Here is a 56546-nt window from a genome sequence, read left to right as displayed (position 1 = left end):
GTGCGCGCGGCGGGCGTCGATCCGGCGCTGCCCGTCAAGGCCGAGCAGGCGTACGAGTGGCAGGGCTTCGACCCGGTGCACAACACCGCCGCGTACACACCGTTCGCCCAGCATCCGCAGTCGGTCGGGCAGGACTACTACATCTCCTGGAACAACCGGCAGGCGAAGGAGTACGACACGGCGGGCTTCGGCTTCGGCGCGGTGCACCGGGGCGATCTGCTGGACGGCCGTGTCAAGAAACTGGTCGCGGACGGCGGTGTCACCCGCGCCTCCCTCACCCGGGCGATGGCCGAGGCGGCCGTGACCGATCTGCGCGGTGAGCAGGTGCTGCCCGAACTGCTGAAGGTGCTGCGCTCGGCGCCCGTCACGGATCCGCAGCTCAGCACCGCCGTACAGCAGCTGGAGTCCTGGCGCGCGGCGGGCTCCCCGCGCCAGGAGACGGCGCGGGGCTCGCACACGTACGGGAACGCCGACGCCGTACGGATCATGGACGCGTGGTGGCCGGGGCTGGTGGAGGCCGCGTTCAAGCCGGGTCTCGGCGACGGCCTCTACCAGGCTCTCACCGCCTCGCTGCCGACCGACGAGTCCCCGGCTTCCAGTCATGGCCCGACGGGCGCGCACAGCGGCTCCGCGTTCCAGTACGGCTGGTGGGGATATGTCGACAAGGACCTCCGTCAGGTCCTCGGCGATCCGGTCCAGGCCCCGACACCGGACACGTACTGCGGGGGCGGCTCCCTGAGCGCCTGCCGTGACGCGCTGCTCACCACCCTGAAGGCAGCGGCGGCGGCGCCCGCCAGTGCGGTCTATCCGGGCGACGACAACTGCGCGGCCGGCGACCAGTGGTGCACGGACTCGATCATCCACCGGGCGCTGGGCGGCATCAGCCACCCGAAGGTCAACTGGCAGAACAGGCCGACGTACCAGCAGGTGGTGGAGTTCCCGAGCCACCGGTAGAAGCCGGTTCCGGATACGCGGGGGACTCGGCACGTGTGGTGGACGCGGACGCCGCGACCGGCCCGGGTGGCAGCACCACCCATGGGCGGGGCCGCGGCGTCTCGCGTCAGCCCAGTTCGCGTTCCCGTGTCTCCGGCAGCGCCCGCACGCACAGCAGGGAGACCAGGGCCATCCCGCTGACGTACCACCCCACCGACGCCGAGCCGAAGCCGGACTGGAGGCGCGGCACGACCAAGGGGGAGACCGCGCCGCCCAGGACACCGCCCAGGTTGTACGCGAGCGACGCGCCCGAGTAGCGGACGCGTGCGGGGAACAGCTCGGGCAGGTAGGCGCCCATCGGACCGGACGTCACCCCCAGGCAGAACAGCGCGCCGCCGAGGGCCAGCGCCATCAGTACCGGCCGCTCGGTGTCGAGCAGCGGGAACAGCAGCAGGCTCCAGACCGCGGCCAGTCCGCACCCCGACAGAACGAGTCTCCGCCGGCCGTCCGTGTCGGAGCGGGTGGCGGAGAACCAGATACCGGCCGCGAGGAAGAGACAGGCGACCAGGGACAGCGCCAGCATCGTATTGCGCGGCATACCCAGGGATGTCGTGGTGTACGACAGGCCATAGGTCATCGATGTGTAGAAGAGCGCGTACACGACGGCCATCGCGCCCGCGCCGAGCAGCAGTTCACGCGTGTGACACCGCAGGAGCTCCATCAGCGGTGCCCGACTCGCGGCCCGTTCCGCCACGGACCGTGCGAAGACCGGCGTCTCGCTGATCTTCAGCCGTACGACCAGCCCGACGGCGACCAGCAGGAAGGACAGCAGGAACGGGATACGCCAGCCCCAGCTCGCGAAGGCCGCCTCGTCGAGCGACGCGGACACCAGCCAGAAGACACCGGTGGCGGCGGAGAAGCCGACGGGCGGGCCGAGTTGGGGGAACGCCGCGTACAGCCCGCGCTTCCCGCGCGGCGCGTGCTCCACGGCCAGAAGCACCGCGCCGCCCCACTCACCGCCGATCCCGATGCCCTGGAGGAAGCGGAGCGTGACGAGCAGCAGGGGCGCCCAACTGCCCAGGGTGGCATAGCCGGGCAGCAGCCCCACCAGCGCCGTGGACACACCCATCAGCAGCAGCGAGGTGACCAGAACGGATTTGCGGCCGACGCGGTCACCGAAATGGCCGAAGACGATTGAGCCGATCGGGCGAGCCAGAAAGGCCACCGCGTACGTGGAGAAGGACGCGAGCGTGGCGTTGAGGGGGGAGAGATTCGGGAAGAAGACGTCGTCGAGGACCAGCGCCGTCGCCATGCCGTAGATGAAGAAGTCGTAGAGCTCGATGGTGTTGCCGATGAAGCTCGCCACGGCCACCCGGCGCGGACTCTCCCGGTGTTCCGGAGCGTCCGCGGCGGGCGCCGTGGGAGTGGGGGACAGAGTTTCGTCGATCACGACAGGCACTTTCACGGCCGGTGAACGACGCGGTCAACGGCGCGTGTTGGACACGCTCCGATATCGGTGCGCTACCGACTGTTATCAGCCGTGCGGTCACCGGTAGAGCAGATACCCCCGCCGTACGGCACGGAACGCGGCCAGTTCGCTCCGCCACGCGCCGGTCACCTCGTCGGTGTCCGCGCCCGCGTCGATGAGCGTACGGACCTGCGTCGACCCGGTCAGCTTGTCGATCCAGTGGTCGGAGCGCCAGGCGAACCCGCTCCACGACCGCTTCGCCGTCACCAGCAGCGCGATGCCGGTGCGTACGGGATCGAACGACTCCCGGTCGTGGACATGGAGTTGCACCCCGCCGATCGTCCTGCCCTGGAACTTGGAGAAGGTCGGCGCGAAGTACGCCTCACGGAAGCGTGCCCCTGGCAGCTCCAGCGCGTTGGCCGCCGCGGCCCACTCACGGCCGATGCCCTCCGCGCCCAGCAGTTCGAACGGCCGTGTCGTACCCCGTCCCTCCGACAGATTCGTCCCCTCGAAGAGACAGGTCCCCGCGTACACCAACGCGGTTTCCGGCGTCGGCATATTGGGGCTCGGCGGCACCCACGGCAGGCCCGTCGCGTCGAAGAAGTCGCCGCGGCGCCAGCCCGTCATCGTGACGACGTCCAGCTCCACCGGCTTCGACGTGAGGAACTCGCCGTTGAACAGCCGCGCCAGCTCGGTGACGGTCATGCCGTGCGCCTGCGAGATCGGCTGACGCCCCACGAAGGTCGCGAACTCCCGGTGCAGGACCGGCCCGAGGGCCGCCCGCCCGGTCACCGGATTGGGCCGGTCGAGCACCACGAACCGCTTGCCCGCGAGCGCCGCCGCCTCCATGCAGTCGTACAGCGTCCAGATGTACGTGTAGAAGCGGGCGCCCGCGTCCTGGATGTCGAACACGACGGTGTCGACCCCGGACGCGGTGAAGATGTCCGCGAGGGACTGACCGCTCTTCAGATACGTGTCGTAGACCGGCAGTCCGGTGGCGGGGTCGTCGTAACGGCCCTCGGAGCCGCCGGCCTGCGCCGTACCGCGGAAGCCGTGCTCCGGGCCGAAGACGGCGACGAGCTTCACCCGCGCGTCGGCGTGCATGACATCCACGATGTGGCGTACGTCGGAGGTGATCCCGGTCGGGTTGGTGACCACGCCGACCTTCTCCCCGGCGAGCAGCCGGTAGCCGTCGGCGGCCAGCCGGTCGAAGCCGGTACGGACCCGACCCCCGCCCCCGGTCCCGCCTCGCGCGTGCGCGGCGGCCGTGCCCGCGCCCGCGGCCGACGCGCCCACGGCCCCCACGGCCCCCACGGCCCCCATCGCGCCACCGGCGGCCAGCAATCCCCGTCTGGACAGGCCCATTCCGCTACCTCCGCGCACTCGGTCGGCTGTCATGGCCACGCACGCTAGCGCTCCACGGGGCCACGCGGAACGACGCCGACCACACGCCGCGCCGCCGTCCCCGCCCGGCTCGTCCTCTTCCCGCGTCACATACCGACCGGTTAGTCTGCTGAGGGTCGACGAGGGCGTCGGCGAGGGCGTCGGCGAGGAACCGGAACGCCGGAAAGGCAGGTCCCGATGAGTTCGGTGCACGGTGCGGGGGTTGTGGTCACGGGAGCCGGCGGTGGCATCGGCGCCGCGCTGGCCCGCAGATTCGCCGCCGAAGGCGCCCGGGTGGTGGTCAACGACCTCGACGCGGAGAAGGCCAAGGCCGTCGCCGCGGAGATCGACGCCGTCGCGGTCCCCGGCGACGCCTCCCTGATCGTGGACGACGCCCGCGAGGCGCTGGGCGGCACCGTCGACATCTACTGCGCCAACGCCGGGCTCGGCTCGGCCGGTGACGCGCTCTCCGGCGAGGACGTCTGGTCGGCCGCCTGGGACGTCAACGTCATGGCGCACGTACGGGCCAGCAGGGCGCTGCTGCCCGGCTGGCTGGAGCGCGGGAGCGGCAGGTTCGTCTCCACCGTCTCCGCAGCCGGTCTGCTCACCATGATCGGCGCGGCCCCGTACAGCGTCACCAAGCACGGCGCGCTGGCCTATGCCGAATGGCTCTCGCTGACCTACCGTCACCGCGGTCTCAAGGTGCACGCCATCTGCCCGCAGGGCGTGCGTACGGACATGCTCACCGCCTCCGGCAGCGCCGGCGAGCTGGTGCTCACTCCCACCGCCATCGAGCCGCCCGCCGTGGCCGAGGCGCTGTTCACCGCCATGGCGGAGGACCGCTTCCTCGTCCTGCCGCATCCCGAGGTGGCGGGCTTCTACCAGGCGCGCTCCGGAGACCCCGACCGCTGGCTCGCCACGATGAACCGTGTCCAGCAGAAGTGGGAAGCGGTCGGAGGCGGCGCGGGGGAGTGACCGCGCGGGTCCGCGCGTACGCCCGCCCCCGCGCGGCCGCGATCCTGCCCGAGCCGCCCGGGACGGCGGGTGGGAAGATCCTCGGGCGGGAACCGCGTTCCCTCTCGTGGGCGTCATCGCAGGCGCCGGGGACCGGGGACGGCATGGAGCGAAAGGCAGGTGGCGACAGATGGCCAGAACGACGGACGGGGACGGTACCCCCGTTCCCCAGCGACTGCTGGCCGCCGCCACCCGGCTCTTCGCCGAGCGCGGATACGACCGCACCTCGGTCCAGGGGATCGTCGAGGCGGCGGGCGTCACCAAGGGTGCGCTTTACCACTACTTCGGCTCCAAGGAGGACCTTCTCCAGGAGGTCTACTCCCGCGTACTCCGCCTCCAGCAGGAACGTCTCGACGCCTACGCGGACGCGGACGAGCCGGTGGAGCGGCGGCTGCGGGCCGCCGCCGCCGATGTGGTCGTGACGACGATCGACAACCTGGACGACGCCGCGATCTTCTTCCGCTCCATGCACCATCTCAGCCCGGAGAAGAACAAGCGGGTGCGGGCGGAGCGCCGCCGCTACCACGAGCGGTTCCGCGCGCTGATCGAGGAGGGCCAGCGCGGCGGGGTCTTCTCCACCGCGACCCCGGCCGATCTGGTGGTGGACTACCACTTCGGCTCGGTCCACCATCTCTCGACCTGGTACCGGCCGGACGGCCCGCTCACCCCGCAGCAGGTCGCGGACCATCTCGCGGATCTGCTGCTGCGCGCGCTGCGCCCATAAAGCGGCGGCCCGGTACGGTGGCGGCCCCCCGCCCCCGCGCGCCATGCACCGAACGCGGGTGCTCTCCCTACGTACTTGTACGCATTGCGGGTACCGCGCGCCCTAGTCACTATGAGTGTCGTTCGGTCTACGGAACGTGAGACATTCCGCGCACCTGACCACGCGCATATGACTCACACGCGCATATGACTCAAGGGGGATCAATGAACAAGATCCGCGCGTTCATGCTGAGGGCCACGGTCGGCGTCCTCGCCGCCGGTACGCTCGCGGCCGGCCTGATGACGGCCCCGACCGCCGGGGCGCAGACTCCTCGGGACGACAGCCGCCAGGCGTTCACCGCGCAGACGCAACGGGCCGGGCTGACACCCGCCCAGGCCGGCGAGCTCCAGGACCGGGTCGACGGCTATCTCGCGGAAGAGCCGGGCAGCAGGCAGGTCTCCGCCAACAGGATCGCGATCGAGGGCGGCGATCTCGTCGTCGCCGCTCCCGGCCAGCGGTACGCCCGCGACCTGGCCGGGCCCGGGGTGAGCGGCCGGGCGCCCGCCGCGTGCGCGTACGGACATCTCTGTCTGTACAAGCCGGGCGACTCGCGCGACTACTACCGGTGCGGGACCTACAGCCTGCCCTGGGTCGGGGACGGCACGTTCAACAACAACCAGACCCGCGGCACGACCGCGAAGTTCCTGAACTCCGACCGCAGCGTCCGCTGGACCTCCAGGGCGCCCCAGACCGGCACGGCGACCTGGACGCAGGTCTACTACGTCGTGCCCTGCTGACGGCCCGACGGCCAGTGGCTCCGGTGGCGTGAAGGCCGGACGGAGCGACGGCCCGAAGGCGTGAGGGGCCGGAGGGCGCCGCTGAAGTTGCCGTGGCCGCGGCAACTGCACCGGCGGGCACCCCCCTCGGCCCAGGGCTCCCGGGGCGGCGGCTGTGCGCAGGCCCCGGGAGCCCCCTATGTGATGCCGATCCACCCCTCGGCCGGTCTATCCAGGGGGCGAGGGGTACGGCAGAATGAACACGGAGAGTATCGGTGTCGGTGCGTACGGCCATCACCGGCCGTCGGGGGCGCGGGGGTATCGATGGGGTCTGTCCTGTGGCGTGATTACGCCCATATGCTCGGTCTGGCTGTCGCCGTTCTGGAACACCCGGACCCGGAGCCCGCCTGGTCCTCGGTCCTCGCCGAACTGGCCCGGGGCATGCACGCGTCGGCCGTCTCGCTCTCCCAGGCCAGCTACGCGAAGCGGACCGGACGTGTGGTGGCGTGGAAGTCCGCCCACGCGCTTTCGCAGGACTATCTGGACGCGCTGACCACCCGGCAACTGCGCGCGGACAACCCGCTCGTGGCCCACTACACGTCCGCCCGGGACCACACGCCGCTGTCGGCGAGCCAGATCATGGGCGAGCGCTCCTGGCTGCGCAGCCGGAGCCACCGGCTGGCCCGGGGGACCCTCGGCGCCCATATGCTCGGGATTCCGCTGCCCGCCCCGGCCGGCGTCGCCAGAGGCTTCGTACTGCACCACCCGCAGGACGACTTCACGGCGGAGGAGCTGGCGTACGCCCGTCGTGTCCAGCCCCTGCTGGTCAGCATCGACTCCCACTACAGCGCCCTCGCGCGCTGGCGTGCCGCCGCCACCTGTGCCGCGCCCTCCTCTCCCGCCCCGTCCCGTGTCGCCTCCGTCACGGACCCCGTCGAGCGGGCGGCGGAGGCGGGGCTCACGCCCCGTCAGCTCACCGTCCTCACGCTGCTCGCGGAGGCCATGCCCGCCACCGCGATCGCCCGCCGGCTGCATATCTCCCCGCGTACCGTCCACAAGCACATCGAGGGCATCTACCGCAGACTGGGCACCTGCGACCGGCTCTCGGCGGTCATGCGCGCCCAGTCCCTCGGCCTGCTCCCGCCGCCGTCGCCGGACTCCTGAGGCCCCGGATACGTCGGCCCGGGATGCGCCGGCCTCAGATGTGTCAGTCCCGTGGGTCCCGCTCAGAGGTACTTCTTCAGCTCCCGCCGCGCCAGCGACCGCTGATGCACCTCGTCGGGACCGTCCGCCAGCCGCAAGGTCCGTGCCGCGGCCCACAGTTCGGCCAGCGGGAAGTCCTGGCTGACCCCGCCCGCGCCATGCAGCTGGACGGCCGAGTCGATGATGCCGACGACCGCGCGGGGGGTGGCGATCTTGATGGCCTGGATCTCCGTGTGCGCGCCCTTGTTGCCGACCGTATCCATCAGCCAGGCCGTCTTGAGCACGAGCAGTCGCAGCTGTTCGACCGTCACCCGGGCGTCCGCGATCCAGTTCTGGACCACGCCCTGCTGGGCGATCGCCTTTCCGAACGCCGAACGGGACACGGCCCTGCGGCACATCAGCTCGATCGCCCGCTCGGCCATCCCGATCAGCCGCATGCAGTGGTGGATCCGGCCGGGCCCGAGCCGGGCCTGCGCGATCGCGAAACCGCCGCCCTCCTCGCCGACGAGATGCGAGGCGGGCACCCGCACGTTGTCGAACACCACCTCGGCGTGGCCGCCGTGGGAGTGGTCCTCGTAGCCGTACACCCGCATGGCGCGGCGGACTTCGAGCCCCGGGGTGTCGCGCGGGACCAGGATCATCGACTGCTGGCGGCGGAGGTCCTCGCCGTCCGGGTCGGTCTTGCCCATCACGATGAAGATCGCGCAGTCCGGGTTCATCGCCCCGGAGATGTACCACTTGCGGCCGTTGATGACGTAGTCGTCGCCGTCCCGCCGGATCCGCGTCTGGATGTTCGTCGCGTCCGAGGAGGCCACGTCGGGTTCGGTCATGGCGAACGCCGACCGGATCTCGCCCGCGAGCAGCGGCTCCAGCCACTGCTTCTTCTGTTCAGCGGTGCCGAACTGGGCGAGCACCTCCATGTTCCCGGTGTCGGGCGCGGCGCAGTTCAGCGCGGTGGGGGCCAGTTGCGGGGAGCGGCCGGTGATCTCGGCGAGCGGCGCGTACTGGAGATTGGTCAGCCCGGCGCCGTACTCCGTATCGGGCAAGAACAGGTTCCACAGGCCCTGGGCGCGCGCCTCGGCCTTGAGGTCCTCGACGACCGCCGGGGTGTCCCAGGGGTCGGCCAGCAGGGACCGCTGCTCGTGCGCCACCGCCTCGGCCGGCAGGACGTACGCGTCCATGAAGGCGAGCAGCCTGGCCCGCAGCTCTTCCGTGCGGGCGTCGAATGCGAAGTCCATGAGGGGTACTCAGCCTTCCTGGAGGGTGGTGAGGCCGTGCTGGATGAAGACGGGGACGAGAGCGCCGATCCGGTCGAAGCCGGGGCCCACGGTCTGGCCCAGGGTGTAGCGGTAGTGGATGCCCTCCAGGATCACGGCGAGCTTGAACCAGGCGAACGCCGTGTACCAGGAGATCGCCGAGGTGTCCCGGCCCGAGCCCGCGGCGTACCGCTCGATCAGTTCGGCGGGCGCGGGGTGGCCGGCGGCCCCGGCGGTCGTACTGATCGGCGACCCCGTCAGCTCCAGGCGCGCGCTGTACATCACCAGCAGCCCCAGGTCGGTGAGCGGATCGCCGAGCGTGGACATCTCCCAGTCCAGTACCGCCTTGATCCGGTCGTCCTCGCCCAGCAGGACATTGTCGAGCCGGTAGTCGCCATGGATCACGGTGGGCGCCGGGGAGCCGGGCAGCGACCGGCCGAGGGCCGCGTGCAGCTCGTCGATACCGGCCAGCTCGCGGTCGCGGGAGGCGTCGAGCTGCTTGCCCCAGCGGCGCAGCTGCCGGTCGAGGAAGCCGTCGGGGCGGCCGAAGCCGGCGAGCCCGACCGCCACGGGATCGACGGCATGCAGCTCGACCAGCGTGTTGACCAGCGCCAGGACGGCGGCGCGGGTGCGCTCGGGGCCGAGCGGGGCGAGCTGTTCGGCCGTGCGGTACGGCGTGCCCGCCACATACTCCATGACGTAGAAGGGCGCGCCGAGCACGGACTCGTCCTCACAGAGCAGCAGTGGCTCGGGCACCGGCACGGCCGTCGGATACAGCGCCTCGATCACGCGGTACTCGCGCTTCATGTCGTGCGCGGTGGCCAGCACATGGCCGAGCGGGGGCCTGCGGACCACCCAGCGGTGGGCGGGATCGGCGGAATCGGTGACGGTGTACGTCAGATTCGACCGGCCGCCCTCGATCAGCCGCGCGTCGAGCGGTCCGCTCACCAGGCCGGGAAACGCGCGGTCGAGATGGCCGCGCAGCTGCTCGGGATCTAGTCCTGGCGGGGGGACTGGGCTCATCGTGCGTACCTCCGTGGGCGGTCGTGGCCGATCCTGATGACTCATGATGCCGACCAGTCGGTATGTCGTCCAGTGCGGGGCCTGGTCCCTGTCGGTGCCGGGGCCCGGGACCGGTCAGGCGTCGCAGGCCGGGAGCGCGCCGCCGTTCATCGCGGCGATATCGGTGAAGACGGTGACCGGATCCAGCGGCGAGCCCTCCGGCAGCCCGTCCAGCTCGGCGTACGCCCGGTGCAGATTGCCCACCAGCCGCTCGCTCTCCCGCAGCGCGGCGAACTCCCCGAGATCGGCCGTGCGCGCCGTCTCCAGCGGGGTGAGGCCCTTGGCGTGGCCCTCCAGCGCCAGATCGGTCACGTACCGCAGATAGTCCTCCGTCGCGTCGAACACCGACGGGTCGGTGACCGGACCGTGCCCCGGTACGACGACGCTCGCGTCCAGCGAGCGCAGCAGATCCAGCGCCCGCAGGGATCCGCGCAGCGAGCCCGCGGAGACGAACGGCGTACCGCCGTTGAAGACCAGATCGCCGGTGAAGACGATGCCACGCTCCGGCAGATGCACGATCGAGTCGCCCCGGGTGTGCGCCACGCCCGGGTGGATCACCCGCGCCTCGGTCCCGCCCGCATGGAGGGTCAGGCGGTCGTGGTAGGTCATGGTCGGGAGCGTGATCCGGATGTCGCCGAAACCAGTCCCCGGCCAGACCAGCCGGATTTCATGACCGGCGGCGGACTGCTCGTCGCGGCAGGTGGCATGGCCGATGACGGTCGCCTCGGGCACGAACAGGCCGTTGCCGTAGGTGTGATCGCCGTGGTGGTGCGTATTGACGACGATACGGGGGAGGGGGACGCCGGTCGCCAGGATCGCCTCACGCAGCAGCAGCGCGCGGTGTTCGGTGGCGGCGGTGTCGATGAGGAGCGTCGTCTCGCCGTCGCTGACGAAACCGGCGTTGTTGAGGCACCAGCCGCCGTCCGGCTGGACATAGGCGTGCACCTCGGGTGCCAGTCGGACGAGATATGGATCGGTGGCAGGCATCGGGGTCCCCTGGCTCACGGGCGAACGGTCGCTCCGAGCCTGCCAGCTGACGGCACGCCAGGTGGCGTCGCCGTACCGTCGGGCCCGTACGTTCAGGCCGGCCCTTCAGGCCAGCACCGCCAACGCGAACAGGGCCAGCAGGATCGTGCAGCCCGTCGTGGCGATCGCCGCGCGCACCGTCAGCGGCCCCGGCGCGGCGGCGTCCAGCGCCAGCGTGCGGCGGTGCGCCACGCCCAGGAAGGCGAGCCAGACCAGGGCGCTGAGCGCGGCGCCGGCCACTCCGGCGGCCGTGGCGCCGCCATGGATCGCCTGCCGGGCCGCGAGAACGGCGACCACCGTGCAGGAGAGTGTCGTACGCCGCCAGGCCAGCCGGGTCCGCTCGGGCTGGAGCCCCGGATCCCGGGCCGGGGCCCCGCCCGCGTCCCCGGGAGGCGCGGCCATCAGCCGGCCCGCCCCAGCACCACGATGACCAGCATCGCGACGGCGACCAGCCCCACCGCCAGACTCAGCAGCGTCGGAAACACGGAGACGGGCAGATCCTCCTTGCGCCGCATTGCCCGCTCGCAGCGCACCCAGTGATTGACCGCGCGCAGCGCGCAGAACGCGCCCGCCGCGAGCAGCGCCACCGCGAGCCCGACCCGTACCCCCCAGCGCAGGTCCGGCAGGAACTGATCGACCGCGAACCCGCCGCCCACCAGCGCGAGCGCCGTGCGGATCCAGGCCAGGAAGGTGCGCTCATTGGCGAGCGAGAAGCGGTAGTCGGGGGTCTCGCCCTCCTCGGCGACGCGCCGGGGCGTGAACCACAGCCGCAGGCCGCGCAGAAAGTCGCTCACGTACCGCACCCTACGCGCGCGGCGCGCGGAGCCGTTCGTACGCCGCGAGCCCGTCCGGCGCCCACTTCCAGCCATCCGGGCCCTGTCCGAGCCGGCGCTCCAGCTCCGTCTCCGGGAGGAAGTCGTGCCAGGCGACCTCCTCCTCCTGCGGGCGCACCGGCAGCGTGCAGCGCACCTCGTACACCCGCGACCACCAGCTCCCGGTCCCGTCCGCGGACTCGTACAGAAACGTGAACAGCGGTACGGGCCGGGGCAGCCCCGACACGCCCAGCTCCTCCTCGGCCTCCCGCAGCGCCGCCTCGTCATAGCTCTCGCCCGCGCCGACGACACCGCCCACGAACATGTCGTACAGCGAGGGGAAGATCAGCTTCACCGGGGTTCTGCGATGGACGAAGATCCGGTCCTCCGCGTCCCGCGCGAGCACGAAGACGGCGCGATGGCGCAGGCCCCGCGCGTACACCTCGCCGCGTGGCGCCCGCCCGACGACGCGGTCGTCTTCGTCGACGATGTCCAGGATCTCGTCAGCAGCGCTCATACACGCCATCCAACCAGTTGACGCGTTACTCGCGCGTACGGAAGATCGGACCACCCGTACAGGGCCCAACCGATCCCGCCCGTGAAGGATGGCAGCCATGGCGAACGACGCTGATGTGATCGTGATCGGGGCGGGGCTCGCGGGCCTGGTCGCCACCGCCGAGCTGGTGGACGCGGGCCGCTCCGTGATCGTCCTCGACCAGGAGCCCGAGCGGTCGATCGGCGGACAGGCGCACTGGTCCTTCGGCGGCCTCTTCTTCGTGGACTCGCCCGAGCAGCGCCGGCTGCGGATCAAGGACAGCCGGGAGCTGGCCCTTCAGGACTGGCTCGGTACGGCGGGGTTCGACCGCCCCGAGGACGACCACTGGCCGCGCAAGTGGGCCGAGGCGTATGTCGACTTCGCGGCGGGCGAGAAGCGGGCCTGGCTGCATGGGCAGGGCATGCGGTTCTTCCCGGTGGTGGGCTGGGCGGAGCGCGGCGGGTACGACGCGACCGGACACGGCAATTCCGTGCCGCGCTTCCACATCACCTGGGGCACCGGGCCCGGGGTGGTCGAGCCGTTCGAGCGGCGGGTGCGCGCGGGGGTCGCGAAGGGGCTCGTGACGTTCCGCTTCCGGCACCGCGTCACCGCCCTCGCCACCACCGCGGGCGTGGTGGACACCGTGAGCGGCGAGATCCTGGAGCCGAGCGAGGCCGTTCGCGGCACCGCGAGCAGCCGTACGGTCACCGGCGCCTTCACGTTCAAGGCGCAGGCGGTGATCGTCACTTCGGGCGGCATCGGCGGCAACCACGAGCTGGTACGCGCCCAGTGGCCCGAGCGGCTCGGCACGCCGCCGAAGAAGATGCTCTCGGGCGTGCCCGCGCACGTCGACGGACTGATGCTCGGCATCACGGAGGCGGTGGGCGCCCGGCACATCAACCGGGACCGGATGTGGCACTACACCGAGGGCATCGAGAACTGGAACCCGATCTGGGCCAGGCACGGCATCCGTATCCTGCCCGGCCCGTCCTCGCTCTGGCTGGACGCGCGCGGCCGGCGGCTGCCCGTACCGCTCTTCCCCGGCTTCGACACGCTCGGCACGCTGGAGCACATCATGCGCTCCGGCCACGAGTACACCTGGTTCGTCCTCGACCAGCGCATCATCGGCAAGGAGTTCGCGCTCTCGGGCTCCGAGCAGAACCCCGATCTGACCGGGAAGTCGGTCCGCGGGGTGATCGGACGGGCGCGCGCCGATGTCCCGGGCCCGGTCAAGGCGTTCATGGACAACGGCGCCGACTTCGTCGTGGAGAAGGACCTGAGCGCGCTCGTGCGCGGCATGAACGCCCTCACCGGGGAAGGGCTGATCGACGAGGACGGGCTGCGCCGCGAGATCACCGCGCGCGACCGCGAGATCGCCAACCCCTTCACCAAGGACCTCCAGGTCATGGCGGTCCGGGGCGCCCGGAAGTATCTGGGCGACAAGCTGATCCGTACGGCCGCCCCGCACCGCCTGCTCGACCCCCAGGCGGGCCCGCTGATCGCCGTACGGCTGAACATCCTGACCCGTAAGTCGCTCGGCGGCCTGGAGACCGATCTGTCCTCCCGCGTCCTGACCGCGGCGGGCGCGCCGCTGCCCGGCGTCTACGCGGCGGGCGAGGCGGCCGGCTTCGGCGGCGGTGGCGTGCACGGCTACCGCTCCCTGGAGGGCACATTCCTCGGCGGCTGTATCTTCTCGGGCCGTACGGCGGGCCGGGCGGCGGCGAAAGCCGTCCGGTAACGGAGGGCAGGCGGGCGGGCAGTGCGGCCAATACCCGTCCGAGCTGGGCCTCAGCAGCTGAAACCGGGTCACATACGAGGTGAGGCCCCGGGGTGCAAAGAGGGATCAACGGTGCGGGACGGCTGGACAGTTGGCGCACTTCGCATCAAGGCAGCCCTTGACGGAAAGCGTTGCCTACCGGTTGGCTGTCCGCGATCATCGCTCGTTCATGTGCCCTGGAGGATTCCCGCGGATGTCCCCGCCTCCGCCACCACCCCTGGGCCGCTCACGAAGACGGGGCTCCCGCTCCGGCCAGTTCTTCGATCCGGCCCTTGATGACGCCCGACTCGGCGCCGTACGAGACCAGCTGGCCCAGGGCCGCTGGTCCGAGGCGCGCACCCTGCTCGCCGAGACCGGCGACGACTGGGACCGGCGGGGCCACCGCGTCGTCGTCCTCGCCCGGGCCTCCGGCGCCGCCGCCTGGACCCGGGACTGGCTGCTCGCCGAACCGGAGAGCGCCGACGCGGCCACCCTGCTCGCCTGCGCCACCGTCGTCGGCGTACTGCGCGGCAAAGAGAAGGAACAGCGCGCGCGGGACGCCTGCCGCGATGCCATCCGGCGGGCCCCGGCCGATCCCACGCCCTGGCTCGGACTGCTGCTGCTCGCCCGTACGCTCGGCACGGAGGAAGAGACCTCACAGCTCTTCGACGAGGTCAGAACCCGGCATCCGGACCATCACCACGCGCATCATCTGATGGCGGCGCGGCTCGCGGAGCGCCATCCCGACGCCGGCCAGGACCCGTTGCACGAGGTGTACGACTTCGCCTCCTGGGCCGCCGAACAGGCCCCCGCCGACTCACCGCTCGCGATCCTGCCCGTGGTCGCCCACGCCGAGCGCTACCGCGTTCTCGCCTCCGCCGGACAGGAACCCGGCAACCCCGCGGCCTCCGCCCACTGGACCGGACGCCGCGCCCGCCAGGTGCTCAAGACCGCCTTCGACTGGTGGCTGGAGTGGGAGTCCGAGGAGCATCCGCGCGGCCGGGTCGACCTCAACTTCCTCGCCCACGCCCAGTTCCACGACGGGCGGTTCGCCGAGGCCGCCGCGCTGTTCCAGCGGATCGGCCCGCACATCACCCCAGCCCCCTGGTCATATCCCGACCGGGACCCCCACAAAGCGTTCCTCGCCGCGCGCAACGCCGCGCTCGGCTCCGCCTGAGTCACCACCGCATTCCGAAAGGACCACCCTGTCATGTCGACGGGCAGACCCAGCACGAGCGAACTCAACGAGATCAATACGTACAAAGGGCAGGAACGGGCGCTGCGCGCCGGCCGGCTCGGCACGGTGGGCCTGCTGCTTTCCGTGCTCGCCGCGAGCGCGCCGATGCTCGTCGTCGCGGGCGTCATGCCCACGGTCTTCGGTGTCATGGGCATCGTCGGCCAGCCCCTGCTCTATGTGATTCTCGGCGTCGTCCTGGTGCTGTTCAGCTTCGGGTACGCGGAGATGAGCCGGCATGTGCACAACGCCGGCGCGTTCTACGCGTATATCGCCCGCGGTCTCGGCCCGACCGCCGGTGCCGGTGCCTCGCTCGTCGCCCTCGTCGCGTACAGCGCCATGCAGGTCGGTATCTACGGGATCCTCGGCTTCGAGGTCTCCGGACTCTTCGCCACCTATCTCGATCTGACCGTGGCCTGGTGGATCCCGGCGCTCGTCGCCGCCGCGATCGTCGGTCTGCTCGGCTGGCTGAAGATAGACCTCAACGCCAAGGTCCTCGGCGTCCTGCTGATCATCGAGTGCGCACTGGTCGTGATCTTCGACATCGCCTCCCTCGCCGATCCGGGCAAGGAGGGGCTGTCCATGGCCGCCTTCAACCCCGACACCCTCACCGGCGCGGGGCTCGGGACCGCGCTCTGCTTCTGCATCGCCGCCTTCGTCGGCTTCGAACAGGCCCCGGTCTACGCCGAGGAGACGAGCCGGCCGCATGTCGTCGTCTCGCGTGTCATGTTCCTGGCCGTCGGCTACGCCGCGCTGTTCCTGGCCTTCAGCGCCTGGGCGGTGACCGTCGCCGCGGGACCCGGCTCGATCGTCAAGGCCGCGGGGGAGCAGGGCCCCGCACTGCTCTTCGGACTGACCGAGAGCCGGCTGGGCGCCACCTTCACCGACGTCCTGCACGTCCTGTTCGTGACCGGCATGTTCGCCGCGCTGCTCAGTTTCCACAATGTCGTCGCGCGCTACGCCTTCGCGATGGGCCGCGAGGGGCTGCTGCCCGCCGCCTTCGGCCGCACCAACAAGTCCAGCGGCGCGCCGGCCTCCGGCTCCGTGCTGCAGTCCGCGGTCTCGGGCGCCGTCATCCTGGCCTTCGCCCTCACCGACGACAAGCCGGCCGGTGACCCGACGGCCCCGGTGCTCCATCTCTTCACCTGGATGGGCAACATCGGCGCGCTCGGGGTCATCGTGCTGATGGCCGTGGCCTCCCTCGCCGTCATCGTCTTCTTCGTACGGCGGGGAGCGGCGCGCCATCAGGCCGCGCGGCTGGTGGCCTCCGGGCTGGCGGGCATCGCGCTGGTGACCATCGCCGTCTACACCGTCAAGGACTTCGACATCCTCGTCGGGTCGGGGCCCGGCTCCGCGCTCAGCTGGGTGCTGCCCGGGATCATCGCTCTCGCGCTGATCGGCGGGCTGGTGTACGGGCTGGTGCTGCGCTCCGTCAAGCCCGAGGTGCACGCCCGTATCGGGCTCGGCAACGAGGCCTTCCAACTGGAGAAGGCGGCCGAGTCGGAGACGACGGCCGCGGTCTGACGCCCCCGCCGAGAGGCGGACGGCAGAACGCTCCTGACGAAAGAACGCTCCTGACGAAAGTGTGACGAACACCCGCGGTCCCTGGCTTCACGGGGCCGCGGGTGTTCTCCTCGACGGGTGACCCATCAATCAACCGAGCCCGAGGGCACGCCGGTAGGACGGCGCCTGGTGCTCTCCATGCTCGGCCTCGGAGCCGCGGGACTCGTCACGGCGCCGTATCTCCAGCGCGGTCTCGAAGCCTTCCTCGGCTCGGCCGCCGACAAGGACCCGACCGGTCTGACCGGACTGCTGCCCAACGGCGGCGGCTTCCGCTACTACTCGGTCGCGGCCTCCGTCCCCCGCAAGGGCCCCGACACCTACCGGCTGACGGTCGACGGACTGGTCGACCGGCCCGCCACGTACACGCTCGACGAGCTGCGCGCGCTGCCGCAGACCCGGGTCGTGCACGATGTGCAGTGCGTCACCGGCTGGCGCGTCCCGCACACCCCCTTCGAGGGCGTACGGCTCTCACGGCTCCTCGACGCGGCGGGGGTACGGCCCGACGCCGGGGCGGTCCGCTTCACCTGCTTCGACGGCACGTACAGCGAGAGCCTCACCCTCCAGCAGGCCCGCCGCGCCGATGTGATGGTGGCGCTCAGGATGAAGGACGCCCCGATCGGGCACGCACACGGCGGTCCGGTCCGGCTCTATGTGGCGCCGATGTACTTCTACAAGTCGGCGAAGTGGCTCTCCGGGATCTCCGTCACCTCCGACGTCAGGCCCGGCTACTGGGAGGAGCGCGGCTATGACGTCGACGCCTGGGTCGGCCGGTCCAACGGCCGGGGCGACACCCCCACTGTCTGAGCGCCCGTCCCCCGGCGCAGGCGGGCGGATACGGCGCTTCAGCCGGGCGGAGCGCTGGGTGCACCGCGCCACCGGCGCGCTGATGCTGCTGTGCGTGGCCACCGCGGGCTGTCTCTACGTACCCCAGCTCGCCGAACTCGTCGGCCGCCGCGCTCTCGTCGTGACGCTCCACGAGTGGTCGGGGCTGCTGCTGCCCGGACCCCTCCTGCTCGGCCTCGGCTCCCGCGCGCTGCGCGCCGATCTGCGCCGGCTCAACCGGTTCCTGCCGTACGACAAGGAGTGGCTGCGCGCGGTACGACGGCGCGACGCCCGTCCCGAGGCGCGCCCGGCGGGCAAGTTCAACGCCGGGCAGAAGCTCTACGCGGGGTGGATCGCGGGCGCCGTGCTGGTGATGCTCGGCACCGGCCTGCTCATGTGGTTCACCGGCCTCGCGCCGGTCCTGTGGCGTACGAGCGCCACCTTCGTCCACGACTGGCTGGCCCTCGCCATCGGCGTCGTACTCCTCGGGCACCTCGGGATGGCGTACGGCGATCCGCAGGCGCGGCGCGGGATGCGCACCGGGACGGTGGACCGCGCCTGGGCGGAGCGGGAGCACCCCCGGTGGAAAGAGGAGTGACCCGCCCCGCCCGGACGCGGGGATCCGGGGCGCCGCTGCTGCGACACCCGAAGTGATGCGCCTACAACACCAGCGAGAGCAGCAGCACGAAGCCGAGGCCGACCACGGAGATGATGGTCTCCATCACCGACCAGGTCTTCAGCGTCTGGCCGACGCTCATCCCGAAGTACTCCTTCACCAGCCAGAACCCGGCGTCGTTCACATGGCTGAAGAAGAGCGAGCCCGCGCCGATCGCCAGCACCAGCAGCGCCGCGTGCGTCGTCGACATGTCGGCCGCGAGCGGTGCCACCAGACCGGCCGCCGAGATGGTCGCCACGGTCGCCGAGCCGGTCGCCAGCCGGATCGCCACCGCGATCAGCCAGGCCAGCAGCAGGGCGGGGATCGACCAGTCCTTGGAGAATTCCAGGACCATCTGGCCCACGCCCGAGTCGATCAGCGTCTGCTTGAAGCCACCGCCGGCGCCGACGATCAGCAGCACGCCCGCGATCGGGGCGAGCGACTTCTCGACGGTCGAGGAGATCCGGTCCTTGGTGAACCCGGCCGCGCGGCCCAGCGTGAAGATGCCGACGAGCACGGCGGCGAGCAGCGCGATCAGCGGGGAGCCGACGACATCCGCCACGCGCTGGACGGTGTTCTCGGGATCGTCCACGACGATGTCCACGAGCGCCTTGCCCAGCATCAGCACGACCGGCAGCAGCACGGTGGAGACGGTCGCGACAAAGCTCGGCCGGGTCTCCAGATCGTCCGAGGTGCGCTGCGGCACCATCTTGTCGGGGGCCGGGATGTCCACCCAGCGCGCGGCGTACCGGGAGAACAGCGGGCCCGCGATGATCACGGTCGGGATGGCGACGACCACCCCGAGCGCCAGCGTGACACCGAGGTTGGCACCGACGGCGTCGATCGCGACCAGCGGCCCGGGGTGCGGCGGGATCAGACCGTGCATCACGGAGAGCCCGGCCAGCGCCGGGATACCGATCCGCATCAGGGAGTAGTTGCCGCGTTTGGCGACCAGCAGGACGACCGGGATCAGCAGCACGATCCCGACCTCGAAGAAGAGCGGCAGCCCGATCACCGAGGCGATCAGGACCATCGCCCACGGCATGGCGCGCCCGCTCGCCTTGGCGAGGATCGTATCGACGATCTGGTCGGCGCCGCCGGAGTCGGCGAGCAGCTTGCCGAGGATCGCGCCGAGCGCGATCAGTACGCCCACCCCCGCGACCGTGGAGCCGAGGCCGGCGGTGAAGCTGGTGATGACCTTGTCCAGCGGGGCGCCCGCGAAGGCGCCGAGCGCCAGCGAGCCGAGGGTCAGGGCCAGAAAGGCATGGAGTTTGAAGACGGTGATGAGCAGGACGATGACGGCTATACCGGCGAGAACCGCTATACCCAGCTGCGCGTTGCCCGCCGAGGTGATCGGCTCGGCTGCGTCCGCTGCCAGCGTCTCGACACTGAGACTGGTCACGGGAGTCACGGGAACTTCCTTCAGCTTTCGAGCCGGCGCAGCGCGGCGACGGCCCGGTCGGTGATTTCTTCGGGGGTACCGGACACATCGACGGCCACGCCCGCTTCGTCCGCGCCCAGGTTCTCCAGGGCGGCGTACTGCGAGTCCAGCAGCGCGGTGGGCATGAAGTGCCCCTTGCGCTCCGACATCCGGTGTTCGATCAACGGCCGGTCGCCGGTGAGGTGGAGGAAGACGGCGCCCGGCGCGGCCGACCGCAGCCGGTCCCGGTAGGCGCGCTTGAGCGCGGAGCTGCTCACCACACCGCCGAGCCCGGCCCTGCCGTGCGCCCAGGCCCCGATGGCGTCCAGCCACGGCCGGCGGTCAGCGTCGCCGAGCGGAATGCCGGCGGACATCTTCGCGATGTTCTCCGGCGGATGGAAATCGTCGCCCTCGGCGTACGGGACGCCCAGTGCGGCGGCGAGCAGGGGGCCGACCGTGGTCTTGCCGGTTCCTGCCACGCCCATCACCACGACGACGTGGGGGGTGCTCATCGCATGCCTCGCTGTCTTCCTCGACATCGGCTTCAGTCCGTCCCGGGCATCGGGCCGTCGCGCTACTGAAACCTATTAGGTACGACTTATTCAAGAGGCTGTGATGTAAACGTCGTACTTAATCTTCGAGGGGTGCGCCCCGTAGGGTTGTCCCATGACCACTGAAGGCCGGGGCTTGCATACCCGTGTGCTGGACACTCTCGGCCTCGCCATCACCGCGGGCGAGTACCCGCAGGGCAGTGTGGTGCGCACGGACGAGGTGGCCCAGCGCTTCGACGTCTCGCGCACCGTCGTCCGCGAGGTGGTCCGCGTCCTCGAATCCATGCATCTGGTGGAGTCCCGGCGCCGGGTGGGCGTGACCGTACGCCCCACCGAGGAGTGGAACGTCTACGATCCGCGCGTCATCCGCTGGCGCCTCGCCGGCTCCGACCGGCCCCGTCAGCTGCGCTCGCTGACCGTGCTGCGCTCCGCGGTCGAACCGGTCGCGGCGGGGCTCGCCGCCCGGCACGCCACGCCCGACCAGTGCGCCGCTCTCACCGAGCAGGCGCTCGGCATGGTCGCGACCTCCCGGGGCCGCCGGCTGGAGGAGTACCTCGTCCATGACATCGCCTTCCACCGGGTGGTGCTGAACGCGTCGGGCAACGAGATGTTCGCCCGGCTCGGCGATGTGGTCGCGGAGGTCCTCACCGGCCGTACGCACCACCAGGTGATGTTCGACGACCCGGACCCGGCCGCCGTGACCCTGCACGTCCAGGTCGCCGAGGCGGTACGGGAGGGCGACGCCGTCCGCGCCGAGGAACTCACCAGGGAGATCGCCGTCGGCGCCCTGGAGGAACTGGACGTACTGGCCCCCTGACACGCACCTGCCCGCGACCGCGCGCGCTGCGGCACGGGAGGGCGCTTCGGCACGGGATAGTGGGGGATGACGGAACGTTCGGTGTGTGAGCGTCCGAGCGTGTGACGGTGTGAGGAAAGGCAGGTCCTGGCAATGGCGCAGCAGGTGCAGGGGGTCGTCGCCCCCGGCAAGAACGAGCCGGTGCGGGTCGAGACGATCGTCGTACCGGACCCCGGTCCCGGCGAGGCCGTGGTGAAGGTGCAGGCGTGCGGCGTCTGCCACACGGATCTGCACTACAAGCAGGGCGGCATCAACGACGACTTCCCCTTCCTCCTCGGCCATGAGGCCGCGGGCGTGGTCGAGTCGGTCGGCGAGGGAGTCACCGATGTCGCGCCCGGCGACTTCGTGATCCTCAACTGGCGTGCGGTGTGCGGGAACTGCCGGGCCTGTCTGCGCGGACGGCCCCAGTACTGCTTCAACACCCACAACGCCGCCCAGAAGATGACACTGACCGACGGCACGGAGCTCTCCCCGGCGCTCGGCATCGGCGCCTTCGCCGAGAAGACCCTCGTCGCGGCGGGCCAGTGCACCAAGGTCGACCCGAGCGTCTCCCCGGCCGTCGCCGGGCTGCTCGGCTGCGGTGTGATGGCGGGCATCGGCGCCGCGATCAACACCGGCCAGGTCGGCCGCGGCGACTCGGTCGCGGTCATCGGCTGCGGTGGTGTCGGTGACGCGGCGATCGTCGGCGCGCGCCTCGCGGGCGCGGCCCGGATCATCGCCGTCGACATCGACGACCGCAAGCTGGAGACGGCGAAGTCGATGGGCGCCACCCACACCGTCAACTCCCGCTCCACCGACCCCGTCGAGGCGATCCGCGAACTGACCGGCGGGTTCGGCGCGGATGTCGTCATCGAGGCGGTCGGCCGCCCGGAGACGTACAAGCAGGCCTTCTACGCCCGCGATCTGGCCGGGACGGTCGTCCTGGTCGGTGTCCCCACCCCCGAGATGACGCTCGAACTGTCGCTGATCGACGTCTTCGGCCGCGGCGGCTCCCTCAAGTCCTCCTGGTACGGCGACTGTCTGCCGTCCCGCGACTTCCCGATGCTCATCGACCTGCACCAGCAGGGCCGGATCGACCTCGGCGCGTTCGTCACCGAGACCATCGGACTCGGCGATGTCGAGAAGGCGTTCGCCCGGATGCACGAAGGCGATGTCCTGCGTTCCGTGGTGGTGTTCTGATGACCGTCCGCATCGACCATCTCGTCACCTCCGGCACCTTCTCCCTCGACGGCGGCACCTGGGACGTCGACAACAATGTCTGGATCGTCGGCGACGACTCCGAGGCGATCGTCATCGACGCCGCCCATGACGCCGCGGCCATCGAGGACGCGCTCGGCGGCCGGACGCTGCGCGCCATCGTCTGCACCCACGCGCACAACGACCACATCGACGCCGCGCCGGCCCTCGCCGCCGCCACCGGCGCGCCCGTGCTGCTGCACCACGACGATCTGCCGCTCTGGAAGCAGACGTACCCCGAGCAGATCCCGGACGGCGAGCTGACCGACGGCTCCACGCTCACGGTCGCGGGCACCACCCTGACCGTGCTCCACACCCCAGGGCACGCCCCAGGCGCGGTCTGCCTGTACGCCCCCGAGCTGTCATCGGTCTTCACCGGCGACACGCTCTTCCAGGGCGGCCCCGGCGCCACCGGCCGGTCGTTCTCGCACTTCCCGACGATCATCGACTCGATCCGCGACCGGCTGCTCGGTCTGCCGCCGGAGACGGTGGTCCGTACGGGACACGGCGATACGACCACCATCGGCGCCGAGGCGCCCCAGCTGGCGGAGTGGATTCAGCGCGGCCACTGAGACAGGGTGAGCCGGCTCTCGAACCGGTACGGCTCGCCCGTCACCGGATCGGTGAACTCCAGTACCTTCGCGAGGAGTTGGAGCGGCGATTCGTAGGCGTCAGGGCCTTCCGCCCGGACAACGGGATACACCGGATCGTTCAGGATCGGCAGCCCCAGACGGTTCATATGGACCCGCAGCTGATGGGTTCGGCCGGTGGCCGGCAGCAGCCGGTACCGGCCGAACCCGCCCCGCCGCTCCACCAGTTCGATCCGGCTCTCGGCATTCGGCTCGCCAGGGACCTCCCGAGCGGCCAGCACTCCACGCTCCTTCTCGATCCGGCCGCGCACGGTCACCGGCAGCGCCACGGCGGGATCGTACGGCGCGACCGCCTCGTACTCCTTGCGCACCAGCCGGTCCCGGAACAGCGTCTGGTACGCGCCCCGGTCCCCGGCCCGTACGACAAAGAGCGTGAGCCCGGCGGTGAGCCGGTCGAGCCGGTGCGCGGGCTGCAACTCGGGCAGCCCGAGATCCCGCCGCAGCCGCGCCAGCGCGGTCTCGGTGATATGCCGTCCGCGCGGGGTGGTGGCCAGGAAGTGCGGCTTGTCGGCGACGACGATCCGCTCGTCGCGGTACACGATCCCGATCCCGAACGGCACCGGCTCCTCGGCGGCGAAGTCCCGGTGGAACCACACGTACCGCCCGGCGGCATACGGCTCCGCCGCCCCCACCGGCCCGTCCACCCCGACGAACCGCCCCTCCCGCAGCATCGAGTCGACCCGCCCGGCCCCGATGGCATCCCCGAACCGCGCGACCAGATGATCCCGTACGGTCGGCCACGCCCCGGCCTCGTCCGGCGGCAGCCGCAGCCGGACGGGATCGATGCCGTCCCGCTGGGGGAGGGGCGAGGGCGGCGGGGTGCGGTGTCTGTGTGCCACGGGACCGTGAGTGTAGTGGGCGGGTGCAGTGGGCGGACTGTCACCACATGACGGGCACGGCGGCGGGCATGATGGCCATCCTGTTGGGCACCCAGGGGACTTCGTCGGCGGGGACCGCGAGGCGGATGCCGGGAAGGTGCTCCAGGAGCGTGGCGAACGCGGTCTCGGACTGACGGCGGACGAGATGGGCGCCCGGGCAGTGGTGGCGTCCATAGCCGAAGCGCAGATGGGGATTTGGCGAGCGGGCGGGATCGAAGCTGCCGGGACGGGGAAAGGCGTCGGGGTCGTAGTTGACCGCGTCGAGGGAGAGCAGGATCAGATCCCCCTCCTTCACGGACACGTCGCCGAGTTTGTCGTCCTGGGTGACGAAGCGGGGGATGGCGTTGCCCAGCACGACCCCGTGGCGCAGCAGCTCCTCGACGCACTGCGGCATCGTGTCCGGACGGGCGCGCAGGCCGTCGATCACCTCGGGGTACTGGAGGAGATGGACGGCCGCCACGCCGAGGAAGCTGGCGAAGTCCTCGTAGCTGGTGACGAAGAGGAGGGCCGCGATGTTGGAGAGCTGCTTGTCGTCCAGGCCGCGTCGGCGGTCGTTGAGGTCGGCGAGGCGGTCCAGCAGCCCGCGCGGCTCGGCGGGACGGGCGGTGATGTGCTGGTGCATGTACAGCCGGAGCTCTTCCCAGTTGCGGGCCAGCTCCTCGTTCGTGGGCGTCACCATGGTCAGGTCGAGGTCGGCACGTTCGGCGAGCCAGTGCCGGTCCTCGAAGGGCAGACCGAGGGTGCGGCACATGCACCGCGCGGCGACCCATTCGGCGAAGTGGTGCTGGAGATCGCCCGGGCCCCCGGCCTCCACCATGGCGTCCAGCCCTTCCCGGGTGACCTGGGCGACCCACTCGGCGGGGAGGCAGGGCTGGGCCCGGCCGAGGGCCTTCAGCACCTCGTCGCGCAGCCCGGCGCGCTGGAGATAACCCATGGCGTCCAGCAGCTCGGGGGCCAGGATCGGGGCGTCCTGAGTGGGGCCATCAGGACCGGCGAGCGCGGACCGGGCGAACTTCCGCTCCCGCAGGACGTGCTGGGCCGGCTCGTAGCCGGTGACGAGCCACGCCTCGCCGCCGGCGTTCGTCCGCACCCTGGCCACGGGGCACCGGCGCTGGAGGTCGCGCAGCTCGGGCGCGAGCCGGTCGCCGCGATCGCTGAAGGGGTAGTGCGGCAGGAGATCTTCTTCGGTCGCGGGCACGGTCGGCGGGACCTTTCTCGTACGGGTCGCGGAAGGGTGATGGGTCACCAGCGCACCGGCAGGCGGGCCGGGGCACGCAAGGGCGTCGTCTCGTCCCACGGAAGGGAATCCGCCGGTTCGGCGAGGGCGAGGCCGGGCAGGCGGTCCAGCAGCACCCGCAGGGCGACGGACAGTTGGAGCCGGGTCAGATGAGCACCGGTGCAGTAGTGCGGGCCGTGCCCGAACGCGACGTGCGGGTTGGGGCTGCGCGTGAGGTCGAGTCGCGCGGGATCGTCGAACGCGGCCGGGTCGTGGTTGGCGGACGCGACGACCGGGACCACCGCGTCCCCGGCGCGGATGTGCCGGCCGTGCAGGGTGAAGTCCTCCTCCGCCACCAGGACGTTGATCGCGTTCATCAGCGGCACGTACCGCAGCAGTTCCTCCACCGCCGTGTCCATGCCGTCCGGCCGCTCGCGCAGCCGCCGCATCTGGTCGGGATGGGTGAGCAGCGTGAGCAGGGCGTTGCCCAGGTGCTGGATGTTGGTCTTGTAGCCGGCCATGAGCATGGTGACCACGAAGCTGACGATGTCGTCGCGCACCAGTTCACTGCCGGCGCGGCGGCTCTCCGCCAGCAGCAGACTGATGTAGTCGTCACCACCGCCGGCACCCTCCCTGCGGGCGATGAGGCCGGACGCGTAGTCCTGGAGCGCGTACAGGGCCGCCAGGATGTCCTCCATGTCCAGGCCGGACGCGCTCAGGAGCGTGAGGGTGTGCGGCAGATAGGTGTCGCGGTCCTCGTACGGCAGGCCCACCGTCCCGCACAGCACCCTCAGCGGCAGCGGCTCGGTGAAGGCGGCCACGAGGTCGGCGCCGGTCCCCGCGGCCACCATGGAATCGACGAGTTCCTCCGCCATCGCCCGGATCCTGGGAGCCATGAACTCCAGGCGACGCCGGCCGAACAGCGGCAGCACACTGCGGCGGACCCGGCTGTGGTGCTCGCCGGTCATCTCCAGGAACGTCGGCAGACACGGCGGCGGGGCATCGGCCCCCTCGCGCGGGGGCCAGGCGGACAGCAGCGGCCTGATGAGCCGGGGATCGGCGAAGGCGGCGCGTACGTCCGCATGGCGGCTGATGAGCCAGCCCGATTCGCCGTTGGGCATCAGGGCTCTGACGATCGGCTGCTCCTCGCGCAGCCGGGCGTAGGCGCAGGGTGGGCCGGCGTCCGCGGGATCGAAGGCCGGTACCGGCATCGATGCCTCCGGCAGCGTGGTCACGTCCTGCACTCCTTGTTCTGTGACGGATACGTACGTACGGGCGGATCGGCCGGGCGACGCGGCCGGTGGTGAACCGCCCCGGTCTCGACAGCTCGCCGGGCGCGGCACGCCGAGTCTGTCCAGCTCAGCGGCGCGGCATGCCCTGTGCGCGGGTTGACGCACGTTTGAGTGAACGACGCCGTTGACGCGTTCGGCGCGCGCGTCGCGTCTCACGCCGGGGTCGCCCGTTCGGCCCCGCCCGGACCGCGCGCGCCGGGATGAGAGCTGTTCCGGAACCCGTCAGCCGCATGATGGACCGGTGATCAGTGTCCTGTTCGCCGTACTGACCGCGATCAGCAACGGCTCCGCCTCGGTGCTCCAGCGTCGCGCCGCGTCCACCGTGCCCGACGCCGAGGCGATGCATCTCTCGCTGATCAGGCACCTGCTGCGGAAGAAGGTGTGGCTGGCAGGGATCGGGCTGGTGGTCGTGGCCGCGGTGTGCCAGGCGGTGGCGCTCGCCACGGGACCGATCGCGGTGGTCCAGCCGATCTTCGTCATCGAACTGCCCGCCACCCTGCTGATCGCGAGCTGTGCCTTCCGCGTCCGGCTGAGCCGGTCCGCGTGGCGGGGAGTGGCCTCGGTGACCTGCGGACTCGCCCTGGGCATGGCCGCCGCCGCGCCGGGCGGGGGCAGCGAGAGCGTCCCCGGGTACCGCTGGATCCCGGCCCTGATCGTCACCGGGGTCTTCGAGGCCGCGCTGATCATCTGGTCACGGCGGCTGCGCGGCAACGCCCGTGCCGCGCTGCTCGGGCTCGCCGCCGCCTGCGGATACGCGCTGACCGCCGCGCTGATGAAGGACGCCGTGTCCCGGCTCGACAACGGCGGCGGCGTCCTCGCGCTGGTGAGCGCCTGGCAGCTCTACGGCATGGCGGTCGCCGGGGTGGGGGCGCTGTTCCTGCTCCAGAACGCCCTCCAGGCCGGCTCGTTGGTCGCGTCCCAGCCGATGCTCACCCTTGGCGACGCGCTGATCAGCATCACGTACGGGGTGACGCTCTTCGGCGAGAGCCTGCGCTCCGGCTGGTGGCTGCTGCCCGAACTCATCGGGGTGGCCCTGATCGCGGCGGGCTGTGTGGAACTGGCCCGCTCGCCCCTCATGACCGGAGCCAAACCCCCGCCGCCCCGGGTGCGCTGACACACCGTACGTCTCGTACGTTGCCGAGAGAACCGCTCCTCACGGCGTGGGTCGGGCTACCCAACCGTCTGTGATCTCTCTACGGTGGATTTCAGCGGCTGGATCAGCGGCTGGACGAGATCGCGCGTACGCGTACGCGTTACAGGGGGTTCTGTGGAAGGCGAGTTGGCGGCGCTGGCGGGGTCGGGTGCGACGGCGCTGGTCGGTCTCATGGTCTCCGACGCCTGGCTTCAGGCGAAGGGACGCCTGGCGCGTTTCTTCGCGCGCGGTGGCGACGAGGACTCTGCCGATGAGGAACTTCAAACCTCCCGGGAGGAGCTGACGGCGGCCCGCCAAGCCGACGATGGGGACGCCGAGGCCGGCGTCGCGGCGGATCTGCTCATCCGGCTGCTCCGCATCCTCCAGGAGGACCCCGCGGCGGCGCAGGAGCTGCGGCTCCTGTTGAGGGAGCTGAACCCGGGAGCGGACGGGCCCCCGGCCGTCACCATGAACGCCGGCGTCACCGGTGGTGTGCTGAACGCGCAGACCGTCCTGGCCGGACAGTTCCATGGCGGCATCACGTTCAACGTCCAGGAACCGCCTCCGTCCGGACCCGACACCAAGCCCGATCAAGTGCCGCCTCTGACGGTCACGTACATCAATCATGACGCGGACCTCGCCCTGCTCGACGGGTACCTGGGTGAGGGCGGTGCCGGTACGGCCCGGGTCGGATACGCGGGGCTCACCGGAATGCCCGGTGTCGGCAAGAGGGCTCTGGCCCGCGAATGGGCCGCGCGGAACCGTCAGAGATTCCCCGACGGGCTGATCCATGTCGACTTCGGAACCCTGCGGGACCAGCGGGACCTGATGGGCGGTGATGTGTCGGCGGCGCTGCGGCAGTGCCTGGCCGCGCTCGGGGTGCTCGACCCGTATATCCCGCCGTCGTTCGAGGACCGGGTCAGGCTGTTCCGGTCGCGGTCCGCCGGCCGGCGCATTCTGATCGTGCTGGAGGATGTGAACCAGCCCGCGCAGGTCACTTCGCTGGTTCCCAACGGGCCGGGCAGTGCCCTGCTGGTCACCGGCAACGGCAAGCTCGATGAGCTGGCCATGGACGGTGCGCGCCTGATCCCCCTGACTCCGCTGGACAGGGCCGCCGGCCTGGATCTGCTGGCCGACCGCTGTGACCCGGGGGCCGTCGAGGCGGAACCCGAAGCCGCCGGGCGGCTCGTCGAGCTGTGCGCCGGTCTGCCGAAGGCGCTGCATCTGGTGGCGGCTCGCCTGGCGACGAGCCGAGGGCTCACGATGAGCCGCCTGGCCGACGAACTGGCCGATGAGACCCGCCGTCTGGCAGGGATGTCTTTACGGGGACGGGGGGAACATTCGATGTCCGCTGTACTGGGTCTCGCCTACTGGAGGCTTCCCGATGACGCGGCCCGGCTGTACCGGCTCCTGGGGTGGTTCCCGGGACGCGCGTTCGACGGGGCCACCGCCGCGGCCGCCGCCGACATCGACATGACGACCGCCGAGCCGTTGCTGAACGAGCTCGTAGAGGCGAGTCTCCTCGACCGCACGACGGACAACCGCTTCCAGTTCCATGACCTCGTACGCCTGCACGCCCGGGAGCGTGCAGTCGAGGAGGAGCCGGAGAGCGCGCAACGGGCGCTGGTGGAACGGGTGATCACGCACTACCTGGTCCTCACCGCCCTCGCCGACCGGGCCGTCAGGAAGGACCGGCTCAGGATCGCCGGCCTGGCCGAGGACCTGGCCGGACTGGAGCGGGACGCGCCGGACCCGTTCGCCGCCGAGGGCGGCCCCGCTCCGCTGGACTGGCTGGACGCCGAGCGCGCCACCATCCTCGCCGTCCTGCGCGAGGCCGCCCGACTCGGCCTCCACCACCTGGTATGGCCGCTGTCGGAGGGGTTCACGGTGCTCTTCCTGCACCGCAGATATCTGAGTGACTGGAAGGAATCCCTCGAACTGGGAGCGGCCTCGGCCGCCGCGACGGTGGTGCCGGCGGCCGAGGCGCGGTTGCGCAGCCTCCTGTCACGACCGCTGATGGACCTCGGTGAAGACGACCGGGCCCGGACGGAGTTGGAGACAGCCGTCGCGTGTGCCGATGTCTCGGGGCATACCGCGCTGCGCGCGTCGGTCCAGGAGTTCTTCGGACGGTACTGGGACCGCTTCGATCCTTCCCGGGCGGTAGCGGCGTACCGACAGTCGATCGAGCTCAACATCGAGGCCGGCGAACCGCGCGGGGCGGCCATCGCCACGTACTTCCTGGGGTGCGCGCAGGATGCGGCGGGCGATCACGACAGGGCGTTGAACAGTCTGCGCAGAGCGCGTCGGGACCTGTTGGGCCTGCCGGACGGGCCCGATCAGCGGATGGCGGCCCGGGCGTCGGTCGCACTCGGCGCCGTTCACGAGCATCTGGGCGATGCCGGCGAAGCGATGCGCGTGCTGAGCGAGGCGGCGGAGACACTGCGGGTGGAGGGCGCGAGTCATTACGAGGCGCAGGCGCTGCTACGGCTCGCCGACCTCACCGAACGGACAGGCGGTAGCCAGGACGCCGTGCGCGCGCGGCTGACCAGGGCCTTCGAGATCTATGAGGCGGGCGGCAGCCGGGACGCGGAGACGCTGCGCCGGCGTCTGGACCAGCTGGACGACAGGGGCGCTCCGTAACGGACGGCGGGGAACTCCGCATCAGCGGGGTGGTTCGGCCGGTGGTTCGGCCGGGAGGGGGTGCCGGAGGCGGAGAGCGACGTCCTCCTCCCGTACGCCGCCGATCCGAAGCGTCACGATGCTGCCGTCCAGGGGCGCCCCCGCGAGCAGACACGTATAGACCACCGCGGCCGGCAGGCCGGGGTCGCCGGCGGGGCCGGTGGCCGTCGCCTCCACGACCCGTCCGTCGCGCAGCCCCACCAGGCAGCCGCCCCCGCTCCCGCCCACAGCGGTGGCGGCGAGGCGGCTGCCGGGCAGCCGCTCCAGCGTGCGGCTGATCCAACGGAGCGCGGCGACCGCCGTCGGGGCGGGAGCGTGGCGGATAAGTACCGAGGCACTCTCGGTCAGCCGCCGGTCCCGCTCCTCCTCGTCGCACGCGAGATGCAGAAAGACGTCGGCGCCCTCGCCACCACCGTCGGAAACGGCCGCGGGGTGACGGCGTACGGTGACCGTCCACTGCCCGGCGTCCGAGAACGCGGTGGTGGCCACGGCCCAGGAGGTGACGTCGGCCGCCGGGGTGGCGGGCCGGGGGAGTGCCAGTGGGGGCGCCGGGGCCGTGTCGGGCTCCGTCAGTTTCATGAGGCGGTATACGGCGGTGCGCAGCCGCGCGAGAGCCTGACCGGGTTCGGCGAAGGCATGGGCGGAGATCTCGGCGTAGCGCCCGGGAGTGTGGTCGCGAACGGCGGCCTCGATCTGCTCGCGCATATCGTGCCGGGTGTCGAGGCGGGGCGCCGCTTGTCCGAGCCGGGCGATCGCCGTTCCGGGCACCGCGTCGTTCCCGTACGCGGCGAGCAGCACCGGCTTGCCCAGTGCGGAGCCGTACAGCGTCACGGAACCGTGGTCACCGATGACAACGTCCGCTGCCACGAGCGTCGGCTGCCAGTCATGAATCGGTGGGATCAGCAACAGGCCGGCCCGCAACGCGGCGCTCTGCAGCGTGTGGATCTGCCAGGAACCGTGCCCGGACCACACGTTGGGGTGGATGATCGCGGCCAGCTGGTACTCGTCGTACGGCAACGCTCCCAGCAGCCGGGCCGGAAGCTCCGGATCGCGGCCGATCAGCGACGTGGGGCCCCAGGTGGAGCTGAGCACCACCAGGCGTTGACCGTCGGCGACCCCCAACGCGCGTTTGTGGAGGTCGGCTTGTGGCAGGCTCGCGCGCAACTGGTCGAAGGCGGGATCTCCGACGAGCAGCGTCCGGCCCGCGGCTTTCGGGTGGGTGGTGAGCAGTTGCTCTTCCTGCTCCGGATGCGAGATGGCCAGCCAGGCGCGGCCGGCTTCCAGCAGTGAATCCGGCACCACGCCGGAGAGCCGGGTCCGGGGCGTACGGGAGTCCGGTACCAGCTTCTGGAAACCCACACCGTGCGGCAGGACCAGGACGGGGCAACCGTCCTCGGGTACGTCGACGTTCTCGCTGGCGGAGATGATGAGGTCCGGGCCGACGTCGGCCAGTTGAGCCCAGGGCATCACCCGGCACCCGGCATCGTGGAGCAGATCGAGGACCCCGTCGTTGAAGGCGGAGGTCGGGTCGTAGGCGAAGACGACGGTGACCCGGCTGTCGTCACGGAGGAGCGCGGGCAGTGTCTCCAGCACGCGGACGGTCGAGGTGACCGTACGGGCGGCTCGCGGCTCGCGGCTCGCGGCTCGCGGCTCGCGGCTCGCGGCTCGCGGCTCGCGGCTCGCGGCTCGCGGCTCGCGGCTCGCGGCTCGCGGCCAGGGTCGGCTTAGCGAACTTCGGCCTTCGCCGCAACCCTTCTGGCAGATAGCTGTGATGCACGAGCCCCACCGTACCGGTGGGATGTTCCACCCGGGCGGAGACCGGGTACGCGGCGCGGCTGCCGGCCCTCCGGCGGGCCCGCGGGAACTCGCCCAGCCCGCTCAGGACGCCGAGTGGTTCGGCGTGGCTTCCAGCAGCCGTCGGCGTACCTCCTTCTCCTGGGCCCGCCGCGCGGTGACATCCCGGATGACCGCACCGACATGGCTCGCGTTGCCCTCGGAGTCGGTCAGCAGCACCACGCTGAACTCGATGGAGATGGTCGAACCGTCCGCGGTGAGCGCGGGAACCGCCAGGAGGTCGTTGTCCCCGTACCTACTGGTGCCGGCGGCCATGGCCGCCACGAAGCCGTCCGTGTGACGCTGCCGGTGCTTCTCGGGGATGATCACATCCAGATCGCGGCCGGTGACCTCGGCCGCCGAATAGCCGAAGATCCGCTCCGCTCCCCGGTTCCAGTAGCGGATCAGCCCTTCACGGTCGACGATCACCAGACCGTCGGGGGCCCGCGCCGCCATCGCGAGAATCACTACGGGGTCCAAGTCTCCCATGACGCCTCCGAGTTGAGATGATCCGTCGTTGACACCCTACGGATCGCCGAGGCGATTGTATACAGTCGACCAAGCTTCGGACGAGGGGTGAGACAGGAAGGATCAAAGCCTCGTCCGGTGCGCGCCGCGCCCCTCGCGACACTGCCGGGCCGTACATAACGGGGCACACTGGTGCACGTGTCCGCGGTCGGGAGGCAGGTCGTGATGGACTTCGATGTGACCGTGGAGATTCCCCAGGGATCGCGGAACAAGTACGAGATGGACCACGAGCTGGGCCGTATCCGGCTGGACCGGCTGCTCTTCACCGCCACCCGCTACCCCGCCGACTACGGCTATATCGACGGCACGCTGGGGCGGGACGGCGAACCACTGGACGCGCTCGTCCTGGTCGGCGATCCGACGTACCCGGGGTGTGTCATCAGGTGCCGGGCGATCGGGATGTTCGTCATGCGCGATGAGAAGGGCCCCGACGAGAAGGTCCTGTGCGTGCCCGCGGGCGATCCGCGGCACGCCGTTCTCCGGGACATCGCCGATGTGGACAGCTTCGACCTGCTGGAGATCACCCACTTCTTCGAGGTGTACAAGGATCTGGAGCCCGGCAAGTCCGTCGAGGGCTCCCACTGGGAGGGGCGGGAGCAGGCGTACGAGGAGATCGAGGCGTCCAGGCTCCGCGCCGGCACCGCGGCCCGGCGAACCGGCCACGTCTGAAACACAAAGGGCGCCGACCGGAATCCGGCCAGCGCCATCAGTGGGTGTACTGCTGGTGTCCGAGGGGGGACTTGAACCCCCACGCCCGATAAAGGGCACTAGCACCTCAAGCTAGCGCGTCTGCCATTCCGCCACCCGGACCAGGTGTCTGCCGGGCGGCCCTGGGCCGTTCCGACGTGGAAAACCATAGCAAACATTCGACGGTGCCCGATCACGCCCCGTTCCGGATGACGACCCGGTGACCGGCCGGGTCGCAGGCCGGGTCGCGGCGCGGACGGCGGGCCTTGTGACGGGCGTATGACAGGCCGGGGCCTGTCTTGGGGTGCGGGGGCGGATCGCGGGAGTATGTGGAGGACCACCAGCGAGAACCACCAGCAACGACCGTGGGAGTGAGCAGCGTGAGCGAGCCGAACGCGGGCAGGACCGTCTCGGGCGAGGACGAGGTCGTCGACCTCTGCCGTGATCTGATCCGGATCGACACCAGCAACTACGGAGACCACTCGGGACCGGGGGAGCGGGCCGCCGCCGAGTATGTCGCGGAGAAGCTCGCCGAAGTGGGCCTCGAACCGCAGATCTTCGAGTCCCACAAGGGCCGTGCCTCCACCGTCGCCCGGATCGAGGGCGAGGACCCCTCCAGGCCCGCCCTGCTCATCCACGGTCATACGGATGTCGTCCCCGCCAACGCCGAGGACTGGCAGCACCACCCGTTCTCGGGCGAGATCGCGGACGGCTGTGTCTGGGGCCGGGGCGCGGTCGACATGAAGGACATGGACGCGATGACCCTGGCCGTCGTACGGGACAGGATGCGCAGCGGCCGCAAGCCCCCGCGCGACATCGTGCTGGCCTTCCTCGCCGACGAGGAGGCGGGCGGCACGTACGGGGCGCGGTATCTCGTCGACAAGCACCCCGGGCTCTTCGAGGGCGTCACCGAGGCGATCAGTGAGGTCGGCGGCTTCTCCTTCACCGTCAACGAGAATCTGCGGCTCTATCTCGTCGAGACGGCGCAGAAGGGCATGCACTGGATGCGGCTGACCGTGGACGGCACCGCCGGGCACGGTTCCATGACCAACAACGACAACGCCATCACCGAGCTGTGCGAGGCCGTGGGGCGGCTCGGCCGTCATCAGTGGCCGGTGAGGGTGACCAAGACCGTACGGTCCTTCCTGGACGAGCTGTCCGACGCGCTGGGCACCCCGCTCGACCCGGAGGACATGGACGCCACGCTCGCCAAGCTCGGCGGCATCGCGAAGATGATCGGCGCCACCCTGCGCAACTCCGCCGCGCCCACCATGCTCGGCGCCGGCTACAAGGTGAATGTGATCCCCGGCCAGGCGACCGCGCATGTCGACGGCCGTTTCCTGCCCGGGTACGAGGAGGAGTTCCTGGCCGACCTCGACCGGATCCTCGGCCCGCGGGTCAAGCGGGAGGATGTGCACGGCGACAAGGCGCTGGAGACCAGCTTCGACGGCAAGCTGGTGGACGCCATGCAGACCGCGCTGTCGGCGGAGGACCCGATCGCGCGGGCCGTTCCGTACATGCTCTCGGGCGGCACCGACGCCAAGTCCTTCGACGACCTCGGCATCCGCGGCTTCGGCTTCGCGCCCCTCAAGCTGCCGCCGGAGCTGGACTTCGCCGGGATGTTCCACGGTGTGGACGAGCGGGTACCGGTTGACGGCCTTCAGTTCGGTGTGCGGGTGCTGGACCGGTTCATCGACCACAGCTGACACGGGAGTTGGGGTTCCGGAAATCGACAACGTGTGCACACGCGACTGAGAAGAGTGAATGCGACGATACGCTCGTAGCCTCATTACTTCCTCCTCGTTACAGGTGTGCGGTCCGCGGCTGGGACCGCATTTGCCAACAAGGAGGAAGAATGATCAAGAAGGTCGTCGCTGCTGCGGCTGTTACTGGTGGTCTGGTGCTCGCGGGTGCGGGTATGGCCGTCGCCGACGCGGGCGCCCAGGGTGCCGCCATCGGTTCTCCCGGTGTCCTCTCGGGCAACGTGGTCCAGATTCCGGTCCACGTTCCGGTGAACGTGTGCGGCAACACGATCTCGGTGATCGGGCTGCTGAACCCCGCCTTCGGCAACGTGTGCATCAACGACTGACGTCGTCTCTCTCTCACCTCGTGAGGGTCTGAGCTCGGGTGGCCCCGGAGTGCGCGCCATGCACTCCGGGGCCACTGGGCATCCTGCCCCGGCACCGATGCCCAGGGCAGCTCCGGAAGGCAGAAGGCAGGGATCGAAGCTATGAGACAGGTCACGCGCAAGGGCCTGATCACCGTGGCGGCCGCGGGCGGGGTACTCGCACTCGGCGGCGGCTACGCACACGCGGACTCGGGAGCGAGCGGCACGGCCGCGAACTCGCCGGGGGTGCTGTCCGGCAACAACGTTCAGGTTCCGGTGCATGTCCCGGTCAATGTGTGCGGGAACACCGTCGATGTCGTCGGGGTGCTCAACCCCGCCTTCGGCAACAACTGCGCCAATGTGTCGGGCAAACCGTCCGGCGGCGGACACGGCGGCTCACACGGCGGGGGCCATGACGGCGGGTACGGCGGCGGCTCGCACCCCGGCGCCACACACACCGTCCCGGCGGGCGGCTCCCACGCGGGAGGCGGCGCGGCCAACTCTCCCGGCGTCGGCTCCGGCAACTCCGTCGAAGTGCCGATCGACATCCCCGTGAACGTCTGCGGGAACACCGTCGACGTCATCGGCCTGCTCAACCCCGCCATGGGCAACGGCTGCGCGAACGACGCGCCCGTTCACCCGCCGGCCAAGCCCGAGCAGCCCGGGGAGCCCGGAGAGCCGGCCGTCCCGCACGAGCCCGGCACACCGCCGTCCGAGCGGGCGATCCCGCCGGCGCCGGGCGAGCCCAGCGCCCCGAACACCCCTGAAACGCAGACCGTCGCACAGCCCGAGGGCACCGACGTCCTCGCGCAGACCGGTGCCGGCGCGCTCGGGATCGCGATTCCGGCGGGCGCGGGACTGCTCCTCGCGGGCACCATCCTCTACCGCCGCTCCCGGTCCCGTTCCGCGGCGTAGTCACACGGCTACGCACCATACGAGAACGGGCTGAAGCGCGACCGAAAACGGAACAGGGTAGGACAGGGCGGGCCTCGCAACAGCGGGGCCCGTTCCGTCGTACTCACCCTCACCAGGTGGCGCGCACCTGACGGATGATGCGCCGGCGCAGCCGCACTCTGCGGCTGCCGTCCCGGTGCAGGCTCAGACGGTCCAATTCCCAGTGTCCGTACTCGGCATGGTCGGTGAGCAGACGCGCCGCTTCCTTGCGGGAGACCCCGCGCGGCACGTACACGTCGACAAATTCGTATTCCGGCATCGCATCTATTGTGCGGGCAGAGCCCCGGTACGGATAGCGTCTGCACTATGTCTGATGCTGCGCAGCCCACCGCTGCCGAGGTACGCGCTGCCGCCGAGGCGGTCAAGGTAGCTCTGGACCGCCATCTCGCGGCGGTCGAACACCGCACGGGTGAGGACGACCCGGCTGTTTCCGACGCGTTCAACGCCCTCGCCGTCGCGGCCGAGGTCTATGACGAGCGGCTCTACAACCGGTACGACGAAGTCACCCCCTTCGAGATCCCGGACCCGGACGACTCACTGCCGCCCTACAACGGTCCCGAGGAGCCCAACGCCCTCAGTGTGCTGATCCGGCGCGACTACGCGGTCGTGGAGCCGCAGCGGCTGCTCGCACAGGCACAGCGCATCGCCGATGTGGAGGGGGACACCGACAACGGAGGAGTGGCGGGCGGCAGTGTGCATGCCGCCCTCGGTGTGCTCTTCGGCGAGTACGAACCGGACGAGATCGCCTCCCGGCACAAGGAGTTCGGTCTTGAGGAGGGCGACTCCACCCTCTGGGTGTCGGCCGCGGACGACCTCCCGGAGCCGGGGGAGTGGCTCTCGGCCCCCTTCGACCAGGCCGACCCCCAGCAGGTGGTCTGCCGCTTCGATGTCAGCGCGGTCTTCGACGAGGACGATCTCGACGCGGACATCGACGACCTGGAGGAACAGGACGCCTGACGCCCGTACGGCCCGCGCCGAGCCCTGGACGAGTAAGTCCGGGAGCGCGGGCCGTACGGACGCCAGGGCTCGCTCAGCCCGGCTGCGCCGCAGGGGCCAGCAGGCTCTCGATCAGCGGGCGCAGTCTGGTCGTCCGCTCCTGGGACGGGACGTCCGTCACGGCGTGCGGAAGCGCCTGGTCGACGCCGTGCACCACGGACAGATGGCGGTCGCCCCGGCTGAAGGCCGTATAGACCCATGGGCGGCTCAGCCCCCGCGCGGCGTCGCCGGGGAGCACCACGACCGCCGCGGGCCAGCGCATCCCCGCCGCCTGGTGCGCGGTGAGCGCCCAGCCATGCCGTACGGCCGACTCGACCCGGTCCCTGGGCACGACGACCACCGCGCCCTCACAGTCGAGACGCAGCCCCTCGGCGTCCGCGGAGACCACCGCCCCCTGGAGCGTCCTGCCGGGCGAGGGTACGTAGGCGATCCTGTCGCCCGGATCGAAGCCGCCGAACCGGCCGGGACCGGGGTTGAGACGCTGCTTGAGCGCCGTATTCAGGGCGCGGGTGCCGGCCGAGCCGCCATGGCCCACGGTGATCACCTGCGTCTGCCCGGCGTCCATCCCGAAGGCGCGCGGCACCGACTCGGCCACCAGTTGCACCGTGCGGTGCACCGCCTCGCCCGCGTCACGCACCGGAACGATCACGACCTCCTTGCCGGGGGCCCCGACCTGATGCAGCTCACCGATGCCGATGCCCGAGACCAGCTCGCCGATCGGCCCCGGGTCGGGGGTACGGGAGGCGAGCTGCGGGCACACCCGGGCGGCCAGCAGATCGGCGAACACCCGGCCCGCACCGGCCGACCACAGCACTCCGGGGTCACCGCTGAGGACCAGACGGCTGCCGTCGGGCAGCGACTCGACGATCATCGCGGCCGTCTCCACATCGAGCTGGGGCGCGTCCAGCACGACCAGGAGATCGAGCGCGAACATGCCGTCCGCGTCCCGTCCGGAGCCTTCCGTGCCTGCCAGCAGCCCGGCCACGGTGACCGCCTCCGCCGTCGCGTCCAGCCGGTCGCGGCCGTTCTCGCTGTGGGTCGCGACAACCGCGCGCATCCCGAGCGCGCGGGCGGCCCCGGCCAGGGCGACCGGTTCGGCGCGCGCGGCCTCGCCGCCGGTGTGCAGGACGAGCCCATGACCTGCGACCGCGCGGATCAGCTCGGCCGCCGCGCGCGGGGCCGCCGCCGCGGCCTCGTCCCAGGAGTCGTCGGGCCCGGTCTTGACCAGCCGGGCGAGCCCGTCGGCGAGGCTCTCCTCGGCGAGCGCGTACCGGTCGAGTCCCAGCAGCACCGGGGCCGGCGGACCCGCCTCGGCCGTGTCGGTACCGTCGGCCGGCTCCTCGCCCTCCGCAGCCTCGCTGTCCTCCGCGCCGGCTTCGGGACCGTCCTCGTAGCCGTCCTCGAAATCGCCTCCGAAGCTGTCCTCCGCGCCCTCCTGGAACACCAGCACGGCGCCCTCGGCGATCGCGTGCCGTACCGCCTCGTGGGGGTCGGGCACCGCGTGCTCGGCCAGCGTGCCCCGTACCGACGCGGCCTCCAGAGCCGTGTGCCCCTGGAGCGCGGCCCGTTCCAGCAGCCAGCCGACGAGCGCGGCGGCCCGCCGTTCGTCACCGGGGCCGCACGCCGCCCCGAGCAGGGCCCGCGCGAACCCGTCGGCCTGCTCGGGCCGTACCCCGGGGACGGCGAGCAGCTGCCACGGGTCCTCGCGCAGCACCTCCGCGGCCTGCTCCCCGAGCGCGGCGGCGACCTGTCCCGCGAGCGCCTCCGGCGCACCGCCCTCCGCCAGCACGGCCCGTACGGCGGACATCGCCTCGGCCGGAACGGTCTGCGGCACCGAAGAGGGCGCCGAGGAGCGCGCCGACGCGGGCTCAGCGGCGCGCGGAGACGGCTGGGGGCGCTCCGGGGCGGCGGACGCGCGCGGGCCCAGCAGGGACCGGTCCACGGGCGCGCCGCTCTCCACGGCCCGTACGGCGGCGAGCAGATCGGCGGCCTGCCCGCTCAGTTTCGTGCCGGCGGCGATGGGGCCGGCCTTCTCCGCCTTGCGCTGCTCGATCCGCTCCCGCAGCTCCCGCTGGGCGGCCAGCTCGGCCGCGGCCTCGGACACCTCGGCGGCGGTCTCGGCCGCCGCACCCTCGGCCGTCTTGCCCTCCGCGGTCTCGCCCTCTCCGTCCGGCGCAGGCCCGGCAGCGGCTTCCGCGTCGGGCCCACCCGCCGTGGCGTGCTCAGCGGCGGTCTCGGCCGCCCCTGCGGCGGTGTCGCGGTCCGTACTCACAGCGTGCTCCAGTCCTGGTCGGGATAGCGGTGCACGGGCGCCGACACATCGTCGAGCGCCTGGCAGATCTCGTCAGGAAGACTAAGGCTCTCCACTGACAGAGCGGCCGTGAGCTGCTGCGCGTTGCGCGCGCCGATGATCGGCGCCACCACCCCGGGGCGGTCCCGCACCCACGCCAGCGCCACTTCGAGCGAGGTCGTGGCGAGCCCCTCCGCCGCTGTCGCGACCGCGTCCACGATCCGGCTCGCCGCCTCGTCCAGATACGGCTCGACGAACGGGGCCAGCAGCTCGGAGGCGCCCCGTGAGTCGGGCGGTGTGGTGTGCCGGTACTTGCCGGTGAGCACCCCGCGCCCCAGCGGCGACGAGGGCAGCAGCCCGACCCCCAGATCGATCGCGGCCGGCAGCACCTCCCGCTCCACCCCGCGCTGGAGCAGGGAGTACTCCATCTGACTGCTGGCCAGCCGGGTCCGTATCCCGGGCGAGGCCAGCTGCCAGGTGGCGGCCTTGGCCAGCTGCCAGCCGCAGAAGTTCGACACCCCCGCGTATCTGGCCCGCCCGCTGGTGACCGCGATGTCCAGCGCGTGGAGCGTCTCCTCCAGCGGTGTGCCGGTGTCGAAGGCGTGGATCTGCCACAGATCCACATAGTCCGTGCCGAGCCGCTCCAGGGACGCGTCCAGCGCGGCGAGCAGATGCCCGCGCGAACCGTCGAAGCGCCGGTAGGGATCCGGCACACTCCCGGCCTTGGTCGCGATGATCAGATCGCGCCGCGGAACGAGCCGTTCGACGAGTTGACCGAGCAGATATTCGGCCTCCCCGCCGCCGTACACGTCCGCCGTGTCGATCAGCGTTCCGCCCGCTTCCCAGAAGGCCTTCATCTGGTCGGCGGCGTCGTGCTCGTCGGTGTCCCGTCCCCAGGTCAGGGTGCCGAGCCCGATTCTGGACACGCGCAGGCCGGTTCGGCCGAGATGCCTCTGCTCCATGGCTGCTGAGATTACTGGCCAGGGCCCCACGCGGAGAGAGCCTGTGGACAACCCGCCCCTGACGGATCCCCGTATCGCGCGCTAGAGTCCCGGGCACAGGGACGTTACTCATCGGTAAGGGAGTGGTTATGCGGCTCGGCATCAACCTCGGATACTGGGGCGCGGGGATGGACGGCGACAACCTCGCCGTCGCGCAGGAGGCCGACCGGCTCGGCTACGACGTCTGCTGGGCCGCCGAGGCGTACGGCTCCGACGCGCCGACCGTACTGAGCTGGGTCGCCGCGCAGACCGAGAGCATCGATGTCGGCTCCGCGATCCTCCAGATCCCGGCGCGCCAGCCCGCGATGACGGCCATGACCGCCGCCACCCTCGACTCCCTCTCCGGCGGCCGGTTCCGGCTCGGCCTCGGCGTCTCGGGACCGCAGGTCTCCGAGGGGTGGTACGGAGTGAAGTTCGACAAGCCCCTCGCCCGCACCCGGGAGTACGTGGAGATCGTCCGCAGGGCCATGACCCGTGAGCGGCTGTCGTACGAGGGCGAGCACTGGACGCTGCCGCTGCCCGGCGGCCCCGGCAAGCCGCTGAAGCTGACCGTGCATCCGGAGCGCGAGCACATCCCGCTCTACATCGCCGCGATCGGCCCCAAGAACCTGGAGCAGACAGGCGAGATCGCCGACGGCGCGCTGCTGATCTTCCCCTCCGCCGAGCACCTGGAGGACACGGCGATCCGGCATCTGCGGGCGGGCCGCGAGAAGGCCGGGCTGACCATGGACGGCTTCGATGTCTGCCCCACCGTGCCGATCGCGGTCGGCGACGACATCAAGGCGCTGGCCGATGTCTTCCGTCCGTACACCGCGCTCTACGTGGGCGGGATGGGCAGCCGCAAGCAGAACTTCTACAACCAGCTCGCGCGCCGCATGGGATACGAGAAGGAGGCCGCCGAGATCCAGGACACGTACCTCGCCGGCGACAAGAACGGCGCGGCGGCGGCCGTACCGCACGAGCTGATCGACTCGACCACGCTGCTCGGCTCCATGGAGCGGATCGCCGACCGGATGGGGGCGTACGCCGCCGCCGGGGTCACGACGCTGACCCTCGCACCGTCCGGTTTCACGCTCGACGAGCGGATCGCCGCGCTCCGCGTCGGCACGGAAGCCCTGGAGCGCGCCGGGCTGGTGTCGTAGCCGCCATAGCCCGTAGCTGCGCCGGCGCGTAGCTTCCTAGCCCGAACGGGCTACCGGATTCGCGCGCCCATAAGGGAAGTCTGCGGCCGTGGTGGGGGCTCGGGGGGTCTTCCCCGCCACGGCCGTCATGTACGACAACGCGTCCGGGCCCCGCTCGGTTACGCGCCGGGGCCTCCTTCGCGCTCCTTCTTTCGGCTCAGCCGCCCGGCGTAGCTGTTGCCTGTTACCCCGCACCCCATTTGACTCGGTTTCTGCGGATGTCTGTATGGAGGTGGCAGTGATGCTCTCGGCCCGAAGCCTGTTCCAGGAAATCCTGGACGACGACCGTTCCTTCCGGCTCTTCTGCTCCATCGCGGCCAGCGGCGAGGCCCAGGGAGGCTGGGAGAACGGCCGGATCGCCGCTCTGGTGCCGGAGTCCATGCGGGATCTCGCCCCGAAGATCGCCCGGCACGGCGCCGACGAGGACAAGCACGGGCGGATCTTCAACGCCCTGCTGAGGAAGCGCGGCCTCCAGCCGGTCCCGGTGCCCGCCGAGACCGACTACACCATGCTGCTGGAGCGGCGGGGCATCGGCCTCACCCACACGAAGCTGCGCCGTGACGAGCCGCTGACCGAGGAGGACGTCCTCGTCTACCTCTCGCACAGCCGGATCACCGAGCAGCGGGCCGCCGACCAGATGGTGATGCTCGTCCGGTACTTCGGCGACAATCCCGAGGTCGGCAAGGCCATCAAGATGATCAGCAATGACGAGGACAACCATCTCGCCTACTGCCACGAGGAGTTGCTGCGGCTGGCCCGCGCGGGCCACGGCCGTACGATCCAGCGCACCTTGAGGCACTGCGCCCTGTCCGAGATCAGGGTCTACCGTCAGGTGAGCCTCGCCGTGATGGGCCGGATGGGCCGGATCCTGGGCTGGCCGGCGCCCAAGTCGGCGGCGCTCGCCGTAGGGATCCACGCCATCTACGCGTACGAACGGCTCATCGGCTGGCGCCGGATGGTCTCGCTCACGATGCCGGAGCGGCGCGACGCGCTCGGCGGGTCCGCGACCGCCGCGCCGGCCTTCTGAACCGCGCCGGCCTTCTGAGCCTTCGCGCCGCCAAACCCTGACGCACCGGCGAGTCAGAGCCAGCCGCGACGCTTGAACGCCCGGTGCAGCCCGAAGACCACGACCGCCATGAAGGCGATCACGGCCGGGTACGCCCACGCGTATCTCAGCTCAGGCATGTGCTTGAAGTTCATGCCGTAGATCCCCGCGACCAGCGTGGGGACGGCGGCCATGGCCGCCCACGCCGAGATCTTCCGCATGTCGTCGTTCTGCCGCACCCCCATCTGCGCGAGATGCGCCGCCAGGATGTCGGAGAGCAGCCGGTCGAGCGCCTCCACCTGCTCATTGGCGTGCAGCAGATGGTCGTTGACGTCCCGGAAGAACGGCTGTGAGCCCGTGTCGACGAACGGCACCCCGGGGACCGCCAGCCGGGCCATCGGCATCGCCAGCGGGCCGGTGGCCCGGCGGAACTCCATCACCTGCCGCTTGAAGGTGTAGATCCGCTCCGCGGTCGACGTTCCCGATCCCGATCCCGGCCTGGACGACCCGGATCCGCCGTCGCCCCCGTTCGGCGCGAAGACCTCCTCCTCCAACTCCTCCAGATCGATCTGGAGCTCACCGGCCACCTCGATGTAGTGGTCCACGACCGCGTCGCTGACCGCGTACAGGACCGACGTGGGGCCATGCCTGAGGACCTCGGGCTCCGCTTCGAGTCGCTGCCGTACGGCCGCCAGCGGAGCGCCCTCGCCGTGCCGGACCGTCACCACGAACGAGTCGCCGATGAAGACCATCAGCTCACCGGAGGAGACGATGTCGTTCTCGGGCTCGTAGCGCACCGGTTTGAGGACCACGAACAGCGAGTCGTCGTAGACCTCCAGCTTGGGCCGCTGATGCGCGGTGAGCGCGTCCTCCACGGCCAGCGGATGCAGCCCGAACTCGCTGCTCACGAGGTCGAACTCGTGAGCCGTGGCCTCGTGCAGCCCGAGCCAGAGGAACGCGTCGCCCGTGGCGCGCGCCTCGGCGAGGGCGTCGGAGAAGTCGGCGGGGCCGTCGGTACGGCGTCCGTCGCGGTAGATGGCACAGTCCACGATCACGGCGGGCATTCTCCCCCCTCCGCATCCCGCCCGCATCCCTCGGGCACGTACCGGCCCATGACGCTGCCGTACCGACCGCCTACGCTGGCGGGCATGGCCACGTTGATCCTCGTACGTCATGGACGGTCCACCGCCAACACCGCGGGGCTGCTCGCGGGCTGGACGCCGGGGGTCGCCCTCGACGAGCGCGGCGCCGCCCAGGCCGCGGCGCTGCCCGGCCGGCTGGCGCGGGTGCCGATCGCCGCCGTCGTCAGCAGCCCGTTGCAGCGCTGCCGGGAGACCCTCCAGCCGCTGCTGGACGCCCGGCCGGAGCTGGCGCTCCAGACCGACGACCGGATCGGGGAGTGCCACTACGGCGACTGGTCCGGCCGCAAGCTCGCCGAACTGGCCGACGAGCCGCTGATGACGGTCGTGCAGCAGCATCCCTCCGCCGCCGTCTTCCCCGGGGGCGAGTCGATGCGCGCGATGCAGGCGCGCGCCGTCGACGCCGTACGGGAGTGGAACGCGCGCGTCGAGAAGGAGCACGGCGAGGACGCCGCCTTCCTGATGTGCTCGCACGGGGACATCATCAAGGCGCTCGTGGCGGACGCCCTGGGCATGCATCTGGATCTCTTCCAGCGGATCCATGTGGACCCCTGCTCGGTCACGGCGGTCCGCTACACCCGGCTGCGCCCCTTCGTGCTGCGGCTCGGCGACACCGGCGAGCTCACCGGGCTGGCGCCGCGTGAGAACACCGGCGGTGGCAGCGGCGTCGTGGGAGGCGGAGCGGGAGCACCGTGATCGCTCCGCGCAGTAGGGTGGACGCGCCGTCCGCGAGATCCAGGGGCTTCCCGGGACTCGCGGCCCGCCCATCGCGATGCACGACCCATTGCCATGACCGATGTGCCGTAACCGACGATTTCCAAGGGAGATCAGGACGTGTCCCGTCAGGTGTTCCTCTACGACCCGCCGGACCGCTTCGTGGCCGGTACGGTCGGGCTGCCTGGACGCCGTACGTTCTTCCTGCAGGCTTCCGCCGCAGGGCGCGTCACCAGCGTCGCCCTGGAGAAGACCCAGGTGGCCGCGCTCGCCGAGCGGATCGATGAGCTGCTCGACGAGGTCGTACGCCGTACCGGCGGCAATGCCCCCGTACCCGCCATGGCGCCCTCCGACGTCTCCGACTCCGCGCCGCTCGACGCCCCGGTGGAGGAGGAGTTCCGGGTCGGCACGATGGCGCTGGCCTGGGACGGCGACGAGCAGCGCATGATCGTCGAGGCGCAGGCGCTCGTCGAGCTGGACGCCGATACCGACGAGGACCTCGCCGAGGCCGAGGAGCGACTGCTCCAGGACGAGGAGAACGGCCCGCCGATGCTCCGCGTCCGGCTGACCGGCGCCCAGGCCAGGGCCTTCGCCAAGCGCGCCCTGGACGTGGTCAACGCCGGCCGTCCGCCGTGCCCGCTGTGCAGCCTGCCGCTCGATCCGGAAGGACACGTATGCCCGCGCCAGAACGGATACCGCCGCGGAGCGTGACGGCGGTCGATCTCCTCGCCAAGGGCGACCTGAAGGTGCTCGGGCGTATCCGCGAGGCGTCCAACGCGGTGCTCTACTGCTCCGTCTCGTACGAGGGCGAGGAAGCCCACTGCGTCTACAAACCCGTCGCGGGCGAGCGGCCCCTGTGGGACTTCCCCGACGGCACGCTGGCCCAGCGCGAGGTCGCGGCGTACGAGGTCTCCGAGGCGACCGGCTGGGGGCTGGTGCCCCCGACCGTGCTGCGGGACGGTCCCTACGGCGAGGGCATGTGCCAGCTGTGGATCGAGGCGGACGCGGACGGGACCGCGGCGCCGCTGCTGGCCCTCGTCGAGGAGGAGGAGCCGGGCGAGGGCTGGAAGGCGGTCGGCCTCGCCGAGGTGGGCGAGGGGGAGACCGCCCTGCTGGTGCACGCGGACGACGAGCGGCTGCGGCGCCTCGCCGTGCTCGACGCGGTGATCAACAACGGCGACCGCAAGGGCGGCCATCTGCTGCCCGCGCCCGAGGGCCGGCTGTACGCCATCGACCACGGCGTCACCTTCAACGTCGAGGACAAGCTGCGCACCCTGCTGTGGGGCTGGGCGGGCGAGCCCCTGCCGGAGCAGACGCTGGAGGTGCTCGGCAGGCTGGAGGAGGCCCTGATGGAGGGCGCGCCCCTCGCCACCCGGCTGGCCGAACTGCTCACCGTGGCCGAGACCGACGCCATTCGGTCGCGTGTGGGTGAACTCCGCCACACGGGCCGCCACCCGGAGCCCTCCGGCCAGTGGCCCGCGATCCCCTGGCCACCGGTCTGACCACGGCAGAAGACCGGCACAGGCACGGGCGGTACGACCACAGGTGCCGCTCGCGCCGGGAGGCCCTGAACACCTCGTGGCGGATCGCGCAAGAGCGCCCAACCGGCCAGGCCCCCCCATCCGGTTCGTATGCGGAATATCCATCCGGTTACGCTCATGACATGCATGCCTGGCCCGCTTCCGAGGTCCCCGCCCTGCCTGGCAAGGGCCGCGACCTCAGGATTCACGACACCTCGACCGATGGCCGAGTCACCCTTGAGCCCGGTCCCGTCGCCCGTATCTACGTCTGCGGCATCACGCCGTACGACGCGACCCACATGGGTCACGCGGCGACCTACAACGCGTTCGACCTCGTTCAGCGCGTGTGGCTCGACACCAAGCGGCAGGTTCACTACGTCCAGAACGTGACCGATGTCGACGATCCGCTGCTGGAGCGGGCGCAGCGCGACGGAGAGGACTGGGTCGGGCTCGCGGAGCGCGAGACGGCGCTCTTCCGGGAGGACATGACCGCCCTTCGGATGCTGCCGCCCCAGCACTACATCGGCGCCGTGGAGGCTATACCGGGCATCGTGCCGCTGGTGGAGCGGCTGCGCGACGCAGGGGCCGCGTACGAACTCGACGGTGACGTCTACTTCTCGGTCGAGGCCGATCCGCACTTCGGCGAGGTCTCACGCCTCGATGCCGAAACGATGCGGCTGCTCTCCGCGGAGCGCGGCGGCGACCCCGACCGGCCCGGCAAGAAGAACCCCCTCGACCCGATCCTCTGGCTGGCCGCGCGTCCGGGCGAGCCGAGCTGGGACGGGGGCAGTCTGGGCCGCGGCCGTCCCGGCTGGCACATCGAGTGTGTGGCCATCGCCCTGGACCATCTGGGCATGGGCTTCGACGTCCAGGGCGGCGGCAGCGATCTGGCCTTCCCGCACCACGAGATGGGCGCCTCGCACGCGCAGGCGCTGACCGGCGAATACCCGTTCGCCCGGGCCTATGTGCACGCCGGAATGGTCGCCCTGGACGGCGAGAAGATGTCCAAGTCCAAGGGCAATCTGGTATTCGTCTCGACGCTGCGCCGCGAGGGAGTGGACCCGGCGGCGATCCGGCTCGCGCTCCTGGCGCACCACTACCGCTCCGACTGGGAGTGGACGGACCAGGTGCTCCAGGACGCCGTGGAGCGGCTGGCGCGCTGGCGGGCCGCGGTGTCGCGGCCCGACGGGCCCTCGGCCGAGGCGGTGGTCGACGAGATCCGTGAGGCGCTGGCGGACGATCTGGACGCCCCCGCGGCGCTCACGGCCGTCGACCGCTGGGCGGCGCTCCAGGAGACCACGGGCGGTACGGACGAGGGGGCGCCCGGAGTGGTGTCGCGCGCGGTCGACGCGCTGCTCGGCGTCGCGCTGTAGTCACGTCCACGGGAGCGGGGCGGTGCCAAGAAGGCGCCGCCCCGCTCCCGTATGTCTCTGTCTTCCCTGAGGCGCGCTCAGTCCTCGGCGGGACCGGCGGGACCGGCGGGACCCTCGTCGTCCTCGGAGCCTGTGTCCCCGTCAGGACCGGCGTCCGGCCCGCGTCCTGAGCCCCGCTCGGGTCCCGGGCCCTGCTCGGGTCCCTTGCCCGTGTCGGGGCCGCCGCGCGGCGGCTTCTGCGGGCGGCGCCGGCCACCCGGCGTGTCGCGCAGGTAGGGCGGGCCCTCGCCACTCTCCGAGGCATGGCTTCCCGGACCCTGGCCGGGATCGCCGTCACGCCGCCGCAGATACCGCTCGAACTCCCGGGCGATGGCCTCGCCGGACGCCTCGGGAAGCTCCGCGGTGTCCCGCGCCTCCTCCAACGACTGCACGTACTCCGCCACCTCGCTGTCCTCGGCGGCCAGTTGGTCCACCCCCAGCTGCCAGGCCCGTGCGTCCTCGGCCAGTTCACCCTGCGGGATGCGGAGACCGATGAGGTCCTCCAGCCGGTTGAGGAGCGCCAGCGTGGCCTTCGGGTTGGGCGGCTGCGACACATAGTGCGGTACGGCGGCCCACAGACTCACCGCGGGCACGCCCGCGTGCGTACAGGCCTCCTGGAGGATGCCGACGATGCCGGTCGGCCCCTCGTACCGGGTCTCCTCCAGGTCCATCGTCCTGGCCAGGTCCGTGTCGGAGGTGATCCCGCTGACCGGCACCGGCCGGGTGTGCGGGGTGTCGCCGAGCAGCGCGCCCAGGATGACCACCATCTCCACGCCCAGCTCATGGGCGAAGCCCAGCAGCTCGTTGCAGAACGAGCGCCAGCGCATGGACGGCTCGATCCCGCGGACCAGCACCAGATCACGGGGCTTCTCACCGCCGACCCGCACCACGGAGAGCCGGGTGGTCGGCCAGGTGATCTTCCGCAGGCCGCCCTCCAGATAGACCGTGGGCCGGTTGACCTGGAAGTCGTAGTAGTCCTCGGCGTCCAGCGCCGCGAACACCTCGCCCTTCCACTCCCGGTCCAGATGCGCCACCGCGGTGGAGGCCGCGTCGCCCGCGTCGTTCCAGCCCTCGAACGCGGCCACCATGACCGGGTCGACCAGCTCGGGAACCCCGTCGAGCTCGATCACCCAGTGCCTCCTTCCGAAGTTGCCTCTCGTACGCACCAACCTTACGGCTTCACACCTGCCCGCCCGCAGCCCCGTGCCCGGCAGGGTGAACTTCGCCGTACCGGGGCATAGCCCAAAGAATTGCGATCCGGCATCGACGATTCATCCGAGCTGTGATCGTAATTTTCGTCCCGGCCCTGGACGATCGGGCGCCCACGACGCTATACATCGGATGACCAAAAGAGATCCGATGTTCTTCTCAAGGGGCGTGTATGAGTCAGACCGTCACGGGATTCGAGGTTCACGACATCCGCTTTCCCACCTCGGAACAGCTCGACGGCTCCGACGCGATGAACCCCGATCCCGATTACTCGGCCGCCTATGTGGTCCTGCGTACCGACGACGGTGCGGAGGGGCATGGCCTCTGTTTCACCATCGGGCGCGGCAATGACGTCACCGCGGCCGCCATCGGGGCGCTGCGCCCCTATGTCGTCGGGCGCCCGGCCCCCCGCACCCCGGCCGATCTCGCCGCGCTCTCCACCGAACTGACCCATGACTCCCAACTGCGCTGGCTCGGCCCGGAGAAGGGCGTGATGCACATGGCGGCGGGCGCCGTCATCAACGCCGCCTGGGATCTCGCGGCCAAGAGCGCGGGCAGACCCGTCTGGGAGTTCCTCGCCGCGATGACGCCGGAAGAGATCGTCTCGCTCGTCGACTTCCGCTATCTGACCGACGCCCTCACCCCGGACGAGGCTCTGGACATCCTGCGCGCCGCGGAGCCGGGGCGCGCCGAGCGCACCGCCCGGCTGAGGGCCGAGGGTTACCCCGCGTACACCACCTCGCCCGGCTGGCTCGGCTACGACGACGCCAAGCTGGTGACGCTCGCCGAGCAGGCGGTCGCCGACGGCTTCGAACAGATCAAGCTGAAGGTCGGCGGCGATCTGGACGACGACATCCGGCGGATGAAGCTGGCCCGCGCGGCCGTCGGCCCCGATATCCGGATCGCCGTCGACGCCAACCAGCGCTGGGACGTGTCCGAGGCGCTGCGCTGGATGTCGGCCCTCGCGCCGTACGAACCGCACTGGATCGAGGAGCCGACCAGCCCCGACGACATCCTCGGCCATGCCGCGATCCGGGCCGGCCAGCCGGTCAAGGTGGCCACCGGCGAGCATGTCGCCAACCGGGTCGTCTTCAAGCAGCTGCTCCAGGCCGGCGCCGTCGACTATGTCCAGATCGACGCGGCCCGGGTCGCCGGCGTCAACGAGAATCTGGCGATCCTGCTGCTCGCGGCCAAGTTCGGCGTGCCCGTCTGCCCGCACGCGGGCGGTGTCGGGCTCTGCGAACTCGTCCAGCATCTCTCGATGTTCGACTACATCGCCGTCTCCGGCAGCCTGGAGGGCCGGGTCATCGAGTACGTCGACCATCTCCACGAGCACTTCGCCGACCCGGCGGTGGTCGTCTCCGCGCGCTATCGGGCACCGAGCGCACCGGGCTTCTCCGCCCGGATGCTCCCCGAGTCCATCGCCGCGCACAGCTATCCCGACGGGCCCGTCTGGCAGGCCCGCCGCACTACCGAGGAGGCCGGCGCATGACCGCCGTTGAGGCAGCACGGGTAAGGGATTTCGAGGGGCTCGGCGCGCTGGTGACCGGTGGCGCCTCGGGGATCGGGGCGGCCGTCGCGACGCTGCTGCTCGCCCGGGGCGCGAGGGTCGCCGTACTGGACCGCGACTGCGCCGGAGCGCCCGCCGGAACGCTGACCCTCACCGCCGATGTCACCGACGACGCGGCGGTACGGGCGGCCGTGGACGCGGCGGCCGAGGAGCTCGGCGGGCTGCACACGGTCGTCTCCAACGCGGGGATCGGCGCCATCGGCACCGTCGTGGACAACCCCGACGAGGAGTGGCTGCGGGTCCTCGACATCAATGTCCTCGGCATGGTCCGCACGGCCCGGCATGCCGTGCCCCATCTGCGCCGCTCGGCAACCGAGCGGCCCGGCTGCGTCTCGATCACCCAGACCTGCTCGATCGCCGCCACCGCGGGGCTGCCCCAGCGCGCCCTGTACAGCGCCAGCAAGGGCGCGGTCCTCTCGCTGACCCTGGCGATGGCCGCCGACCATGTCCGCGAGGGCATCCGCGTCAACTGCGTCAACCCCGGTACCGCCGATACGCCCTGGGTCGGCAGACTGCTCGACCAGGCCCAGGACCCCGCGGCCGAACGCGCCGCCCTCGAAGCGCGCCAGCCCACGGGACGGCTGGTCGGCGCGGACGAGGTCGCCGCCGCCGTCGCCTATCTCGCCAGCCCGGCCGCCGCCGCCGTCACCGGCACGGCGCTCCCGGTCGACGGCGGAATGCAGGGCCTGCGCCTGCGCCCCGCCACCTGAGCTGAGCCGCACTCACGCATGTATGAGGGACAAAGGACGGGACAATCCATGCCGCGACACCCGGTGGGGCGCCCCCCACTTCACAGACTCCGTACGACGAGCGCCTCGGCCTGCGCCGTGCTGCTGGCCGTGACCGCCCTGGCGGGCTGCAACCGCGACCAGGGAAGCGACGCGGCCGGCGGCGGCAAGGTCGGTATCGACCTGCCGCGCAGCGACAGCGACTTCTGGAACTCCTATCAGCAGTACGTCGAGAAGGGCGTCAAGGACGGTGAGGTCGACGCGCTCTCCCTGACCAACTCGCAGAACGACATCGGCAAGCTCGTCTCCAATGTCCAGGTCTTCACCGACCAGGGCGCCAAGGCCGTCGTCATGGCGCCGCAGGACACCGGGGCGATCGCCGAGACGCTCCAGACGCTGAGCGAGAAGAAGATCCCCGTCATCAGCGTCGACACCCGGCCCGACAAGGGCGATGTCTACATGGTCGTACGGGCCGACAATCGTGCGTACGGCGAGAAGGCATGCACCTACCTGGGCGAGCAGCTCAAGGGCAAGGGCAAGGTCGTCGAGTTCCAGGGCGACCTCTCCTCCATCAACGGCCGTGACCGTTCTGAGGCGTTCAAGTCCTGCATGGACGAGAAGTTCCCCGGTATCAAGGTCTTCGAGCTGGCCACCGAGTGGAAGGGCGATGTGGCCTCGGCGAAGCTCCAGTCGACCCTGGCCGCCCACCCCGACATCAACGGCATCTATATGCAGGCGGGCGGCGTCTTCCTGCAGCCGACACTGGCCCTGCTGGAGCAGAAGAAGCTGCTCAAGGCGCCCGGCGAGGCGGGGCACATCACGATCATCTCCAATGACGGCATCCCGGAGGAGCTGGACGCGATCCGGGAGGGGAAGATCGACGCCACGGTCTCCCAGCCGGCCGATCTGTACGCCAAGTACGCGCTGTACTGGGCGAAGCAGGCGCTGGCGGGCACCACGCCCAAGGCGGGCCCGACCGACCACGACTCCACGATCATCAAGATCCCGAACGGCTTCGAGGACCAGCTCCCCGCGCCGCTGGTGACCAAGGAGAACGTGGACGACCCGAAGCTCTGGGCCAACCAGCTGGAGAAGAAGAGCTAGCCATGGAACAGCAGCAGCGGGCCCCCGCCGCGGTCCACGCGGAAGGCATCGTCAAGCGCTTCGGTCCCACGGTGGCGCTCGACGGTGTCCGGCTCACCGTACGGCCCGGCGAGTCGCACGCGCTCGTCGGCCGCAATGGCGCGGGCAAGTCCACCCTGGTCAGCGTGCTCACCGGGCTGCACCGGCCGGACGCGGGAGAGGTGACCTTCGGCGGCGAGCCCGCGCCCCCCTTCGGGGACACCTCGGCCTGGCAGTCCAAGGTCGCCTGTGTCTACCAGAAGTCGATGGTCGTACCCGATCTGACCGTCGCCGAGAACCTGTTCCTCAACGACTACGGAGTCAGGGGCTCCGGGTCCGGCGCCCGCCGCCTCATCAGCTGGCGGGGGCTGCGCCGCCAGGCGCGCGACCTGCTCGCCGGGTACGGAGTCGACGTCGACCCCGACGCCCGCGCCAAGGATCTCCCGGTCGAGCAGCGGCAGTTCGTCGAGATCGCGCGGGCGCTGTCCTTCGGCGCCCGGCTCATCATCCTGGACGAGCCCACGGCGCAGCTCGACGCGCGCGGTATCCAGCGGCTCTTCGACAAGCTGCGGGAACTGCGCGGCCAGGGCGTGGCGTTCCTCTTCATCTCCCACCATCTCCAGGAGGTGTACGAACTGTGCACCGCCGTCACGGTCTACCGGGACGCCCGCCATGTGCTGACCGCTCCGGTCGCCGAGCTGTCCAAGGCGGAGCTGGTGACGGCGATGACCGGCGAGTCCGCGGGGACGGTCACCGCCTGGCATGCCGCGCGCGCGGAGGCGACGGACGCTCCGGACCCGGCGGCCGAGCCCGTACTGAAGGCCGAAGCGCTGGCGCTGGACGGCGAGTTCGAGCCACTGGATCTCGCCGTACGGCCCGGTGAGGTGCTCGGCCTGGCCGGAGCCGCCGCCAGCGGCAACACCGCGCTCGGCGAGACGCTCGCCGGGATGCGTACGGCGACCTCGGGGCGGATCTCCGTACGCGGCCGTACGGTGAAGCCGGGCAGCGTGCCGCACGCGCTGGACGCGGGCATCGGCTACATCCCCGAGGACCGGCACCGCCAGGGGCTCGTCCTGGACCGCAGCGTCGCCGAGAACGCCACGCTCACGGTCACCGGCCGGCTCGGCCCGTGGGGGACCGTACTGCCCTCCCGGACCAGGGAGTTCGCCCGAGCCATGATCGAGTCGCTGGACATCAAGACCCAGGGCCCCGAGCAGCCGGTCTCGGGGCTGTCCGGCGGCAATCAGCAGAAGGTCGTCGTCGCCCGCGCCCTGGCGCGCGGACCCAGCGCGCTGATCGCCCTGCGGCCCACCGCGGGCGTCGACGTCAAATCGAAGGACTCGCTGCTCGGCGTGGTGCGCAGGGTGGCGGACGAGGGCAGCGCGGCCGTGATCGTCTCGGACGAGCTGGACGATCTGCGGGTGTGCGACCGGGTACTCGCCCTGTTCCACGGGCGCGTGGTGGCTTCGTTCGGAAGTGGGTGGAACGACCGGGAACTGGTCGCCGCCATGGAAGGTGTGGGGGAGCGGGAATGACCGAGACGATGCGTCCGCCGGTGGCCGAGGAGGCCGACGGCGCGAGCCCGTTGAACCGGCTCCGGCTCATCCGGTGGAGCGATTTCTCCCTGGTGCCGGTGATCCTGGTGCTGATGGTGATCGGCTTCATCGTCTCGCCGGTCTTCCTCACCTCCAGCAATCTGATCAGCGTCGTCCAGCAGTCCTCCGAGCTGAGTCTGCTGGTGCTCGGCCAGGCGCTGATCCTGATCTGCGGCCGGATGGACCTGTCGCTGGAGTCGACGATCGGGATCGCGCCGGTCATCGCCATGTGGCTGGTACTGCCCTCCGAGGGCGGCCGGTTCGCCGGGCTCGATCTGCTGCCGGTCTGGATGGCCATCCCCGCCTGTCTGCTGGTCGGCATGGCCATCGGCGCGGTCAACGGCTTCCTGATGCTGAAGCTGCGCGTCAACGGCTTCATCGCCACCCTCGGCATGCTCACCATGCTGCGCGGACTCCATATCGGCATCACCGAGGGCAAGTCGATCACCGATGTCCCGGAGTCCTTCCGGTACTTGGGCAAGACCGACTGGCTGGGTGCCCCCGCCGCCGTCTGGATCTGTCTGGCGCTGTTCGCGATCGGCGGCGCGGCGCTGGCCTGGCTGCGGCACGGCCGTTCGCTGTACGCCATCGGCGGCAACCCGGAGGCGGCCCGCGCCGCCGGGATCCGGGTGGACCGGATCACCTGGATCGTGCTGGCCCTCGGCGGGCTGCTCGCGGCCTTCGCGGGCATCCTCTACACCGGCCACTACGGCTCGGTCGCGGCCACCCAGGGCAATGGCTGGATCTTCCAGGTCTTCGCCGCCGCGGTGATCGGAGGCATCAGCCTGAAGGGCGGGCGCGGCACGCTCTTCGGGGCGCTGACGGGTGTGCTGACCCTTCAGCTGGTGGTCAATGTGATGACGCTCGGGGGTGTGCCCGCGCTCTGGAACCAGTTCCTGAACGGCGCGATCATCATCGTCGCGCTGGTCATCTCGCGCTTCGCGAGCGGCGAGAAGCAGGACTGACCCGCGCCGGGCCCGTCTCGGAGGGCAGGCCCGGCGTACGGGATCTCAGAGGGTGGATCTCAGCCACATCTCCACGCTCGCGATATGGACGGTCGCCCAGGACCGGGCCGCTTCGGCGTCCCGGTCCCTGAGCGCCGCCAGAATCGCCCGGTGCTCGTGGAGCGTACGGCTGACCGCGTCCTCCTGGGTCAGCCCGCGCCAGATCCTGGCCCGGGTGGTGGGCCCGGAGAGCCCGTCCAGGAGCGAGCAGAGCACCGAATTGCCCGACGACTGCACGATCCCTCGGTGGAACTCCAGATCGGCGGCGACCAGCTGCTCCACCGAGGGCCGCTCTCCCAGCGCGTCCAACTGGGCGCTCAGCGCGTCCAGTTCGGCCTCGGTTATCCGGGAACTCGCCATCGCGGTGGCGGCCGGCTCCAGGATCCGCCGTACGGCCAGGAACTCCAGGACCGTGTCGTCCCGGTGGAAGTCCACGACAAAGCTGAGCGCCTCCAGCAGCAACTGGGGATCGAGGCTGGTGACGTACGTGCCGTCGCCCTGCCGTACGTCGAGGATGCGGATCAGCGACAGAGCGCGCACCGCCTCGCGCAGCGAGTTGCGGGACAGTCCCAGCTCGGCGGCGAGTTCGCTCTCCTTGGGGAGGCGGTCGCCCGGGCGCAGCGCGCCGGAGACGATCATTCCCTTGATCTTCTCGATGGCCTCGTCGGTGACAGCCATGGGGGACCTCCATACATCCGATGTATCGGCCCCCATTATGCGTCCCCGAACGCCGGGGAGGGGCACTCCCGGGCAGGGAGCGCCCCTCAATTCGTACGGATGTGCCCGTAGCCCGGCTTCTCAGCTCCGCTCGCCGAGCAGCGTCTCGACCCGGTGGCGGATGTCCTCCGTGTCCAGGCCGCGGATCGTCAGTGTCGTACGGCGGCGCAGTACGTCGTCCACCGTCTCGGCCCACTCGTGGTCCCGGGCGTAGACGACCTGCGCCCAGATCTCCGGGGCGTCCGGGTGGATCCGCTCGCTCAGCGCCGGGTGCTCGTTCGCCAGCCGCACGATGTCGAAGGCGAGCGAGCCGTAGTGGGTGGCGAGATGGCGGGCGGTGTCGACCGCCATCGACGGGCCCGTACCGCCGCCGTCGATCAGCAGCCGGTGGGCGACCGCGTTCGGGCTGGCGATCCCGGGCAGCGGCAGCTTCTTCGGCAGCCGCGAGACCGGCTCCATGCCCTGGCCGAGGGGATGGCCCGGCAGGGACTCCAGCTTGGCGAGCACGGTTCGGCCGATATGGCGGAAGGTCGTCCACTTGCCGCCGGCGACCGACAGCATGCCGCCGCGGCCCTCGGTCACCACCGTCTCGCGCTTGGCCTTGGAAGTGTCGCCAGGCCCGCCGGGCAGCACCCGCAGTCCCGCGAAGGAGTAGGTGATCAGATCGCGGGTCAGCTGCTGGTCACGGACCGAGAACGCCGCCTCGTCCAGGATCTGGTGGATGTCCTTCTCGTTGACCGCGACATCCCCGGGCTCGCCCTCGTACTCCTCGTCCGTCGTGCCGAGCAGCAGCATGTCCTCCCAGGGGAGGGCGAAGGTGATGCGGTACTTGTCTATCGGGGTCGCGAGCGCGGCCTTCCAGGGGGCGGTGCGCCTGAGCACCAGATGCGCGCCCTTGGAGAGCCGGATGGAGGGTGCCGCGTCCGGGTTCTCCATCTTCCGCAGATGGTCGACCCAGGGGCCGGTGGCATTGAGTACGAGCCGGGCGTCGACGCCGAACTCCGTACCGTCCATCCGGTCCCTGAGTTCGGCGCCCGTCACCCGCCCCTGGGTGAAGCGCAATCCGGTGACCTCGGCGTGGTT

The 56546-nt window shown here is 71.0% G+C and carries 53 protein-coding genes and 1 tRNA gene (2 of these 54 cut by a window edge); 31 read left to right on the top strand and 23 right to left on the bottom strand.

Translation table 11 applies throughout. From position 1 onward, the window contains the following. On the top strand, positions 1-954 hold the 3' end of the coding sequence (locus IF11_RS0128770) for a penicillin acylase family protein (protein ID WP_030354675.1). The gene continues 1893 nt to the left of window position 1, outside the view; 954 of the gene's 2847 nt are visible here — the last part of the coding sequence; the start codon falls outside the window, past its left edge; its stop codon occupies positions 952-954. A gap of 106 nt (positions 955-1060) precedes the next feature. On the opposite strand, the gene IF11_RS0128765 is transcribed toward IF11_RS0128770, so the two are convergent. Continuing rightward, on the bottom strand, positions 1061-2380 hold the full coding sequence (locus IF11_RS0128765; protein ID WP_240627522.1) for an MFS transporter: 1320 nt from the start codon (positions 2378-2380) through the stop codon (positions 1061-1063). 99 nt (positions 2381-2479) lie between these two features. Continuing rightward, positions 2480-3766 (bottom strand): exo-beta-N-acetylmuramidase NamZ family protein, encoded by a 1287-nt coding sequence (locus tag IF11_RS0128760; protein WP_030354673.1) that lies wholly within the window; start codon positions 3764-3766, stop codon positions 2480-2482. 216 nt (positions 3767-3982) lie between these two features. Here IF11_RS0128760 and IF11_RS0128755 point away from each other — a divergent pair, with 216 nt between their 5' ends. From IF11_RS0128755 to IF11_RS0128740, 4 genes are all read left to right on the top strand, one after another. Next, complete coding sequence (locus IF11_RS0128755; protein WP_030354672.1) at positions 3983-4759, top strand: SDR family oxidoreductase; 777 nt, start codon at positions 3983-3985, stop codon at positions 4757-4759. A gap of 169 nt (positions 4760-4928) precedes the next feature. Then, positions 4929-5522: a TetR/AcrR family transcriptional regulator gene (locus IF11_RS0128750; protein WP_030354671.1), complete on the top strand. Its 594-nt coding sequence runs from the start codon at positions 4929-4931 to the stop codon at positions 5520-5522. Positions 5523-5725: 203 nt separating this feature from the next. Next, complete coding sequence (locus IF11_RS0128745) at positions 5726-6298, top strand: hypothetical protein (protein ID WP_030354670.1); 573 nt, start codon at positions 5726-5728, stop codon at positions 6296-6298. Positions 6299-6601: 303 nt separating this feature from the next. Beyond that, the gene (locus IF11_RS0128740; protein ID WP_157848456.1) at positions 6602-7441 is read left to right on the top strand and encodes a helix-turn-helix transcriptional regulator; all 840 of its coding nucleotides are present in this window, start codon (positions 6602-6604) and stop codon (positions 7439-7441) included. A gap of 62 nt (positions 7442-7503) precedes the next feature. On the opposite strand, the gene IF11_RS0128735 is transcribed toward IF11_RS0128740, so the two are convergent. From IF11_RS0128735 to IF11_RS0128710, 6 genes are all read right to left on the bottom strand, one after another. Then, the gene (locus IF11_RS0128735) at positions 7504-8718 is read right to left on the bottom strand and encodes an acyl-CoA dehydrogenase family protein (protein ID WP_030354668.1); all 1215 of its coding nucleotides are present in this window, start codon (positions 8716-8718) and stop codon (positions 7504-7506) included. A gap of 9 nt (positions 8719-8727) precedes the next feature. Continuing rightward, positions 8728-9759: a phosphotransferase family protein gene (locus IF11_RS0128730; RefSeq protein ID WP_030354667.1), complete on the bottom strand. Its 1032-nt coding sequence runs from the start codon at positions 9757-9759 to the stop codon at positions 8728-8730. Positions 9760-9873: 114 nt separating this feature from the next. Beyond that, a complete protein-coding gene (locus IF11_RS0128725) occupies positions 9874-10785 on the bottom strand; it encodes an MBL fold metallo-hydrolase (protein ID WP_030354666.1) in 912 nt (303 codons plus the stop codon). 105 nt (positions 10786-10890) lie between these two features. Then, complete coding sequence (locus tag IF11_RS0128720) at positions 10891-11226, bottom strand: DUF202 domain-containing protein (protein ID WP_030354665.1); 336 nt, start codon at positions 11224-11226, stop codon at positions 10891-10893. After that, positions 11226-11618 (bottom strand): YidH family protein, encoded by a 393-nt coding sequence (locus tag IF11_RS0128715; RefSeq protein ID WP_030354664.1) that lies wholly within the window; start codon positions 11616-11618, stop codon positions 11226-11228. The genes IF11_RS0128720 and IF11_RS0128715 overlap by 1 nt, the downstream gene beginning before the upstream one ends. Before the next feature lie 10 nt (positions 11619-11628). Beyond that, the gene (locus IF11_RS0128710; protein ID WP_030354663.1) at positions 11629-12153 is read right to left on the bottom strand and encodes an NUDIX domain-containing protein; all 525 of its coding nucleotides are present in this window, start codon (positions 12151-12153) and stop codon (positions 11629-11631) included. Between the two features lie 97 nt (positions 12154-12250). On the opposite strand from IF11_RS0128710, the gene IF11_RS0128705 reads away from it, so the two are divergent. From IF11_RS0128705 to IF11_RS0128685, 5 genes are all read left to right on the top strand, one after another. Continuing rightward, on the top strand, positions 12251-13909 hold the full coding sequence (locus IF11_RS0128705) for an FAD-binding dehydrogenase (protein ID WP_030354662.1): 1659 nt from the start codon (positions 12251-12253) through the stop codon (positions 13907-13909). 232 nt (positions 13910-14141) lie between these two features. Beyond that, entirely contained in the window at positions 14142-15104 is a 963-nt protein-coding gene (locus IF11_RS0128700) for a hypothetical protein (protein ID WP_030354661.1), read from the top strand. A 33-nt stretch (positions 15105-15137) separates the two neighbouring features. Then, positions 15138-16685: an APC family permease gene (locus tag IF11_RS0128695; RefSeq protein WP_030354660.1), complete on the top strand. Its 1548-nt coding sequence runs from the start codon at positions 15138-15140 to the stop codon at positions 16683-16685. Positions 16686-16862: 177 nt separating this feature from the next. After that, positions 16863-17528 (top strand): molybdopterin-dependent oxidoreductase, encoded by a 666-nt coding sequence (locus IF11_RS0128690; protein WP_078490980.1) that lies wholly within the window; start codon positions 16863-16865, stop codon positions 17526-17528. Further along, the gene (locus tag IF11_RS0128685) at positions 17470-18144 is read left to right on the top strand and encodes a cytochrome b/b6 domain-containing protein (RefSeq protein WP_078490976.1); all 675 of its coding nucleotides are present in this window, start codon (positions 17470-17472) and stop codon (positions 18142-18144) included. Before IF11_RS0128690 ends, IF11_RS0128685 begins: the two co-directional genes overlap by 59 nt. Before the next feature lie 61 nt (positions 18145-18205). Here IF11_RS0128685 and IF11_RS0128680 read toward each other — a convergent pair whose 3' ends face one another. Both IF11_RS0128680 and IF11_RS0128675 read right to left on the bottom strand, forming a co-directional pair. Further along, complete coding sequence (locus IF11_RS0128680) at positions 18206-19603, bottom strand: GntT/GntP/DsdX family permease (RefSeq protein WP_030354657.1); 1398 nt, start codon at positions 19601-19603, stop codon at positions 18206-18208. 20 nt (positions 19604-19623) lie between these two features. After that, positions 19624-20133, bottom strand: coding sequence for a gluconokinase (locus IF11_RS0128675; RefSeq protein ID WP_030354656.1), 510 nt, complete (start codon positions 20131-20133; stop codon positions 19624-19626). Positions 20134-20287: 154 nt separating this feature from the next. On the opposite strand from IF11_RS0128675, the gene IF11_RS0128670 reads away from it, so the two are divergent. The 3 genes from IF11_RS0128670 to IF11_RS0128660 all read left to right on the top strand — a co-directional run bounded on the left by IF11_RS0128670 (position 20288) and on the right by IF11_RS0128660 (position 22836). After that, positions 20288-20989 (top strand): FadR/GntR family transcriptional regulator, encoded by a 702-nt coding sequence (locus IF11_RS0128670; RefSeq protein WP_030354655.1) that lies wholly within the window; start codon positions 20288-20290, stop codon positions 20987-20989. A gap of 132 nt (positions 20990-21121) precedes the next feature. Then, a complete protein-coding gene (locus IF11_RS0128665; protein ID WP_030354654.1) occupies positions 21122-22207 on the top strand; it encodes an S-(hydroxymethyl)mycothiol dehydrogenase in 1086 nt (361 codons plus the stop codon). Then, a complete protein-coding gene (locus IF11_RS0128660; protein WP_030354653.1) occupies positions 22207-22836 on the top strand; it encodes an MBL fold metallo-hydrolase in 630 nt (209 codons plus the stop codon). Before IF11_RS0128665 ends, IF11_RS0128660 begins: the two co-directional genes overlap by 1 nt. On the opposite strand, the gene IF11_RS0128655 is transcribed toward IF11_RS0128660, so the two are convergent. From IF11_RS0128655 to IF11_RS0128645, 3 genes are read right to left on the bottom strand one after another with little or no spacing between them, the layout of a single operon-like run. Next, positions 22821-23753 (bottom strand): pseudouridine synthase, encoded by a 933-nt coding sequence (locus tag IF11_RS0128655; RefSeq protein ID WP_030354652.1) that lies wholly within the window; start codon positions 23751-23753, stop codon positions 22821-22823. The genes IF11_RS0128660 and IF11_RS0128655 overlap by 16 nt on opposite strands. Positions 23754-23793: 40 nt before the next feature. Then, positions 23794-24990, bottom strand: coding sequence for a cytochrome P450 (locus IF11_RS0128650; protein ID WP_030354651.1), 1197 nt, complete (start codon positions 24988-24990; stop codon positions 23794-23796). A gap of 44 nt (positions 24991-25034) precedes the next feature. Then, positions 25035-26243 (bottom strand): cytochrome P450 family protein, encoded by a 1209-nt coding sequence (locus IF11_RS0128645; protein WP_030354650.1) that lies wholly within the window; start codon positions 26241-26243, stop codon positions 25035-25037. A gap of 298 nt (positions 26244-26541) precedes the next feature. Between IF11_RS0128645 and IF11_RS0128640 the strand changes: the two genes are divergently transcribed. Together IF11_RS0128640 and IF11_RS0128635 are read left to right on the top strand one after the other, a co-directional pair. After that, positions 26542-27414 (top strand): DMT family transporter, encoded by an 873-nt coding sequence (locus tag IF11_RS0128640; protein WP_030354649.1) that lies wholly within the window; start codon positions 26542-26544, stop codon positions 27412-27414. A gap of 153 nt (positions 27415-27567) precedes the next feature. Continuing rightward, positions 27568-30072 carry an NB-ARC domain-containing protein gene (locus IF11_RS0128635; RefSeq protein ID WP_240627561.1) on the top strand — a complete coding sequence of 835 codons (2505 nt, stop codon included), beginning with the start codon at positions 27568-27570 and terminating at the stop codon, positions 30070-30072. Positions 30073-30093: 21 nt separating this feature from the next. On the opposite strand, the gene IF11_RS0128630 is transcribed toward IF11_RS0128635, so the two are convergent. After that, positions 30094-31704 (bottom strand): hypothetical protein, encoded by a 1611-nt coding sequence (locus IF11_RS0128630; protein WP_037728814.1) that lies wholly within the window; start codon positions 31702-31704, stop codon positions 30094-30096. A 285-nt stretch (positions 31705-31989) separates the two neighbouring features. Next, positions 31990-32433 carry a PAS domain-containing protein gene (locus IF11_RS0128625; RefSeq protein ID WP_030354646.1) on the bottom strand — a complete coding sequence of 148 codons (444 nt, stop codon included), beginning with the start codon at positions 32431-32433 and terminating at the stop codon, positions 31990-31992. Between the two features lie 204 nt (positions 32434-32637). Here IF11_RS0128625 and IF11_RS0128620 point away from each other — a divergent pair, with 204 nt between their 5' ends. Beyond that, positions 32638-33141, top strand: a complete 504-nt coding sequence (locus IF11_RS0128620; protein ID WP_030354645.1) for an inorganic diphosphatase — start codon at positions 32638-32640, stop codon at positions 33139-33141. A 53-nt stretch (positions 33142-33194) separates the two neighbouring features. Here the strand turns inward: IF11_RS0128620 and IF11_RS0128615 are convergent. Continuing rightward, a tRNA-Leu gene (locus IF11_RS0128615) sits at positions 33195-33282 on the bottom strand. 257 nt (positions 33283-33539) lie between these two features. On the opposite strand from IF11_RS0128615, the gene IF11_RS0128610 reads away from it, so the two are divergent. The 3 genes from IF11_RS0128610 (at position 33540) to IF11_RS0128600 (ending at position 36181) form a co-directional block, all read left to right on the top strand. Beyond that, positions 33540-34865: a M20/M25/M40 family metallo-hydrolase gene (locus IF11_RS0128610; protein ID WP_030354644.1), complete on the top strand. Its 1326-nt coding sequence runs from the start codon at positions 33540-33542 to the stop codon at positions 34863-34865. 149 nt (positions 34866-35014) lie between these two features. Continuing rightward, entirely contained in the window at positions 35015-35248 is a 234-nt protein-coding gene (chpH, locus tag IF11_RS0128605; protein WP_030354643.1) for a chaplin ChpH, read from the top strand. 141 nt (positions 35249-35389) lie between these two features. Beyond that, positions 35390-36181, top strand: a complete 792-nt coding sequence (locus IF11_RS0128600; protein WP_030354642.1) for a chaplin — start codon at positions 35390-35392, stop codon at positions 36179-36181. A gap of 109 nt (positions 36182-36290) precedes the next feature. Here the strand turns inward: IF11_RS0128600 and IF11_RS0128595 are convergent, their stop codons facing one another. Continuing rightward, positions 36291-36479, bottom strand: a complete 189-nt coding sequence (locus tag IF11_RS0128595; RefSeq protein WP_030354641.1) for a DUF5703 family protein — start codon at positions 36477-36479, stop codon at positions 36291-36293. A 47-nt stretch (positions 36480-36526) separates the two neighbouring features. Here IF11_RS0128595 and IF11_RS0128590 point away from each other — a divergent pair, with 47 nt between their 5' ends. Next, complete coding sequence (locus IF11_RS0128590) at positions 36527-37177, top strand: hypothetical protein (protein ID WP_030354640.1); 651 nt, start codon at positions 36527-36529, stop codon at positions 37175-37177. A 73-nt stretch (positions 37178-37250) separates the two neighbouring features. Here IF11_RS0128590 and IF11_RS0128585 read toward each other — a convergent pair whose 3' ends face one another. After that, positions 37251-39488, bottom strand: a complete 2238-nt coding sequence (locus IF11_RS0128585) for an ATP-dependent DNA helicase (protein ID WP_037728812.1) — start codon at positions 39486-39488, stop codon at positions 37251-37253. Further along, positions 39485-40468, bottom strand: a complete 984-nt coding sequence (locus IF11_RS0128580) for an aldo/keto reductase (RefSeq protein WP_030354638.1) — start codon at positions 40466-40468, stop codon at positions 39485-39487. The genes IF11_RS0128585 and IF11_RS0128580 overlap by 4 nt, the downstream gene beginning before the upstream one ends. Positions 40469-40596: 128 nt before the next feature. Between IF11_RS0128580 and IF11_RS0128575 the strand changes: the two genes are divergently transcribed. Together IF11_RS0128575 and IF11_RS0128570 are read left to right on the top strand one after the other, a co-directional pair. Continuing rightward, entirely contained in the window at positions 40597-41649 is a 1053-nt protein-coding gene (locus IF11_RS0128575) for an LLM class F420-dependent oxidoreductase (protein WP_030354637.1), read from the top strand. 280 nt (positions 41650-41929) lie between these two features. Continuing rightward, complete coding sequence (locus IF11_RS0128570; RefSeq protein ID WP_030354636.1) at positions 41930-42715, top strand: ferritin-like domain-containing protein; 786 nt, start codon at positions 41930-41932, stop codon at positions 42713-42715. Between the two features lie 53 nt (positions 42716-42768). On the opposite strand, the gene IF11_RS0128565 is transcribed toward IF11_RS0128570, so the two are convergent. After that, positions 42769-43797 (bottom strand): magnesium and cobalt transport protein CorA, encoded by a 1029-nt coding sequence (locus tag IF11_RS0128565; protein ID WP_030354635.1) that lies wholly within the window; start codon positions 43795-43797, stop codon positions 42769-42771. A gap of 84 nt (positions 43798-43881) precedes the next feature. On the opposite strand from IF11_RS0128565, the gene IF11_RS0128560 reads away from it, so the two are divergent. The 4 genes from IF11_RS0128560 (at position 43882) to mshC (ending at position 47479) form a co-directional block, all read left to right on the top strand. Then, positions 43882-44568, top strand: coding sequence for a histidine phosphatase family protein (locus tag IF11_RS0128560; RefSeq protein ID WP_030354634.1), 687 nt, complete (start codon positions 43882-43884; stop codon positions 44566-44568). 138 nt (positions 44569-44706) lie between these two features. Next, positions 44707-45297: a DUF3090 domain-containing protein gene (locus IF11_RS0128555; RefSeq protein ID WP_030354633.1), complete on the top strand. Its 591-nt coding sequence runs from the start codon at positions 44707-44709 to the stop codon at positions 45295-45297. Further along, positions 45261-46088 carry an SCO1664 family protein gene (locus IF11_RS0128550; protein WP_030354632.1) on the top strand — a complete coding sequence of 276 codons (828 nt, stop codon included), beginning with the start codon at positions 45261-45263 and terminating at the stop codon, positions 46086-46088. Before IF11_RS0128555 ends, IF11_RS0128550 begins: the two co-directional genes overlap by 37 nt. A 161-nt stretch (positions 46089-46249) precedes the next feature. Beyond that, a complete protein-coding gene (mshC, locus tag IF11_RS0128545) occupies positions 46250-47479 on the top strand; it encodes a cysteine--1-D-myo-inosityl 2-amino-2-deoxy-alpha-D-glucopyranoside ligase (protein WP_030354631.1) in 1230 nt (409 codons plus the stop codon). A gap of 77 nt (positions 47480-47556) precedes the next feature. Here mshC and IF11_RS0128540 read toward each other — a convergent pair whose 3' ends face one another. Beyond that, complete coding sequence (locus IF11_RS0128540; RefSeq protein WP_078490975.1) at positions 47557-48648, bottom strand: PAC2 family protein; 1092 nt, start codon at positions 48646-48648, stop codon at positions 47557-47559. Between the two features lie 251 nt (positions 48649-48899). On the opposite strand from IF11_RS0128540, the gene IF11_RS0128535 reads away from it, so the two are divergent. Genes IF11_RS0128535 through IF11_RS0128515 form a run of 5 tightly spaced genes read left to right on the top strand, consistent with a single transcriptional unit; the run spans position 48900 to position 54707 of the window. Beyond that, positions 48900-50219, top strand: a complete 1320-nt coding sequence (locus IF11_RS0128535; protein ID WP_030354629.1) for an enolase C-terminal domain-like protein — start codon at positions 48900-48902, stop codon at positions 50217-50219. After that, positions 50216-51007, top strand: coding sequence for an SDR family NAD(P)-dependent oxidoreductase (locus IF11_RS0128530; RefSeq protein WP_030354628.1), 792 nt, complete (start codon positions 50216-50218; stop codon positions 51005-51007). The genes IF11_RS0128535 and IF11_RS0128530 overlap by 4 nt, the downstream gene beginning before the upstream one ends. A 48-nt stretch (positions 51008-51055) precedes the next feature. Further along, complete coding sequence (locus IF11_RS0128525; protein ID WP_051746321.1) at positions 51056-52129, top strand: sugar ABC transporter substrate-binding protein; 1074 nt, start codon at positions 51056-51058, stop codon at positions 52127-52129. Positions 52130-52131: 2 nt separating this feature from the next. Then, positions 52132-53682 carry a sugar ABC transporter ATP-binding protein gene (locus tag IF11_RS0128520; protein ID WP_030354626.1) on the top strand — a complete coding sequence of 517 codons (1551 nt, stop codon included), beginning with the start codon at positions 52132-52134 and terminating at the stop codon, positions 53680-53682. After that, positions 53679-54707, top strand: a complete 1029-nt coding sequence (locus tag IF11_RS0128515; RefSeq protein WP_030354625.1) for an ABC transporter permease — start codon at positions 53679-53681, stop codon at positions 54705-54707. The genes IF11_RS0128520 and IF11_RS0128515 overlap by 4 nt, the downstream gene beginning before the upstream one ends. Before the next feature lie 45 nt (positions 54708-54752). Here the strand turns inward: IF11_RS0128515 and IF11_RS0128510 are convergent, their stop codons facing one another. Next, on the bottom strand, positions 54753-55424 hold the full coding sequence (locus IF11_RS0128510) for a FadR/GntR family transcriptional regulator (RefSeq protein WP_030354624.1): 672 nt from the start codon (positions 55422-55424) through the stop codon (positions 54753-54755). 120 nt (positions 55425-55544) lie between these two features. Continuing rightward, positions 55545-56546: the 3' portion of a glycerol-3-phosphate dehydrogenase/oxidase gene (locus IF11_RS0128505; protein ID WP_030354623.1), read on the bottom strand. The gene runs 609 nt beyond the window's last position; 1002 of the gene's 1611 nt are visible here — the last part of the coding sequence; its start codon lies beyond the right edge, outside the window; the stop codon is at positions 55545-55547.

Origin of the sequence: Streptomyces scopuliridis RB72, from assembly GCF_000718095.1 — a bacterium.
Lineage (GTDB): Bacteria > Actinomycetota > Actinomycetes > Streptomycetales > Streptomycetaceae > Streptomyces > Streptomyces scopuliridis.
This window is presented reverse-complemented; position numbering and strand designations above follow the sequence as displayed.

Excerpts from the sequence above, each read along its gene's own strand:
- IF11_RS0128760 (WP_030354673.1), bottom strand. The coding sequence starts at position 3,766 with ATGGGCCTGTCCAGACGGGGATTGCTGGCCGCCGGTGGCGCGATGGGG.
- IF11_RS0128755 (WP_030354672.1), top strand. The coding sequence starts at position 3,983 with ATGAGTTCGGTGCACGGTGCGGGGGTTGTGGTCACGGGAGCCGGCGGT.
- IF11_RS0128750 (WP_030354671.1), top strand. The coding sequence starts at position 4,929 with ATGGCCAGAACGACGGACGGGGACGGTACCCCCGTTCCCCAGCGACTG.
- IF11_RS0128745 (WP_030354670.1), top strand. The coding sequence starts at position 5,726 with ATGAACAAGATCCGCGCGTTCATGCTGAGGGCCACGGTCGGCGTCCTC.
- IF11_RS0128740 (WP_157848456.1), top strand. The coding sequence starts at position 6,602 with ATGGGGTCTGTCCTGTGGCGTGATTACGCCCATATGCTCGGTCTGGCT.
- IF11_RS0128735 (WP_030354668.1), bottom strand. The coding sequence starts at position 8,718 with ATGGACTTCGCATTCGACGCCCGCACGGAAGAGCTGCGGGCCAGGCTG.
- IF11_RS0128730 (WP_030354667.1), bottom strand. The coding sequence starts at position 9,759 with ATGAGCCCAGTCCCCCCGCCAGGACTAGATCCCGAGCAGCTGCGCGGC.
- IF11_RS0128725 (WP_030354666.1), bottom strand. The coding sequence starts at position 10,785 with ATGCCTGCCACCGATCCATATCTCGTCCGACTGGCACCCGAGGTGCAC.
- IF11_RS0128720 (WP_030354665.1), bottom strand. The coding sequence starts at position 11,226 with ATGGCCGCGCCTCCCGGGGACGCGGGCGGGGCCCCGGCCCGGGATCCG.
- IF11_RS0128710 (WP_030354663.1), bottom strand. The coding sequence starts at position 12,153 with ATGAGCGCTGCTGACGAGATCCTGGACATCGTCGACGAAGACGACCGC.
- IF11_RS0128705 (WP_030354662.1), top strand. The coding sequence starts at position 12,251 with ATGGCGAACGACGCTGATGTGATCGTGATCGGGGCGGGGCTCGCGGGC.
- IF11_RS0128700 (WP_030354661.1), top strand. The coding sequence starts at position 14,142 with ATGTCCCCGCCTCCGCCACCACCCCTGGGCCGCTCACGAAGACGGGGC.
- IF11_RS0128695 (WP_030354660.1), top strand. The coding sequence starts at position 15,138 with ATGTCGACGGGCAGACCCAGCACGAGCGAACTCAACGAGATCAATACG.
- IF11_RS0128690 (WP_078490980.1), top strand. The coding sequence starts at position 16,863 with ATGCTCGGCCTCGGAGCCGCGGGACTCGTCACGGCGCCGTATCTCCAG.
- IF11_RS0128685 (WP_078490976.1), top strand. The coding sequence starts at position 17,470 with ATGACGTCGACGCCTGGGTCGGCCGGTCCAACGGCCGGGGCGACACCC.
- IF11_RS0128675 (WP_030354656.1), bottom strand. The coding sequence starts at position 20,133 with ATGAGCACCCCCCACGTCGTCGTGGTGATGGGCGTGGCAGGAACCGGC.
- IF11_RS0128670 (WP_030354655.1), top strand. The coding sequence starts at position 20,288 with ATGACCACTGAAGGCCGGGGCTTGCATACCCGTGTGCTGGACACTCTC.
- IF11_RS0128665 (WP_030354654.1), top strand. The coding sequence starts at position 21,122 with ATGGCGCAGCAGGTGCAGGGGGTCGTCGCCCCCGGCAAGAACGAGCCG.
- IF11_RS0128660 (WP_030354653.1), top strand. The coding sequence starts at position 22,207 with ATGACCGTCCGCATCGACCATCTCGTCACCTCCGGCACCTTCTCCCTC.
- IF11_RS0128625 (WP_030354646.1), bottom strand. The coding sequence starts at position 32,433 with ATGGGAGACTTGGACCCCGTAGTGATTCTCGCGATGGCGGCGCGGGCC.
- IF11_RS0128620 (WP_030354645.1), top strand. The coding sequence starts at position 32,638 with ATGGACTTCGATGTGACCGTGGAGATTCCCCAGGGATCGCGGAACAAG.
- chpH (WP_030354643.1), top strand. The coding sequence starts at position 35,015 with ATGATCAAGAAGGTCGTCGCTGCTGCGGCTGTTACTGGTGGTCTGGTG.
- IF11_RS0128600 (WP_030354642.1), top strand. The coding sequence starts at position 35,390 with ATGAGACAGGTCACGCGCAAGGGCCTGATCACCGTGGCGGCCGCGGGC.
- IF11_RS0128595 (WP_030354641.1), bottom strand. The coding sequence starts at position 36,479 with ATGCCGGAATACGAATTTGTCGACGTGTACGTGCCGCGCGGGGTCTCC.
- IF11_RS0128590 (WP_030354640.1), top strand. The coding sequence starts at position 36,527 with ATGTCTGATGCTGCGCAGCCCACCGCTGCCGAGGTACGCGCTGCCGCC.
- IF11_RS0128580 (WP_030354638.1), bottom strand. The coding sequence starts at position 40,468 with ATGGAGCAGAGGCATCTCGGCCGAACCGGCCTGCGCGTGTCCAGAATC.
- IF11_RS0128575 (WP_030354637.1), top strand. The coding sequence starts at position 40,597 with ATGCGGCTCGGCATCAACCTCGGATACTGGGGCGCGGGGATGGACGGC.
- IF11_RS0128570 (WP_030354636.1), top strand. The coding sequence starts at position 41,930 with ATGCTCTCGGCCCGAAGCCTGTTCCAGGAAATCCTGGACGACGACCGT.
- IF11_RS0128565 (WP_030354635.1), bottom strand. The coding sequence starts at position 43,797 with ATGCCCGCCGTGATCGTGGACTGTGCCATCTACCGCGACGGACGCCGT.
- IF11_RS0128560 (WP_030354634.1), top strand. The coding sequence starts at position 43,882 with ATGGCCACGTTGATCCTCGTACGTCATGGACGGTCCACCGCCAACACC.
- IF11_RS0128550 (WP_030354632.1), top strand. The coding sequence starts at position 45,261 with ATGCCCGCGCCAGAACGGATACCGCCGCGGAGCGTGACGGCGGTCGAT.
- mshC (WP_030354631.1), top strand. The coding sequence starts at position 46,250 with ATGCATGCCTGGCCCGCTTCCGAGGTCCCCGCCCTGCCTGGCAAGGGC.
- IF11_RS0128535 (WP_030354629.1), top strand. The coding sequence starts at position 48,900 with ATGAGTCAGACCGTCACGGGATTCGAGGTTCACGACATCCGCTTTCCC.
- IF11_RS0128530 (WP_030354628.1), top strand. The coding sequence starts at position 50,216 with ATGACCGCCGTTGAGGCAGCACGGGTAAGGGATTTCGAGGGGCTCGGC.
- IF11_RS0128525 (WP_051746321.1), top strand. The coding sequence starts at position 51,056 with ATGCCGCGACACCCGGTGGGGCGCCCCCCACTTCACAGACTCCGTACG.
- IF11_RS0128520 (WP_030354626.1), top strand. The coding sequence starts at position 52,132 with ATGGAACAGCAGCAGCGGGCCCCCGCCGCGGTCCACGCGGAAGGCATC.
- IF11_RS0128515 (WP_030354625.1), top strand. The coding sequence starts at position 53,679 with ATGACCGAGACGATGCGTCCGCCGGTGGCCGAGGAGGCCGACGGCGCG.
- IF11_RS0128510 (WP_030354624.1), bottom strand. The coding sequence starts at position 55,424 with ATGGCTGTCACCGACGAGGCCATCGAGAAGATCAAGGGAATGATCGTC.